The sequence below is a fragment of the Hyphomonas pacifica genome (assembly GCF_000682675.1).
GTDB classification, from domain to species: Bacteria; Pseudomonadota; Alphaproteobacteria; order Caulobacterales; family Hyphomonadaceae; genus Hyphomonas; species Hyphomonas pacifica.
Genome location: NZ_AWFA01000078.1, coordinates 53,704 through 106,270, shown reverse-complemented (window position 1 = coordinate 106,270; position 52,567 = coordinate 53,704). Strand labels below are relative to the sequence as shown.

The window sequence follows — 52,567 nt, the reverse complement described above, 5'->3', positions numbered from 1 at the left end:
CGAAGGCCAGTCCGGCTTTAGGCGCAGGAGGTGAGGGGCAAATCCCAAAGCAAAGGAAACACAATGACAAAGACAACTGGCAGGCCGCCAGGAAAACCGGTAAGGCCGGTACATGCAGGCGGCGCAGACATACGACACCATCGTCCTTGGAGCGGGGGCCGCGGGGCTGGCTCATGCAGCCATGTCCGGCCGCAATGGCCGACGAATTCTGGTGCTGGACCACGCAAAACGGCCGGCTGAGAAAGTTCGCATTTCAGGGGGCGGACGGTGCAATTTCACCAATCTGGAAACACGCGCCGACCGCTTCCTCAGCCAGAACCCCCATTTCGCGAAATCCGCCCTGGCGCGCTATACGCCCTGGGATTTCATTTCCCTGATGGCGGCGCATGGGCTCACCTATACTGAAAAGCACAAGGGCCAGCTTTTCTGTGATCAGAAGTCTGGCGCGATTATCCAGATGCTGCTGGACGAGGCCGCCAGCGTCGACGCCGAAATTCGCCTGTCTACGGAGATTTTGGCCATACATCATCGCGATGGTCGCTATGATGTGGAAACATCGGGCGGACCATTTCAGGCAGAGCGCCTGGTCGTTGCCACCGGCGGCCTGTCGATCCCCAAAATGGGGGCGAGCGGCCTTGCCTATGACATCGCCCGCCAGTTCGGGCATGACATTGTTGAAACCCGAGCAGGCCTTGTCCCCTTCACTTTTTCAGGGGAGCTGGGCGAGAAATTCGCAGCCATCTCCGGCGTCGCCGCGCCTGTGCGCGCCAGCGTCTCCGGGGTCAGTTTTGACGAAGACCTGCTCTTCACCCATCGCGGGCTGTCCGGGCCGGCCTCCCTGCAGACCTCTTCCTATTGGCATCCGGGGGAGAGCCTGACCCTCAGTCTACTCACAAAGTCTGATCTTGCGCAAACCCTGCGCGCGGCCAAACAGGCCCGGCCGAAGCAGACCCTCGCCAAGGCGTTGGAAGACCTCTTCCCTGCCCGGCTCGCCGCGCTGGTGGCGGATATCGGCCCCTTAAGCGCAGAGATGCGTCTGGCGGATCTCTCCCACGCCGTGATTGACGATTTCGCCGCCTTCACCCGCGCCTGGACCCTTACGCCCATGGGCACCGAGGGCTATCGCACGGCAGAGGTGACCGTGGGCGGCATCTCAACCGACGGGCTGGACCAACGCACGATGGAAAGCCGCCATGTGCGCGGCCTCTATTTCATCGGTGAATGTGTGGACGTCACAGGCTGGCTGGGCGGCTATAATTTCCAATGGGCCTGGGCCAGCGCCCATGCTGCCGCCAGCCCATAGGCACGGGTATCAGAGCCTCGTCAGAATGGCTCAGTTCACGAAAACGCGGCTCGGCTCAAACCGTCCGGCCCGCACATCGCCCATCGCGACAGCCTTGCCGGAGCAGATGGCTATCGCCGCCCGGTCATATTCCTCCGCGCCGGCGGCGGCTTCGCGCCACTGCTCTACAATGTGCGGCAACAGAACAATCGCGCGGCCCTGACGGATTTCCCGCGCTTCATCGCGGGAAATGTCAATCTGGGGAATGTCTTCCAGAATGGCATGAACCGGCTGAAGCAGGGAGAGCAGCTCTTCCTTGTCCTCTGTCTCTTCGATACGCGACATCGGCACAGCCTGCGGCGCGCCGAACACGCCGACACGCGTGCGGCGCAGCTGGCTGATATGGCCTTCACAGCCCAGGTCACAGGCCAGGTCCCGCGCCATTGCCCGCACATAGAAGCCCTTGCCAGAGGTGACATGGATCACCGTATGGTCCGCATCCGGCATCCCGATCACAGCGGCTTCATAGACCTGCACCTCGCGGGAGGTCAGTTCGAAGTCTTCCCCGTCCCGGGCCAGATCATAGGCGCGCTGGCCGTCGACCTTGATGGCAGAGAATTTCGGGGGCACCTGTTCAATGGTCCCGAGATAGTCTTTCAGCAGCTCTTCCACCTGCTCCCGCGTCGGACGGGTATCTGAGGTGGCTGTTATCTCGCCTTCGGCATCCTGGCTTTCGGTCGAGACGCCCCAGCGGATGGTGAAGACATATTCCTTTTCAGCGTCCATCGCCCACTGGACCGTTTTGGTGGCTTCTCCAAAAGCGATGGGCAGGATGCCGTCGGCAAGCGGGTCCAGCGTACCGCCATGGCCCACTTTCTGCGCATTGTACTTCCGCTTGAGAATAGCGACGGCCTGGGTTGAGGTCATGTCCACGGGTTTGAACAGGTTCAGCCACCCGCTGATCGGGTCACCTTTGCGTTTTCTTTGGCGGGCCAATGTAGACTCTCTTTATCTGCGCGGCCCGACGGTTCGAACGCGGGCGGCGACGGTCAGTTGGAATAGAACGAAGGCGGGGCCTTACGAAGCGCGCCTGTCTGCGTCAAGTCATCAGCGGCAAGCAGGAGACATCATGAAGCAGTCTTGATGTCTTCAGAGTCCAATTCGCGCTCGAAAAGTACGTCACGTTCTTCTGCTTCGGCCTCTTCCTGCCGCTCCGGCACGGCCCCAGCTGAGCGCACCGGTTCAGCCGCTTTGGCTGGCCGCTCGGCCTGTGTCGGCAGGCGCAGATTGACGAGATCCAGGTCCAGGTCGAAATCCCCGCGCATGTCTCGGTCGCCTGTATCCATCTTGTGCCGCACCACGTCGCGGATACGCAGCAGAATGTCGCGATTATTGTCAACCAGCGGAATCTGACGCCCATCCGCAGCGCCGATGACCAGCCGGAAATAGGCTTGCCGCTTCTTCAGGCGCATCGCGACCTGGATCACCCGCAGGCCCAGGAACAGCGCCAGCAGCATCAGGCCGCTGCCAACAGCCAACGCGACCATGCCGGAAGGACGCTGGGGTGTCAGGCCCCACCAGGCCAGCGCCATCATACCGAAGAACAGGCAGACGACAAACAAGGTGGCATAAAGGCTTTTGGTACGGCGATTGACGGGTGTATCCCACGGATAGAAATCCACGGACTCGACGGACATGGTCGCGATGCCCTGAATGGCGATCGTATCATCACCCATCTGCAGGGACGCAGCCGAAATCTCGCCGCGCCGCGCGCCTTCCATATCAAGAGTCTGACGATCCATTGCAGGAGTCCCTGTCTAATTCATTACAGGGTCGCAACGTTATCCGGAGCTGTCAAATTACAAGCGATCCAGACAGGACCGGCCGGTGCTATTCAGGCTCCAGATCGCGTTTTACACGTGGATCGGCCAGAAGACGGTCAATCGCGGTTGCTTCATCATACGATTTGTCAGCGATAAAGTGCAGCTGCGGTGTGAACTTCAGATCAATCTCACGGCCAAGACGCCCGCGCAGGAAACCCGCCGCGCGGTTCAGCGCTTCGGCCAGCGCCGTGCGTCCCTTTTCCGTGTCATCGCCCAGCGGGGAGACAAACACATTGGCATGACGCAGGTCGGGAGAGCAACGCACCTCCCCCACCGTGACGATCACGCCAACCAGCTCCGGATCGCGCAAATCCTCGCGCGCCAGAATGTCTGAAACGGCATGGCGTACCAATTCGCCGGCACGGAGCTGGCGCTGGGTCGGCATATTGCCGGAAGGGGAAGATTTACGTGCCATCAGCTGCCTGTCTTCTGCATGAGCTCTTCTGTGAAGGCCTTGCGGGCCGTCTTGTCCTTGTTGAACCACGATGCCGGAATGATCACGGCATCCCCGCCACGTATCCGGACTGTTGTATGTCCACGATGCTGTTTCACCTCTTTGATGGCGTCCCAGCTGATCCGGGTTTCAATGCCCCCCCGGCGCACCTGCAGCACATCCTCCAGAAGAGTGATCTCCGCCTGCCGTGCCACCTCATCCTTTTCTTCTCCGCTGCTCCCGGATGACCAGCGCATGAAGATGAGATACCACGAAATACCGGCGAATGCCGCGACAAGCGCCGACAGAAACCATTGCCAGTAGTCACTCAGACCCGCCATGTCCGCCGCATTATGGACCATGAGAGATATGCTGGCCGAAATGACCGGGGCCGTCACCCCGGCATAATACACCGCGGTAGGCCCTACCGTGCCGCCCCGACTGAGACGCGCAAGACGTTTGAGGTCTTTTTCGGCCAGTTGGCCCGAGACAATGACAGGTTCACTCATAGGTGACCTGTTCTAGTCGAGTGTTCTTGCGATTTCCTCAACCTGGAAGCACTCGATCTTGTCGCCGACACGGATATCGTCATAACGTTCGAACGCCATACCGCATTCCATGCCGGAATTGACCTCATTGACCTCATCCTTGAAGCGCTTAAGCGTTTTCAGCTTGCCTTCATGGATCACGACATCATCCCGCAGCAGGCGAACGCCACAGCCGCGAAGCACTTTGCCTTCGCTGATCCGGCAGCCTGCAACTTTGCCCACTTTCGTGATGTTGAAGACTTCGAGGATCTCGGCATAGCCGATGAAGGTTTCGCGTTTCTCCGGTGCCAGCATGCCCGACAGGGTCGCTTTCACATCGTCGATCAGATCGTAGATCACGGAATAGTAGCGGATCTCGACGCCTTCCTTCTCTGCCAGATCGCGCGCCTGCTTGTTGGCGCGGACGTTGAAGGCAAAGATGGGCGCGTTGGACGAACGGGCCAATAGAACGTCGCTTTCGGAAATACCGCCCACGGCGCCATGAATGACACGGGCACGGACTTCTTCGGTCGACAGCTTGTCCAGCGATTGGGAAATCGCCTCCACAGAGCCCTGAACATCACCCTTCACGACCACCGGCAGCTCGGACGTCTCGACAGAGCCATCCTTCAGCTTGCTGAGCAGCTGATCCAGTGAGGCACGCGCCGCAGCACCCGCCTTGCCGGAAACCTGTCGCTTGGAGCGGATACGGTATTCGGTGACTTCACGAGCACGGGCTTCGGTGTCGACAACCACAAAGGAGTCACCCGGATCCGGCGCGCCATCCAGGCCGAGTACCTCGACCGGCTGGGACGGCCCTGCGCCCTTCAGCTGTTGTCCACGCTCATCAACCAGAGCCCGCACCTTGCCCCATTGCGAGCCGGCCACGACGATGTCGCCGCGTTCCAGCGTACCGCGCTTGACCAGCACGGTCGCAACCGGGCCGCGGCCCTTGTCCAGCTGGCTTTCGATCACCACGCCATCTGCATCGCGCGACGGGTTGGCTTTCAGTTCCAGAAGTTCCGCCTGCAAGGTGATGGCATCTGTCAGCTCGTCCAGGCCCTGACCCGTCAGGGCAGAGACTTTCACAGCCTGGGTTTCACCACCCATGCTTTCAACCTGAACATCATGCTGCAGCAGGTCTGTCAGCACTTTGTCGGCATTGGAGTCGGGCAGGTCGGTCTTGTTGACCGCCACGATGATTGGAACACCGGCCGCCTTGGCGTGATTGATGGATTCAATCGTCTGCGGCATCACGGAGTCATCCGCGGCCACTACCAGAATGGCGATGTCGGTAGCCGTCGCACCGCGCGCACGCATGGCCGTAAAGGCCGCGTGGCCCGGCGTATCGAGGAAGGTGATCCGCTCACCGGATTTCAGCTTCACCTGATAGGCACCGATATGCTGGGTAATGCCGCCCGCTTCGCCAGAGACCACATCGGTCTTGCGAAGGGCGTCCAGCAGAGAGGTCTTGCCGTGGTCAACATGGCCCATGATCGTGACGATAGGCGGGCGCGGCTTCAGGTCCTTCGGGTCGTCATCCTCACCTTCCAGGCCGATCTCGACATCGGATTCGGCAACACGTTTCACGGTGTGGCCAAATTCCTCGGCGATCAGTTCAGCCGTGTCAGCGTCAATAATGTCATTGCCGCGCAGCATCTCGCCTTGCTGGATCATGAACTTCACAACGTCTGCGACGCGTTCATTCATCCGCTGGGCCAGATCCTGCAGCGTGATTGTTTCCGGCAGAGTGACTTCGACAGACACTTTCTCGCGCTGTTCGCCACCGCCTGTGCGGCGTTCACGTTCACGCTCACGCGCACGGCGCAGGGAGGCCAGCGAACGCTGACGGTCTGCATCATCGCCAAGCGCAGAAGAAATGGTCAGCTTGCCACGACGACGCTCACCGCCACCACCACGGGAGGAACGGCTCGGCGTCTCACGGGCACTGCGATCACGGTCGTCCTTGGATTTGCGTTTGCCGCCACCACGCGCCGGGCCATCGTCCACCGCAGGCGCCGCCGCAGCCGGGCTGTCAGCCGGGGCAGAGGGCTTGCTGCGGGTTTTTGCGGCGCGGTCGACGCGTTCTTTTGCGGCGGCCTCTTCGGCCTTGCGAGCTTCTTCCTCGGCCTTGCGGCGGGCTTCAGCCTCTTCGCGCTCTTTCGCTTCCTGCAGTTTCTTTTCCTGCTCGGAGCGAAGACGGTCCTGAGCCTCTTTCTCGCGCTGTTCTTCTTTGGCGCGGGCCGCAACTTCGTTCTTGCGCTCCAAGAGAGCCTTCTGACGTGCTTTCAGCTCGTCTACCGTAATACCCAGCTTCTTCGCGGTCGCGATAAGACGGGCCTCAAGGGAGTCGTTCGCCTTTGGTGCGTCCTTGGCAGGTGCGGAGGAGGAGCCGCCAGGGCCTACCGCCCGGCGCTTCTTCGTCTCAACAACCACCTGCTTGGAGCGGCCATGGCTGAAGCTTTGCTTCACCGTACCGGAACTTTTCCGGGATACGGTGAGCGGTTTGCGCCCGCCTGAATTGCCACCAGTGTCTTTCGTATCGCTCATGCGTTCTTCATACCACGTTTCTTGCCGATGCGCGCCATTGCGCCTCAGCTTTGTTTTCCGCTACCGATCCTGATCCGGAAACCAGTCCAGTTCGGGCCGTGTGCGAAATCCGGCAAGCCGCCGGTAGGCAAGCCGTACAGCCTTCGCAATTGGCCCTTTGCGGACGAGACCGTGTATCACACGCTCGCGCCCAAACGCCACGCCCAATTCCTCAGAACTGAGCGCACCGGCAATTTCCACGTCGCTATATAGTGCTTTTGCAAGGAAATACACCTTTGAGCGGCCATCTTCTGCACCATCGGCCGCCTCAAGCAAAAGCCCGGGACGTTTCTTCTGGAGCGCATCGCGCACCTGATCAAAGCCCAGAACGATTTCACCGGACTTCTTGGCCATACCCAGAAGCCCCGTAAAGCGTTGCAGCAAGAGCGCCTCGATCTGATCCATCAGACCATCCGGCACCTTCACCTGAGTTTTGAACCCACGGGCAAACGCCCCTTTGCTGATCGCTATCTCAAGCGTCTGTCGATCAGCCTTCACCCAAACGCCCCGTCCAGGAAGTCGGGAAGAGACATCTGGCGTCACTACACCCTCAGGGGAGAGCGCAAAGCGCACCATCTCTGTCTGCGGAAGACGTTCCCGCGTCACGGCGCATTGGCGGACAGGGGCCTCCCCGTCCGCCATGCCAGATCTGTCAGTGCCGGTTACCCGCGCATCAGTCTTTCGGTGCGGCTTCGTCATCGCCGCCCTCCGCTGCCAGGGCTTCGAGATCAAACTCGAGCTCTTCAAGGGCCTCATCGACCGCCTCTTCAGAAGCATTGCTGCCGAGATCGCCCAGCGCCAACAGCGCGCGTTCTTCTTCGGTCAGTTCCGGGACTTCTTCTTCAGCCTTTTCAGCGAGCATCTTCTCGACAGCATCCGGTTCAATCCAGCCTGCGGCAACGCGGGCCTTCATGACGAACATCTGCGCGTCATCCTTGCGCATCTCGCCCTTCTTCAGAATGCCCTCAACCCAGACTGGCTTGCCATCCGGGCCCGGCTCGCGCCAGCCCGTGATGTCGTCCGGCACAAGGCCAGCCACATCGTCCAGCGTCTGCACACCTTCTTCGCCAAGACGGACAGCAAAGGACGGCGTCATGCCTTCCAATTCCATCACGGCATCTTCAACGCCCAGCTCCTTGCGCTTGGCATCATTCTCGGCGGCAACACGGTCCAGATATTCACGGGCACGCTCCTGCAGTTCAGCGGCCACATCCTCGTCAAAGCCTTCAATCGTGATGAAGTCTTCCGGAGCCACATAGGCGATCTCTTCGACTGTCTCGAAGCCTTCAGAGGCGAGCAGCTGAGCCAGCGTTTCATCCGCATCCAACGCTTTCATGAACAGGTCGGTACGCTCCTGGAACTCGCGTTGATAGCGCTCGGAATCGGCGCTTTCGGTGACGAGGTCGATCTGCCAACCGGTCAGCTGGGAGGCAAGACGCACATTCTGGCCGCGGCGGCCAATGGCCAGCGGGAACTGATCGTCTGCGACCACCACTTCTACGCGGCGCTCATCTTCATCCAGCACCACTTTCGACACCTCGGCCGGTTGCAGCGCGTTCACGATGAAGGTCGCGTCGTCATAGTTCCACGGAATGATGTCGATCTTCTCGCCGGAAAGTTCGCCAACAACGGCCTGGACACGTGCACCGCGCATACCCACACAGGCACCGACCGGATCAATCGAACTGTCATTGGAGATGACGCCGATCTTGGCACGGCTACCCGCATCACGAGCACAGGCCTTGATCTCGATCACGCCTTCATAGACTTCCGGCACTTCCTGCGCGAACAGCTTGACCATGAAGTCAGGTGCCGAACGGGACAGGAAGATCTGCGGGCCCTTGGTCTCGCGGCTGACCTTGTAGAGATAAGCCCGGACACGGTCATTTGTCTGGAAGTTCTCGCGCGGGATACCGTCATTGCGGCGGATGATGCCCTCTGCGCGACCCAGGTCCACGATCACATGGCCATATTCGACCCGCTTGACGACACCAGAGATGATCTCGCCGACGCGATCCTTGTACTCATTATACTGACGCTCACGCTCGGCATCACGCACCTTCTGCATGATGACCTGCTTGGCGGTCTGGGCAGCTACACGACCGAAATCGAAGGGCGGGAGCTCTTCCTTCAGCTCATCGCCCACCTCAAGGGAGTCATCGATCTTCTTGGCTTCCGACAGACGCAGCTGTTTGGACTCGTCCTCGAACTCATCGTCCCGCACGACCGTCTGGATCCGCCACAGCGTTTGTTCGCCGGTCTGCGCATCGATCTTGGCACGAATGTCGTGCTCCTGGCCGTATTTTGCTTTCGCGGCCTTCTCGATGGCTTCCTGCATAGCCTCGATGACGATCGTCTGATCAATCGCCTTCTCTTCAGCGACCGCCTTGGCGATCTGCAGGATTTCCAGCCTGTTGGCTGAAACGCCGATGGTATTCATTTGACGTCTCCCGTCTCTTCATTGGACTCGGTGTCTTCATCGCTCTCGTCGACTTCAAGATCGCCGAGATCGTCTTCATCAGGTTGCGGCGGCAGATTGCCGGAGGCGCGTGCCGCTTCAATCAGTTCATCTGTCAGGATCAGGCTAGCGCGGCTCATCTCATGGACGTGCGCGACCAGTTCGGTCTCGTCGTCCAGCTCCAGATGAGCGCCATGCTCGTCTTCGCCGGTAATGATGCCAGTAAAGCGGCGGCGACCATCAATCGGGCGTGCCAGTTCCACTTTTGCGGCATGGCCTACCCAGCGGCCAAAATCCCCTTCCCGTGTCAGCGGGCGGTCAATGCCGGGCGTGGAGACCTCCAGCGTATAGGCTTCCTTGATCGGGTCATCCTCTTCCAGTACCGGGCCCAAGGCGCGTGACAGCCGCGCGCAATCCTCGACATTGGTCGGGGCGCCGCCAGCTTTCTCCGCCATGATCTGAAGGTGCGGGCGTCGTCCGCCCTGAATGCGCAGGCGTACGATTTCCAAGCCAAGGGACTCCGCCACGGGCGTGGCGAGAGCGAGAATGCGACGTTCCTGTTCTGTCAGAGCGATCATGCGTGTGGGGGAGTATTCCGGTAAAGAAAAGCGGCGGCCCCGTTTCCGGAACCGCCGCCGATATGTTTCGACTTGGGATACATATAGCGCTCTCTGTGCTGCCTGTCGAGTATGCGATGCTGTAGACACGAAAACGGCGGCTCCGCTGCCGGAACCGCCGTCTGAAATTCTCTCGAGAGAATTCTGTCTTAAAGAACTTTCAGGTCAACAGCCGAGGTTTTGCCGCGACGTTCGTCCTTGTAGAGTTCATAAGATACTGCCTGGTCTTCAGCCAGCGTACGCAGGCCGGAGCGCTCAACGGCTGAAATGTGAACGAAAACGTCCGAGCCGCCCTCATCAGGTTTGATGAAGCCAAAGCCCTTCTGGTCATTGAACCATTTCACTTTGCCAGTTGCCATTACTTGTAGTCCTTTACGTTCAATTGAAGCGGCCCGGTCCGGATTTGGACCAAGTCCACCTATCGAAACGGGAGGGAAGGAAAGTCATGGCCGCCGGTCTGACGGGGTCTTGATATTTCAGACCGACCGAATTCGATGGCGCTATTAATTCACGGGTGCGACATTCCGTCAAGTGAATGCTTTGTGTCAGCTGCGAATGAAATCCAGCCAGACTGGGGCGCAATCGCCCAGTTTCTTGCTTTCATAGCGGGTTGTAAGGTGGTCTTCTGGCGGTGTACGCCAGTCATCCGCCCGCTCTGCCTGCCAATCAAATCCGCCATGCGCAAGGAAACGCTGCAAAGCCTCATCGGCATAGCTTTTCACGTCGGTTGCAAACCGCACTTTCGCCCCAGGCTTGCAGATGCGGTGTAGAACCACCAGAAATTCCGGCTGGATCAGCCGACGCTTCTGCTGGCGTTTCTTTGGCCACGGGTCGGGAAACAGAATGAAGGCTCGGGCAATACTCCGATCCTTCAGAGAGGCCATGACAGGCCGCGCATCTTCCATCACCAGCCGCACATTGGTCAGGCCTTGCGCCTCAATGCCGGTCAGCGCCTTGGCCATACCCTCGATAAAGGGCTCACAGCCGATAAAACCCACCTCCTTGTGCAGGCCTGCCTGTCCAACCAGATGCTCGCCGCCGCCAAAGCCGATCTCTAACCACATATCGCGCGCATCCCCGAACAGGCCTGCCGGGTCCAGCGTCCCCTCCAGGGCATCCGGTACCTGCAAGGTCGGCAACAAGGTGTCGATCAATCCCTGTTGACGGGCAGACAGGCCACGCCCGCCTGTCCTGCCAAATGTCCGCAAGGGAGTATGCTTGGGATCAGTGTGTCTGTCAGTCATCGCGCCGCCTGATGCCCGAGAGCGGGCGGCGGATCAATCCTCAGCCTGCTTGTCGTCGAACGCACTGGCCGCCGCCTGCACGGTTGCAAGCAGGGATTTGCGCAGCGAGACATCCTCAATTCGCTGAAAGGCCGCGATCAGGTCCAGCACTTCGGATGTCATTATCGGCGCGTGGATATCATCCCCGTCTTCAGCCACCTGAAGCGCCTCATGCTGCAGATAGGCCTCCGCCCCATCGAAGAAATAAGTGACCGGCACGCCCATCGCGGTCGACATTTCATACAGGCGGCCAGCGGAAACGCGATTGATGCCTTTTTCGTATTTCTGCACCTGCTGGAAAGTCAGGCCCAGCAGGTCGCCGAGTTTTTCCTGGGTCAGATTCAATTCCTTGCGGCGCCAGCGAATACGCTGGCCCACCACGCGGTCTATCCCGCTCGGAAGTTTACTATCCGACATTCCCCATCCAATTCAGATCCTGAATGAAACGATAGGTCTACCGCCGCCACGTCAGGAAAGCCAGTCCGACAAAGAGACTAAGCGTTAACCAGAAAAGCAACAGGCCGAGCCGTGTCTGGTAAAGCGTCACGGGCGCAGGCGCGGGAAGTTTTCCACGGCCAAAATCCGTGTTCCAGCCACTCGGTGCATCTGTAACAGGGGCTGCACGAAACACTTCACGGCCATAGCCATCAACCACGGCAGATGCGCCGCGGCTGGCCACGCGCGCCAATGGCAGACCGGTCTCGATCGCGCGATACCGGTTTTGCGCATAATGCTGCGCCGGGCCCATTCCGCCGCCAAACCAGGCATCATTGGAGATCAGCACCAGCCAGTCCGCCCGCGCACCCAGGTTCGCATTACGAGGAATGGAGGGATAGAGCCCCTCATAGCAGATCATCGCAACAAAAGGCGGAATATCATCGGCATAGATCACCGCCGGGCCGGGGCCTGGATGGAAGCCATCCCGCGCCATGCGCTGGATCGCGCCCGGAAGGATGCCGGAGAGCGCCCCCCCGAACGGAATGATGCGCGCGGCGGGCAATTCCCCGAATGGCACCAGACGGTGTTTGTCATACAGCGCCACAGGCCCGGAGCGGATCGCCGTGTCATCAATGACGGTCAGGCTGTTGTAATAGTCGCGCGTATTGTCGCCGGTAATCTCATACCGCGTTGTGCCGGCAATCAATTTGCGCGGCCCTAGATATGCGCCCACGGCGTCCAGCGCATTGGCATCCTGCAGCAAGGTCGTGGGCAGGGCCCCTTCCGGCCAGATCACGATGTCGCCGGGCTCTCCTTCCTGATTGGACAACAGGCGCAGATATTCGATGAGGATCGGGTCTGGCCCGATATCCCATTTTTCGTCCTGCGGCACGCCGGAATCCATCAGCACAATAGTCTGGTCTGTCATTGCAGACGGCGTTGCAATGCGTTGCGAGCCCCAGCTCCAGCCCAGCGCCAAAAGGATCACCGCGGCAAAGGATGGCGCAATGCGCAGCATCAATCCGCGCGCTTCGCGTGTGTCCACCAGTGCTGCAGGGGCCGACATCAGGAAGACGGTAACAAGCGTCATCCAGTAGACCCCGCCAAGCGATGCGCCCTGAGACAGCGCGCCACCCGGCACCCAGCTCGTGCCCGGCAAATTCCAGGGAAAGCCGCCAAACAGGTGCCCACGCACATATTCGGCCAGCGCAAAGAAAAAGGCGAAGACAAAGATGCGCGACGGAGACGCAGACCAGAAAGCCCCCGCCATTGCGCCAAAGACACCCCAGATGATCGCCATCCCGCCCGGCAACAGTACCAGCGGCATCCACAGGAAGATGGCGTGCTTTTCCGGCTCTACCAGGAAGGGCGCGGCCGTCCAGTGCATGCTGATCAGGAAAAAACCGACGCCAAATGCCCAGCAGCGCAGAAAAACCGCCTTGCCCCATTTGCGATGACCGCGCGCGCCATCCAGCATCCAGACCAGACCGGTGAAGGAAATCACCAGTACCGCGCTGAAATGGAAGGGCGCAAAGGCCACAGCGGAAAACGCACCCAGCAAAATGCAGGTCGCAACCGCCGCCCAGCCTGTCAGGCGAGCAAACGCCTCGTGCAAGGGTCCAAGTGCCGTGAACCCGTGACTCCGCACCTCGTGTTTCATGCTTTACTCCTGAGAGGCGGGAGCGGGCTGTTCCGGTGTCCGCAGGCGCACACGGCGAATTCGCCTTGCATCCGCATCCATGATTTCAATCTCGACCCCTGTCGGGTGACGCAGAACCTCGCCGCGCACCGGCACCTTGCCCGCAAGGGCAAAGGCCACGCCGCCCAGCGTGTCGAAATCTCCGTCATTATCCTCGATTGAGAGGTCAATGCCCGTTTCCTCGGCAAAATCGTCTATCTCGGTTCGCGCATCCGCTTCCCAGACTCTCTGGCTGCGGCGCACGAACATCGCTTCTTCATCATCGTGTTCGTCTTCGATGTCACCGACGATTTCTTCAACCAGGTCTTCCAGGCTGACCAGACCGTCGGTGCCGCCATACTCGTCTACCACGAGCGCCAGGTGAATACGCGTGGACTGCATTTTCACAAGAAGATCGGTCAGCTTCATCGAAGGCGGCACATACAGCGCCTCCCGATGCAGCCGCTCCAATGGGCGTTTGGCCGGCTCGCCATCCTTGGCCAGTTCGGTCACGACATCCTTGATATGAATGAAACCGATCGGATCATCCAGCGTCTCGCGGAAAACCGGCAGGCGCGAATGCGTCACTTCAGCGAAATATTTCAGCAGGTCAGGAAATTCCGTGCCGACTTCAATCGCCTTGATCTCGGCGCGCGGCACCATGACGTCTTCCACGCGCATGTCCTGGAACTCAGCCAGGCGCAGGCGCATCTCGTTTGGATTGTGCTGCGGATCGTCTCCATTGGCATGGTCCGAAGACGATTCAACAGCCTCGTGCTTTCGGCCAAAACCGAAAAAGCTACGCAATCGGCCGCTCGGCGGCGCTTCAGAAGAGTCAGGGTCGCTCATGGCCTCAGGTGATTCAGTCCGTCAAATATGGATTAGCAATGCCCAGGGATGCAAGCGCCTTTATTTCCAATGCTTCCATAATCCCGGCCTCTGCCTGTGTTTCGTGGTCATGCCCCATCAGATGGAGATACCCATGGATCAGCAAATGCGTCAGATGGTCCGCAAGGGTCTTGCCCTGCGCATTTGCGTCGGCAAGCGACACACCATGCGCCACGGCAATGTCGCCCAGCAGGGGACGGTCCATCGCATCCGCCGGAAAGGACAGCACATCCGTTGGCTTATCCTTGCCGCGGAACTGGCGGTTCAACTCATGCAGCGCATCATCATCGGCCAGCATCAACGACACAACGCCGTCGGCTGGCTCCACCTTGCGCGCGGCCTCGAAAGCGGCCTGACAAACTTGCTCCAGATCCGGAATGGCCTGCCAGCTGTCATCCTCCAGGATGAGATCAAATTCAATCATCGCAGCGCGTTTAGCCCTCGCCCGCCGCCGCATAGGCGTCGATGATCCGGCTCACCAGCCCATGACGAACAACATCCGCCGCCGTCAGCGTATGTACATTCACGCCTTCGATATCGGCCAGAATCTGGAGCGCATGTTTCATGCCGGAGGGCTGATGTCCCGGCAAATCTACCTGTCCGGGGTCACCCGTGATCACCATGCGGCTATCGCGGCCAAGGCGCGTCAGCACCATTTTCATCTGCGGAATGGTTGTGTTCTGCGCTTCGTCCACGATGACGAAGGCATTTTTCAGTGTACGCCCGCGCATGAAGGCCAGCGGTGCGACTTCAATCTCGCCGCGCGCCATTCGCCGTTCCATTTGCTCCTGCCCCATCAGCTCGCGCAGCGAGTCCCAGATCGGCAGCATATACGGGTCGACCTTCTCCTCCAGCGTGCCTGGAAGGAAGCCCAGCTTCTCACCCGCCTCAACCGCAGGCCGTGTCACGATCAGGCGCTGGCGTGCGCCGGTCAGCAATTCCGAAACGCCCGCCGCAACGGCCAGAAAGGTCTTGCCGGTGCCGGCCGGGCCGACACCAAAGATCATTGCATTGTCAGGATGCGCCAGAAGATCAATATAGCGGGACTGGCCCCGCGTTTGCGGCGTCACGGGCTTTTTCAGCCCCCGGAAGGTTCCGAAACTCTGCGCAGGAGTCTGCGCCGCCTCCAGCGCGCCATCGACATCCATATCGGTAATGTCCATACCCGTGCGCAGACGGCGCTCCAGCTCTGCAAGTACGGCCTCGGCAATCGACACGCCTTCCGCCATGCCGACCAGCAGAACGCCGCCGCCCTGGCTTTCCGCCCGCAGGCCAAACTCCTTCAGCCGCGTTTCCAGCAATTGCAGGTGGCGGTGATGGGGACCGCAAAGATCGCGCAGCGTTTCAGCATTGCGGACTTCATAGATGCGGCTGATCGGTGCCTCGGGAGAGGCAGAGGAACGGCGCTTAACGCTCACAGGGCAACCTCGCGGGCGCGCACCAATTCTCCACTCAGGGAGTTCAGGCTCGCGCCTGTGATCTTCACATCAACGATTTCGCCGGTCAGCTCGGCTGGGCCATTAAAGTGAACGGCTTGCATCCACGGAGAGCGGCCATGCGCCTGGCCTTCAAGGCGTCCACGGCCCGTCACCAGCACGGCCACGGTATGGCCAATCTTGGATTCATTGAAGGCAATCTGCTGTTCCCGGAGTAGTTTCTGCAGGGCCTGCAGGCGGGCATCCTTCACCTCTTCCGGCACCTGACCGAACATTTCCGCCGCCGGCGTGCCTGGACGCGGAGAATATTTGAAGGAATAGGCAATGGCGTAATTCACATCGCGCACCAGCTGCATCGTCGCTTCGAAATCCTCGTCGCTTTCACCGGGGAAGCCCACAATGAAGTCAGACGCCATGGCAATGTCCGGCTGGGACTCGCGCACCTTGCGGATGATCTCCCTGTACTCATCTGCCGTATGGCCACGATTCATGGCCTTCAGGATACGGTCAGATCCCGACTGAACGGGCAAGTGCAGGAAGGGTTGCATTTGCGGCGTGTCGCCATGCGCGGCGATCAAATCATTATCCATGTCACGCGGATGGCTGGTCGTGTAGCGAATGCGCTCAATGCCGCCAATCTTTGCCAGATGGCGCACCAGCTGACCCAGCGTCCAGTCAGACTCATTGGTTAGTGCAGGTGATGCGCCATGGAAGGCGTTGACGTTCTGGCCCAGCAGCGAAATTTCCCGTACGCCCTGTGCGGCCAGCGCACGCGCTTCCAGGGTGATGTCATCCACCGGGCGCGACAGTTCGGCACCACGCGTATAGGGCACGACACAGAACGTACAGAACTTGTCACAACCTTCCTGAACAGACAGGAATGCGGTCGGCCCGTCAGCCTCGCGTGTTTTCGGCAGGGCGTCGAATTTTTCCAGCGTGTCGAATTCCGTTTCCAACCGGTCACCGACGGCGCGGCTGGCACGGGCGATCATTTCCGGCAGTTTGTGATAGGCCTGCGGGCCCAACACCAGATCCACCGCGGGCTGGCGTCGCATGATTTCCTCGCCTTCGGCCTGCGCAACGCACCCGGCCACGGCAATCGTCATCTTGCCACCGGATTCTTCTTTCATGCGCTTCAGCTGGCCAAGCTCGGAATAGACCTTTTCAGTCGCCTTTTCGCGAATATGGCAGGTGTTCAACACAACCAGGTCAGCGGTCTCCGGACTATCCACCGGCGCATAGCCAAGCGGACGCAATACATCCCGCATGCGCTCGGAATCATACACGTTCATCTGGCAGCCATACGTCTTGATGAAGACGCTTTTGGCGGTCTTGGGGGTGTCTGCTGAACTCATTTGGGCGCTTATGCCTGAAAACCCGTCATTCATCCAGAACCTTCATGCCGATCGCCTGCAAACGCAGTTCATCCTGCCCTTTCGTCTGAGACAAACGCTTCACATGTGCCCAAAGCTGGCTAGTGTCGCGCCAAGCAATCAAAGGAGCCGGGGAGGCCCATGGAAACTATCGTTACATTAATTCAGAACATCGCCGGATTTATCTGGGGTGGCAAATGGGGGGACACAGTTGTCATCCCGGGAGAGATGGGCCCGCTGGCCATCCTGCTGCTCGGAACCGGCCTTCTTTTGATGATCCGCCTTGGCGGCCGACCCGTTCGCCGGTTCATTCCGGCACTCGTTGAAGTGTGGCAAGGCCGTAAGGCGCAAGGCGAAGACGGGGCCATCACACCCTGGCAGGCCTTGTCCACTGCGCTGTCCGGTCAGGTCGGCACGGGGAATCTCGCCGGTGTGGCCACCGCCATCGCCATGGGGGGACCGGGAGCCATTTTCTGGATGTGGGTGACCGCGCTTTTCGGCATGGCGCTCGCCTTCTCGGAAAGCTCACTGGCCATCAAGTATCGCGAAACCGATGAATATGGCCGCATCAATGGCGGTCCGATGTATTACATCAAAAACGGTCTCGGGAAGAAATGGGGCTGGCTGGCTGTCATATTCTGTCTCGGTACGCTGTTTTCCGCCATGGCGACCGGCTCCATGATCCAGGCCAACTCCATCACTCAAACGGCTGTTGAAACGGCCCGCGGAACATTCGGCCTATCGCTGCCAGCCTGGCTGTTCGGTATTGTAATTGCAGGCTTGGTCTTTGCCGTCATCATCGGGGGCATCAAGTCGATCGGCTCGGTTGCCGGCAAGATTGTGCCGCTCATGGCGGCGGCCTATGTGATCTGCGCCCTGATTGTGCTGATCCTCAACGCCTCCGAAATCCCGCATGCCTTTGCGGTCATTTTCAAGTCGGCGTTCGGACTTCAGGAAGTCGTCGGGGGCGCCGCAGGATACGGGATGATGCAGGCCGTTCGCTTTGGTATAGCGCGCGGCCTTTTTTCTAACGAAGCTGGGCAGGGCTCTGCGCCGATTGCCCACGCTGCCGCGCAAACCAAAAATCCTGTTCAGCAGGGCGAGATCGCCATGATCGGTGTCTTTATCGACACGATCGTGATCTGCACCATGACGGCGCTGGTCATTCTGACGGTTTCAGGAGACTTCAAACGCAACCCGGCTCTCATCGCTGCGAACCAGTGTATCGTCGAAGGCCATGCTACCCTGCCTGAAGGCGCAAATGTGGAAGAGCTGTTCCCATCTGCCTACACGGAAGGTCGCGAGGCCATACTGGCCGACAAGGGTGGAGACGCCCAAGGTTTCCTCCAGGCATGCCGCGCAGCAGGTCTGGACCTAACGAAAGATCTGCCGTCAGGCACGACAGCTGAAGAGGAAGAAGCCTACTTCCAGAAGGCGTTGGCCGCTGCGGCGGACGGCAATGTCCTCAACGAAGTGCGCTATGTCTATGAGACGGATGCGGAATCCTCCGGCATTACGGCGCGCGCCTATGGCACGGCCCTGCCGGGCGGGGAGTGGATCGTTACCATCGCCCTGTTCTTCTTCGCCTTTACCACGATCATCGGCTGGTCGTATTACGCCGAACAGGCCCTCACCTATCTGGTTGGCGAATGGGCAACCCACCCCTTCCGATACATCTGGGTTCTGGTCGTGTTCGCCGGAACGATTGTCACCAACACAGACGCGCTCTGGCTGCTCGGGGATATCGCGAACGCCTCCATGGCCTTCCCGAACCTGATCGCCCTGCTCGCTCTGTCAGGCGTCATCTATGCGATGCACAAGAATAATGGCGATCCGGATGGCGGACACCCGGTACATGACTATCGGGAAGAAGAGCGCCATCCCAAGGAAGACTAGGGACTGATCCGCCCCATAGAAAAGGCCCCGCCCGGTATCTTCCAGGCGGGGCTTTTTCATGGGGCCATAATGAGTCTGTTTTGCCCGTTTTCGGGGTTCTTTTGGGCCCCTTTTGGGACTGTTTAGGAGCACTTTTAGGAGCTGTTTTTGCCTTACCAGGTGCCGATGTTTTCCGCGCTGGCCCATGGCTCTTTCGGCGCCAGGGCATCGCCCTTCTGCAACAGCTCGACTGAGATCCCGTCCGGAGAGCGGACGAACGCCATGCGGCCATCACGCGGCGGCCGGTTGATGGTCACGCCCAGCGATTGCAGGTGCTCAACAGCGCCATAAATATCGTCGACCAAGTAGGCCAGGTGCCCGAAATTACGGCCGCCAGCATAGTCTTCCGGGTCCCAGTTATAGGTCAGTTCCACCATTGGGATATCGGTCTGCGTGGGACTAACGCCATCCGGCATGCCGCCCATGCGCTCGACATCCTTCGGTGTTGCCAGGAAAACCAGCGTGAAGCGCCCGGCCTCGCTGTCGACGCGCGAAACCTCTTTCAGGCCCAGCCCGTCGCAATAGAATTTCAGGGACGCATCAATGTCTGCAACGCGAACCATGGTGTGCAAATACTGAATCGTCATGAGTGACCTCCATTCAGGTCGCGGATGACCTGTTTAAGTGTGGGTGGCATCACGGCGTAATAGCGGTGCATGGCGGCGGCCAGCAGGGCGATTGCTACCAGCATGAATGCCAGGAAAATGGAAAAGGAATGGATAAGCGTACCGGTCTCGAAGACAGGGTTCTGGCCGCTCAGGCGCCAGATCAGGCGCCATAATTCATTGAATAGCGACACGAAGGGGGCCAGGAACACCAGCATGAACGCCCCGCAGACAAAGAAATAGGTCGCGGCGCGCGGGCCTTCGCTGCGGACATAGAGGTCTGTGAAATCCGCCACCGAAACATCGGCGGGCAGCTCGCCTTCCGCCTGCTTTGTGGCCAGAACTTCCGGCGCAAAGTCGCGCGTCTGCTTCCACCGCCAGCCGAGGTGAAGACCCCAGGCGACCAATCCAGCCAGAGCAGCGAAAAAGATAATCATAGATAAGGCCGGGCCCGGTTCCTGCGGCAAAAGCCGTCTGCCCATCAGCCTGATCAGGCCGCATGGGCGCGTTCAAAAGTGAGCATGGCGCGTTTGCGATCCACTCCCCAATGATAATTATGGAGCCGACCGTCCGCTGCAAGGGCGCGGTGACAGGGAATGAACCAACTGATCGGGTTTGCGCCCACGGCTGCGCCCACTGCGCGGGCAGCTTTCGGATTGCCGCTGGCCTTTGCGAGCGCTCCATAGGTGGCAGTTCTGCCAGCCGGAATCTCCAGCAGGGCCCGCCAGATCTGGCGCCGGAAGGGCGTGCCATAAAGCGCTACCGGCAGGGGCTCTCCCTGCTCGAACACTTGCCGCGCCATCTTCAGCGCGGCCGCATCATCGCGGCGGATGTCGGCCTGCGGATAGCGACGGGCAAGATCAGCAAAGGCGTCAGCCTCTCCCCGCCCCTGATGTTCAAATCCTGTTCGGGCGGGGGCATCCTCATCAATGAAGCCCAGCGCGACCAGACCGCGCGGCGAGACCAGCCACGCGCCTTCCCCGAACGGCGTAGGTGCCCGCCCGATCAGCAGGTCTGCGCCGCGTCCGCCCGCCTTGGCCTCTCCGGGAGTCAGCCCTTCATGGGCAATGAACAAATCATGCAGCCGGCCTGGCCCGGACAGGCCCGCCTCAAGCGAGGCTTCCAGCACGCTCACGCCGTTACGCAGCAGGTCGCCTGCGGCGGCATGCGCCAGAGCTGCCTGGAACTGCTTCGGGCTGACGCCTGCCCACCGGGTGAATTCGCGCTGAAAATGGCTGGGCGACAAATTCATCTGTTGTGCGACGGAGGCAAGATCCGGCCAGTCCCGCCAAGTATCTCCCAGATATTTCAAGGCCCTGGCCATTCTCTCATAGGCCGCAGCGCGTTCATCAATAGGGGCAGTCGTCTCTGTCATAGGCCCTTATTTGCCGCTTGAGGACGGCAGCGGCCACCCGTTTCTTGCGGGCCCGCGCCAGTTTTTGAGACTTCCCTGCAACACAAAAGCCCGGCAAGAGTAGTCTATAGACAAGCTGGGAGCGAATTTATGGCTGATGCGCGCAGTATTATCCTGCATGAATATCCGACATCCCCTTGTGCAGAGAAAATACGTCTGGCGCTACGCCTGAAGAATCTCGCCTATAGCCGGGTCGAGATTCCGGTCATCATGCCCCGGCCGGATTTGATGCCGATGACAGGCGGATACCGCCGCACCCCGGTAATGCAGATTGGCGCAGATATCTATTGTGACACGGCCATCATCCTGCGCGAACTGGAAGCCCGCTTTCCGATGCCCGCCCTGAAACTGCCCGGTCATGAGGGTCTGGCCCAGATGGTGGCCGGCTGGACGGATGGCCGCTGGTTCCAGAGTTCGGTTGCTGTCATCTTCGGTGAGAAAGGCGATCAGGTGCCTGACGCCTTCAAGAAAGACCGCGAAGAACTGTCCGGGCGTCCCTTCAATACCGATGCCATGAAAGCAGTGGCGCCGATGATGCGGGATCAATGGCGCGCACGACTAATGCTGCTGGAAGAGCGGCTGCAGGGCGGTCAGGGCGCCGGCGCCGGCCTCTATCTGATCGGCATGAAACCGGGTCTGGTCGACATCCATGCCTATATGAATGTCTGGTTCATGGAGCAGAATGTGCCGGACTTTCTGGAACAATGCTTTGAACGCGCCGACCTGACCAAGGCCTGGTATGAGCGACTGAAGGAATTCGAGGGCCAGGAGCCTGAGACCATCACCTCCCGCCAAGCGCTAGACATTGCGCTGTTTGCTGCGCCGCGCCTGGTTGCGGCCACCACGCGCAGTGAACCGCAAGGCCTGAGCCCTGGTGAAGACGTGGCTGTTGCGCCGGATGATTATGGCCAGGTCTGGGTAGAGGGCGAACTGGTACATGCCGACTCCCAGCGCATTATCCTGCAACGCACATCGGAAGAAGCCGAAACCGTGCACGTTCACTTCCCACGCGCCGGATATCTGGTGCGACGCCTGTAGCCTGCCTTGTCTGGCCGCCCTGCCCGGCTAGTCTCAGGCTGTGACATTCAACACAAGGGAGCCCGGCCATGGACCGCAGACTATGCCTTATTACGGGTGCCTCCGCCGGGATCGGCGCTGAGTTTGCCCTCCAGTATGCAGCCCTTGGTTGGGATCTGGCGCTAACCGCCCGGCGGGAAGACAGGCTGACAGAGCTGGCGGATGAACTGCAGAATAAGCACGGCAACAAGGTGATCTGCATTGCGCAGGATCTGGCCCGCGCCAATTCCGCCGACAAGATTATCACCACGCTGTCCGAACAGGGCCGTCATGTGGACGCGCTGGTCAATAATGCCGGGTATGGTCTGCCGGGCACCTTCTTCAATACCAGTTGGAAATCACAGGCGGACTTTATTCGCGTGCTCTACACGGCGCCAATCGAACTGGCGCACAAGGTGCTGCCGGGTATGGCGGAGCGCGGCTATGGGCGCATCATAAATGTCGCCTCCCTAGCGGGCTATGCCGCTGGCAGCGCAGGCCATACGCTGTATGCCAGCGTAAAATCCGGGATGATCAAATTCTCCGAAAGCCTGAATGCCGAATGCGAAGCGCTGGGCCATGCTGACATTTACTGCACAGCCCTCTGCCCCGGCTTCACCTATAGCGAATTCCACGATGTCAACGGCACACGCGACAGCATGAACAAGATGAGCAAGCGCATGTGGATGGAGGCCGGACCGGTTGTGAAAGCCGGGATCGACGCGGTCAATCGCGGCCAGTCCGTTGTCGTGCCCGGCATGGTCAACAAGACGATTGCCTCGCTGACGCGCATCCTGCCCGAGCCGCTGGGCCGTGCCATGGTGAGCGCACAGAGCAAGCGTTATCGCCGCCTCGATTAGTCGGTGGAGGTAGAGGCAATCTCGTCACGAATGCGGTCTGCAGTGGGGGTTGTGTCGGACTTGCGCCAATCCGTTGCGCGGCGGCGCGGAACAATGCCACCCTCTTCCCGCTCGCGTCCTGCCGCGGATTTGCCAAAGCGCGGGCCTTCTTCACTGCGCGCAACCGTGACAATCGGTCCTTCATAGAAAGCAGCCCAATATTTCGCGAGGACGTCGCGGCGTCCTTCGAGGGACCGTAAGTGACGGCGCTCACGCCAGCTGGTCAGCTTGATACCTTCGGTCTTCACGCGCTTGTCGGCGCCGAGGGTCTGCAGACAGCCGGAATACCGCTTGGGCGCGCCGCCGGTCAGATCAAACTGGATTTCGCCAATGCCTTCGGCCTGTTTACCGGAATCAGCCGGCAGGGTTTCGCGGAATTTGAACTCAAGATGAGGCCAGCTCAGCTGATAGAACTCCGTCTGGATACCGCTTTCGGCTTCTCCGCTACGGGTCAAACTGGTGGAGGACAGGAGCAGGCCGTTGCGGGAGGGCTTCAGCGAGACAATCGCGATGCGCGGCCCGTTGGGTCCGCCGCGCTCGGCCTGGATCCAGCTGCCCTCAACATAGGCGCTGCCCAGCACCAGACGGCGCAGTCCGCCCAGCTTCAGAATGGCTGGCAGAACAATCTCCGCCATGACGCCCCACAGGATCACCAGAATCGCGCAGAGCCCGGCCAGCAGGGCCCACATGCCTACTTTCCCACTGCCCGCCATGACCTCAGCCGCCAGCGCGCGAAGCATAGGACCAAATGCAACAACTGCGCCCAGAATAGCAACCGCCGCAATCAGATTGGGGAGGCTGTGAAAACGTTGATAAGGGTTCATAAGAAGCGCCGCTCCATTAAGGCATTCCGCGATGTGCCCGCATTTAGGCGCCATCACCCGAAATTTTGGTTAACGCAATGCAAACACACCCACATCCGTCGCAGCCTCAGACGAGACGATTTGTTGCAGCGCACAAAAGCCGCATGACTTGTACGAGGCAGTGCCCTATATCTATGAAAAATATTGCATAGCGGAGGAATACAGCATGGATGCAGTTGCGGCGGACCCGACCCAGAAACCGGTCATCATTCCGGACCTTGTAGCCCTGATCGGCAAGGCCTGCACCGCGATTGACGCCTATGCAGATGCCGCGCGCAGCAAATGCCGCGCTGTCCTCGTAAAGGAAGACGGCCGCACGGATCGCCGCGCCCTGGAAGCCGAACAGCACATGGCCCACGGTCTGTCTTGGGTCGTCACCTATGCCGAAACTCTCAAGCAGGTGGCTGACTGGGCAGGCCGTCTGGATGCAGACGGCCATTTTACCGATGTTGAAGCCCTGCTGACGCAGATCCTGTTCGGGGATTATTGTGCGCAACTGGTGGGCGGCATTCCTATGAACCAAGGCGAGACCATTCGCCCACACGAACTGGGCACGCTGGAAGAAGCAGATACCTTATTTGCTGATCCTGCCGTCCGGGAACTGATCCTCAAAGGCAAGACCGCAGGCTCGCTCGCCGCTGCGGCCAAGCTGCTGCCCGATGCCCTCAGCCGTAACACGGTCGAGAATACCGGTCTCGACGAAACCATGACCATGGTGCGCGAGCAGTTTGCAAAATATGCCAGCGACAAGATCAAGCCGCATGCCCATGAATGGCACCTCAAGAATGAGTACATCCCGATGGATGTGGTCGACGAGATGGCAGAGCTAGGCGTTTTCGGCCTGACCATTCCGGAAGAGTTTGGCGGCTTCGGCATGGGCAAGACGGCCATGTGCGTTGTCTCTGAAGAACTGTCGCGCGGCTATATCGGGACAGGCTCTCTCGGCACGCGGTCCGAGATTGCGGCCGAACTGATCCTGATTGGCGGCACAGATGACCAGAAGGAAAAGTGGCTACCGAAAATTGCCAGCGGCGAAATTCTGCCGACGGCAGTGTTTACCGAGCCGAATACGGGCTCTGATCTTGGCTCTTTGCGCACCCGCGCCGTGAAGACCGAAGACGGCGAATATTACAGTATCACCGGCAACAAGACCTGGATCACACACCCCGTTCGCGCGGACCTGATGACCCTGCTTGCGCGGACTGATCCGGCAACGAACAATTTCTCAGGCCTGTCCATGCTGCTGGCCGAGAAGCCGCGCGGCGATGATGCCAACCCCTTCCCGGCCGAAGGTATGACCGGCGGCGAGATCGAAGTACTCGGCTATCGCGGCATGAAGGAATACGAAATCGGCTTTGACGATTTCAAGGTGAAAGCAGAAAACCTGCTGGGCGGCGTTGAAGGCCAAGGCTTCAAGCATTTGATGGCCACTTTCGAAAGCGCCCGCATTCAGACGGCGGCACGCGCCATCGGCGTTGGCCAGAATGCTTTCGAAACAGGCCTGCAATATGCACTGGACCGCAACCAGTTCGGCAAACCGATCTTCGAATTCCCTCGCGTGGCCAACAAGCTGGTCATGATGGCAGCGGAGCTGGTTGGCGTTCGTCAACTCACCTATTATTCTGCGCGCCAGAAGGATGGCGGCAAACGCTGTGACCTGGAGGCCGGCATGGCGAAACTTCTGGCCGCGCGCGTAGCCTGGGCCGCCGCAGACAATGCCGTGCAAATCCATGGCGGCAATGGCTTTGCGCTGGAATATACGGTTAGCCGTATCCTGCAGGATGCCCGTATCCTGAACATCTTCGAAGGTGCCGGCGAAGTTCAGGCCATGGTCATCGCTCGGCGATTGGTGGAAGGTGGGAATTAAGCCGCCTTCCCTCACCTATTTCGTTCTGGGAATCTCGACGCGCTCATAAACGCGCACCCAATCCACTAGAAACCGGTCCGGCATACGCTTGGGATCGGGCATCTCTGACCACCATTTGTGGGCCGTGGATTTGTGCGTCGAGATCTCGCCCGAGAACTTGATCCAGACAGGTGTTTTCGACACCCCACCCGCATCGCTGCGCCAGACTTCCTGTCCGTCAATGAACCAGACATATTCCGTCTCGCTCCATTCCAGCGCATAGACATGCCAGCCTGAGCGAATGCCGGGACGGAATTGCTTGTGGTGCGCGCTCTGGTGGGCCTTGCCATAGCCATCCCAGTGCAAGGCATGGTTGACGACATCCGTCCAGCCAAAGCCTTCCATGATGTCGATCTCTGTACCATCTTCGCCTGAACCATCTTCGTGATGCACACGATCAGAGAATAGCCAGAAAGCCACCCACCAACCCGGATCCTGAGGCAGTTTCATGCGCGCTTCATAGCGCCCGAAGGTCGGCTCGAACTTGCCCTCGGTTGAGACCATGCCGCTGGCATAATCATACGGGTCATCATCCTGTTCAGGATTGCGGTTCTCGATCTTGGTCGCCAGGATTTCCAAGTGGCCATGGCCGGTCAGTCGGACATTGTCGCGCAGCCACCATCCATCCGGACCATCCTTGTTGGACTTGCGATTATATTCCTGAGAAATCCATTTGTCCGGGTCCGGGCGGCCATGGCCGGAGAACTCATCCTGGAAGACCAGTTTCCATTTGGAATCCCGTTCATCAAGGACCGAGGAATTGTTGCCATCACTCGTGCACGCCACCAGTGCTGCCGCGGAGAGTAAACCCGCGTACAGCCAAAGCGGCCATCTCATTGGATTACGCCTTGAAGCGGATCAATATCCCTTGGCTCGTGCTGAATGATGACAGTGGCGCCCAGTTCTTTTGCGCGGGCTTCAAATGCGTCCATAGAGGCCAGCGTCATGGCTTCATCATAATTGAAACGCGGCACACGCTTCAGCTCACGGCTTTCAGAGCGATGATACAAATCCCCCGCCAGCAGGACAGGCCCCGCTTCAGGCATCATCAGCTGCAGCGATGTATGGCCGGGTGTATGTCCTGGCGTTTCGAAGATGACCACACTGCCATCGCCGAACACATCATAATCACCGCGGAAGGCTTTCCGCTCCAACGGATTGAACATCGCGAACAGGGCCAATTGTTCAGGTGTTGCGACCTGCGCCGTGCTGCCATCTGGTGGAAACATGGCGTTCAGTTCGTCTTCGTGCACCAGCCACAAGGCATTCTGAACCTGATCCGCCTGGCCGATATGATCGAAATGGCTGTGAGAAATGGCCAGATAATCGATGTCATCCGACGTCATGCCGAGATCCTTGAGATGGGCGGTCAGGGTCTTATCGAGAGAGACCGTAAAGATCTGCAAGGTTTGCGGACCTGATGTGGCCAGCATGCCCGGCAATCCAAGATCCCATAGCAAGATACCTTGCGGGTGACGGATCAGAAAACATGTATCGGTAAAGGTGTCGGTCTGTCCGGCATAATCACCCGCACTCGAAAATGCGTCGAGATCGGACACTTCGATCTTGCCGCAATCCAGCACGTCGACATGCAACGCGGCTTCGCTGACATCATCGGTCTCACTTGTCTGCGCAGTATCCGCTGCCGCAGTGCCATCCGCTGGCTTACTTTCAGTCTTGCCGCATGCTGCAGCGAGGACCAGCACGGACGCCATCATGGCTGTCGCGAGTCTGCCCATCTTCACCCCCTTCTGGTTGTTGGTCAGCCTTCCGAATCCATTTCTGGCAGCAGAATGAGCTTTCGTCCATCACCGGTTACAATTCTGTAGAAACAAGATTCCCGGCCCGTATGGCAGGCTCCCCCTGTCTGACGAACCTTCATCAGCACCGCGTCCTGATCGCAGTCAATCCGCAGCTCTACGACATCCTGAAAGTGACCTGAAGTTCCCCCCTTCACCCAGAGAGCCTCGCGCGAGCGAGACCAGTAAGTCGCCCGCCCGGTCTCAATCGTTGCCGTCAACGCGTCGGCATTCATCCAGGCAAGCATCAGCACTTCACCCGTCGAAACATCCTGCGCGATGGCAGCGATCAAGCCGTCTGCATTGAAGCGGGGTCTCAGCTCCAGAACCTCGTCCTGGGCACTTCCAGACAGGGGGGGATCAAAATCAGTCATGCCTGTTCCGGTGTGGCACCGTGGCAAAAGAGTCAAGCAGACATGCTTGCAGGAAGCACAAAGCTGGGCCACATGATGCTGCATGAGCAGACGTATAGACATTGTAGAAGTTGGGCCCCGCGACGGGCTGCAGAATGACCCCGCCAATCTCACGACCGAAACGAAGCTTGAGTTTATCTCTCGTCTGGAAGAGGCTGGGGTTAGGCGGATGGAGTCCGGCAGTTTTGTCAGTCCCAAGGCTGTGCCGAAAATGGCCGATTCCGCCGCCGTGTTCGCAGGGGTCGACCGCTCGCGCCCGACCCGGCACATCGCTCTTGCCCTGAACGAGAAGGGTGTGCGCCGCGCCATTGATGCAAAAGCGGACGAAATCAATTTCGTGCTGGTGGCTGGCGAAACCTTTGGCCGCAAGAATCAGGGGATGAGTCCCCAGGAAAGCGCCGACATGCTGGCTCAGTGTGCACCTCTAGTGCTGGAGGCCGGCATTCCCCTTTCGGCGACAATTTCTGTGGCGTTTGGCGACCCCTATGAGGGGGATGTCGACATCAAAGTCGTGGGAAATCTGGCCGCTCAGGCCCAGCGCGCAGGTGTCGGTGAACTGGCCCTCGGCGACACGATCGGCGTGGCAACCCCTTGGGACGTCCGCGCGCGCATTGACCGCGTCCGCATGGAAGCGCCGGATGTGTTCCTGCGCATGCATTTCCATGACACGCGCGGCGCGGGCCTTGCCAATGTCGCCGCCGCGGTAGAGGCCGGTGTGGATGTCATTGATGCGAGCTGTGGCGGGATCGGCGGCTGTCCCTTCGCCCCGGCCGCAACCGGAAATGTGGCGACCGAGGATGTCGTCTACATGCTGGAGCGCGCAGGCTTTGAGACGGGCCTCGATTTAGGCAAGCTGATCGAGACAGCTCACTGGCTGGAAAAGGCGCTCGGCCACCCGGTCGCCTCATCGCTCAGCAAGGCTGGCGCGTTTCCACCAGCCTGATTGGCTAAGGCCTTACGTCTTGGCGCCTTTGACTTCCTGCAGGCTGGTTGTCTTTACGGCGCGGCCGATGTCGACCTTCTTGCCCCGGCCATAGGAAGGCGCGCCACTGGTTGTACCGGAGACTGCGCTGCCACCACGCACCGTCTTATCCGTTAGCGGAGGAATGGACATGGCCTTTGGTTCCGGCCCGTTCTCGTCAAACAGGCTGGCCAGCTGTTCCGTCATCGCGCCGCCAAGTTGTTCCGCGTCCACAATGGTCACGGCGCGCTTGTAATAGCGAGTCACATCATGGCCGATACCAATGGCGATCAGCTCAATCGGGCTTCTGGTTTCGATTTCTTCGATCACCTGCCGAAGGTGGCGCTCAAGATAATTGCCGACATTCACATTCAACGTGGAATCATCCACAGGCGCGCCATCGGAGATCACCATCAGGATTTTGCGCTGCTCCGGCCGGCCGAGCATGCGGTCATGCGCCCAGAGCAGAGCCTCTCCGTCGATATTCTCCTTGAGCAGACCTTCTCGCATCATCAGGCCGAGATTCTTCCGCGCCCGGCGCCACGGCGCATCCGCCTGCTTGTAGACAATATGCCGTATGTCATTCAGGCGTCCCGGTTGCGGAGGCTTGTTCGCGCCCACCCAGTCTTCACGAGCCATACCGCCTTTCCAGGCCTTGGTCGTAAATCCCAAGATTTCTGTCTTGACGCCGCACCGCTCCAGCGTGCGCGCCAGAATGTCCGCACACAAAGCAGCCACCATGATCGGGCGCCCGCGCATGGAGCCGGAATTGTCCAGCAACAGCGTAACCACCGTATCGCGGAACTCTGAATCATCTTCCTGCTTGAAGGACAGCGGGGCCGTTGGGTCCGTGATTACGCGCGTCAGACGGGCTGTATCCAGCACCCCCTCTTCCAGATCAAAGCTCCAGGACCGATTCTGCTGCGCCATCAGACGACGTTGCAGTTTGTTGGCCAGTTTGGAAACTGCACCCTGCAGCCCTTGCAACTGATGATCCAGATAGGCGCGCAGGCGGGTCAGCTCTTCGGGATCACACAAATCCGGCGCATTGGCGACTTCGTCATGCTCCCGTGTGAACACGGAATAGTTGAAACGGTCACGATCATCACCATCCCGGAAGTTCGGACGAAGCGGCTTGGTGCCCTCTTCATCATCCGGCGTGTCATCGGCCTCGGCATCAACATCCATATCGACGCTGACATTGGCCTCTTCGCCATCCATTTCTTCCGTATCACCCGCATCCAACTGCTCAGTTGATGCACCCATCTGCTCCTCTGGCTCCATGTCCTGGTCGCCTTCGGAATTCTGTTCGCTTTCGTCTTCCTGGTCAGCTTCGTCCTGGTCTTCTGTTTCGGCGTCTTCACCGTCCACTTCACCCGCGGTCAGATCCCGGATCATTTCGCGAACAGTTTGGGCGAAGCCTTGTTGGTCGCGAAGCTGCGCGATCAGCTTTTCCAGCGCGCCGCCCGTATCGGCCTCTACCCTGTCGCGCCAGATGTCCGCCACGCGCTTGGCGCTGTCTGGCAGCGCTCGCCCGGTCAACTTCTCGCGCAGAAGGAATTCCAGAGCCGGAGCCAGCACGGCCTCGGCATTCTCCGAACCCATCGCAAATTCACCAGACTGGCAACGATAGTTCAGGACAGCATCCAGATTGTTTGCAGTGCCCCGCATGGCATTGATGCCAAGGCTTTCGATCCGCGCCTGCTCGGCCGCATCATAGACCTTCCTTGGCAAATCCCCCTGCGGGCGGTGAACCCGGTGCGCATCAGGATTATGATGGGCGCGGCGCAGGGCAATTGCATCCGCCTCCCCCCGAATCCGCGCGGCCACTTCCGGCTCGATCTGTTGCGGCGGCGGGCGCAGGACAATCGCCTCGCCACTGTCTCCGGCATCATTGCCAAAGCCAACTTCCACGTCCCGGTCGGCACTCATCGCCTTGGTCGTGGTGGCAAGCGCCTGCTTGAACAATTCCTGCGGGGATGCGTCCTTCGCCATTCAGCGGATCAGGGCCTCGTCAAAAAGTTTCAGTGTACGCTCAAAAGCCAGTTCATCGGCCTTGGCATCATAGTCATCAGAGCCCTGACGGGCGAATCCATGGCCAGCGTCATAAATATAGGTCAACACATCATGGCGGGCCTGCTTGAAGGCCTCAACCCCCTCCAGGGGGATGTGGGGGTCATGCTTGCCGAAATGCGCAATGGTCGGACATTTCGGCTCATTATCCTTCGCCTGCGGCAACAGACTGCCATAGTAGCAGGATGCGGCAGACAGGCCGTCCAGCTGGCAAGCTGCGTGATACGACATCGAGCCACCATAGCAGAAACCGGTGATGAAAACGGGCCCTTCGAGCATATCAATGCAGGCGGCAATATCGGTCATTGCATTCTCAAGACCATTGGCACGAGCATGCCCCGATCCGGCGACAAGCGCCGCCTGATCATGACCTTCGCGGACAAAGCCCGTTTCCTGACGGTCGAACATGGATGGCAACAGCACTTCAAAGCCTTCGGCGGCAAACCGGCGGGCGGCGGCAAGCATGAAAGAGTTCAGGCCGAAGATCTCCTGGATCATAACCAGCCCGCCCTTGCGTGCGCCTTCTGCAGGAACGCGCACCGCATCGAAAACGAAGCCGTCAGAGCCTTCTATCTGTTCCTTGTCCATGATCAGGCCTTTTCGTCAGATCAGGCGACCCTTACCATAAGGGCGCTTTCGGGCAGCTCTTCCGCAAAGCAACGCTGATACATCTCTGCCACAAGCGGACGCTCAAGCTCGTCACACTTGTTCAGGAAGGTCATGCGGAAGGCATGGCCCAGATCGCCGAAGATAGCATAGTTTTCCGCCCATGTGATCACAGTCCGCGGGCTCATCACGGTGGAGAGGTCGCCCGCCATAAAGGCATTCCGGGTCAAATCGGCCAGCGTCACCATCTTGGACAGGGTGTCGTCATCGACGCCCGTGGCCTTAGTCTTAACAATGGCGACTTCGGCGTCATGCTCCAGATAGTTCAGCGTTGTCACAATGCTCCAGCGGTCCATCTGGCCCTGGTTTAGCTGCTGTGTGCCATGGTACAGACCGGTCGTGTCGCCAAGCCCCACCGTGTTGGTGGTGGCAAACAAGCGGAAATACGGGTTCGGCGCGATAACGCGGTTCTGGTCCAACAGGGTAAGCTTGCCGCTGGCTTCCAGCACACGCTGGATCACGAACATTACATCCGGGCGGCCGGCATCATATTCGTCAAAAGTGATCGCTACCGGCCGCTGCAGGGCCCATGGTAGAATACCTTCGCGGAATTCGGTGATCTGCTTGCCATCCTTCAGGACAATCGCATCCTTGCCGACCATGTCGATCCGGCTGACATGGGAGTCGAGGTTAACCCGGATCATCGGCCAGTTCAGGCGGGCGGCCACTTGTTCAATGTGGGTGGATTTACCTGTGCCGTGATAGCCTTGCACCATGACGCGGCGATTGTGCTGAAACCCCGCAAGAATCGCCATCGTGGTCTGCGGATCGAAGCGATAGGCCTCGTCAATCTCGGGTACATATTCGGTTCGTGTCTCGAAGCCGCGGACGACCATGTCCGTGTCGAGGCCAAAAACCTCGCGGACATTGATCTCGACTGTCGGCTCCATGCCATCCAGCACATCGGTATCGCTCATTACGGTCATGATTGTATCTCGGGCTTCGGGAGGTTGTTTCGTTCAGAATGGGTTTTAGCACGGTAAAGGCTCACGCCTAGTGCGACGTAGCGTAAGAAGCTGTTTCGGCAACAGAAGCCAACCGCTACAGGCAATTATTCAGAGGCAGCCGACTGTCGCCAGACAACATTCCCCCCGACAATTGTCATCACAGCCTTCGCCTCAAGAATTTCGTCTTCAGGAATGGTCATCAAATCACGGTCAAAAACCGTGAAATCCGCCAATTTTCCAGGTTCAATCGTGCCGAGATCATCCTCCTGAAACGCAGCATAGGCTGCAGAGGAGGTGAATAGGGCGAGCGCCTGCTCACGCGCCAGGGCCTGTTCAGGGTGCCAACCCTCCCCTGTTTCGCCATTGAGCCCCTTGCGGGCAACAGCGGCATAGAACTCTATCAGCGGCGAGCCCACCTCAACCGGCGCATCTGAGCCACCGGCAACGACGGCACCGCTACCCAGCATACTTTTCCAGGCATACGCGCCGCCCAAGCGGTCCATGCCAAGACGCGCAGGCGCGAACTTCAGGTCTCCGATGGCATGGCTGGGCTGCATGGACGCGATCAGGCCCAACTGCCCGACACGGGCAATGTCTTCCGGGGCCAGGATCTGCGCGTGCTCAATACGCCAGCGCAGTTCCGGGCCATAGCCCAACTCTTCATATGTATCGAGAATACGCCGATTGGCGAGGTCTCCGATGGCATGAATGGCCAATTGGATCTCATCCTCCTTCGCATCCATCATCAGATTGTGGAGTACATTTTCATCGAGGATTTCCAGCCCATTTGTGTCTGGTCGGTCCGAATAGGGCTGGATCAGCAAAGCCCCACGGCTGCCGAGCGCGCCGTCGATGTAAATCTTCACAGCTCGGTTCTGGATCGTATCCGTCTCATATTGGTGCTTCTTGGCAAGGTAGAAGCCATTCTCATCATAGGCATTATAGAGCCGCAGCGGCATCAGGCCCTCATCATCCAGAGCCTTCAGCAAGGCAGCATGATTGCGATCCACGCTCATATTGTGCGTGCCGGTCCAGCCGCGCGCGACATAGGTTTTCGCACCGATCTCGTAAGCCTTGCGTATATCCGTATCGCTGGGTTCAGCGACCAGCTGCAAGACCGGATACATGGCTTCGTCTATCACCATGCCGGTCGCTTTGCCGGTGCCTTTGCCGCGCTCGACCCGGCCGCCATCACTGTCGCCTGCAATGTCGTAGACGTCCGCCGCTTTCAGGGCCGCAGTATTGGCAACGAGGGCATGACCATCGGCGCGCATCAGGATCACCGGATTGGCCGGGCTGACGGGATCAAGATCGGCAGCCGAGGGCATGCGGTCCTCCGGCCAGTCCGTCTCAATCCAGCCTCGGCCAAAGATGATCTCGCCTGGGACCTTGCCTGCGACTTCGTCGCTGACACGTGATACCAGGCTCTCAAGCGAGGGCGTGCCCTCTAGACTCAGCATGATTTCCCGCTGGCCAATGCCCAGAAGGTGCGCATGGGCATCCGTAAAGCCGGGAAACATGACCCCACCGTCGAGGTCCACCATTGTGACCTCATCTTCACTCCAGTCTTCGGAAGTGGGCGGTGCAGTTGCGATAATGCGGCCATCTTCGCCAACAATCACGGCGTTTACCTTGGGCTGATCCGCCAGACCGGTGTAAATTGTGCCGCCCGTGAAAACGGTGACCTTGCCCTGTGCGGGAGTCTTCTGGGTTGCTGGATCATGACAGGCCGCCAGCAAGCCCAAGGCTGCAATGGTCAAGAATGTGCGCATGATGTCCCCCTGATTCCAAGGGGAGTCTTTTGCCATGCGGTTGCTAGCGCGTCCAACCGCAAGACACAGAAAAGCGCGCGAAGCCCAGCCTCGCGCGCCTGTATTCTTGTACCCAAAGGCAGACGCTTAAGCGGCAGCTTTCTTCGCAATGTCACGCTTGATTTTCAGCGCTTTCGTGGAAAGGCTGTCATCCTTCGCCTTGGCGAGGAACGCATCAAGGCCGCCCAGCTTGTCTACCGTGCGCAGAGCCTTGGCGGCGATGCGCAGACGGAAGTCCTGCTCAAGCGCTTCAGAGTGAAGCGTAACCTGAACGAGGTTCGGGCGGAAAAGACGCTTGGTCTTGATCTGGGAGTGGCTCACATTGTGGCCAACCATCGGCTTGGTGCCGGTAAGTTCACATTCGCGGGACATGGCCTCGCTCCGATAGGTGTCAATAATCTCGAAGGCGCGTCGTTACAGGGCAGATACCCCTCATGTCAACTGCGAGCATCAGGCATTTCGGCAGTTTTACGCTTGCGGGAGTCATTCGTTGTCATACTTCTTGAATGCAAACCACTCCGGAATGAGGCATGATCGGGGCAGGACTGTTCAGATTGGGTTGGTGATGACAGGTTATAAGGAGTGCCAAACGAACCGCTCCGGAAAGGATTTTGTCCTGATGAAACGTGCATTTCTACTGGCAACTGCCGCGGCCATGACCGCAGCCGGCCTGTCTGTGGCCGATACTGCGCCAGCGAGCACGGCACCCACGCTGTTGGCAAATATCAAATCGGGCGAGCCGACGCGAATGATCTATGAATTACAAGCCAAGGCCTATGTGCTGTTCATTCCCGCAACAGGCCGCGCCTCTTTTGAGGTCGAGATGCGCCCGGACATCTACAATATCAAATCGCGCGTGAAAGTGACCGGTATCGCCGACTGGTTCATCAATTATGACATGCACCTTCAGGCCTCTGGCTATACACGCGAAAACGGGCTGAAGACGTATAATTACGTCTCGCAGAACCGTGACGGCAAAAAGAACCGCCGCGTAGACATGATCATGACAGCGGATAATTTTGAGATGACCGCCAATCCGAAGTTCGGAGATCTGGGTGATCCGCCGGCCACACCGGAACAGGCCGTAAAGGCGAATGACCCCATCACGGCGCTCATCACCTTCGCGTTGGAGCCACGTGCACCAGGTGCTGACCCCTGCGGCGGACCGATCCGCATCTTTGACGGACGCCAGCTGACCTATCTGCATTTGAAGAATGCCGGTACCAAGCGGGTGAACACCAAGGTCTGGTCTGGTCAGGCCGTGGAATGCCATGTCACGATGGAACGCATTGCGGGCTACGACAAAGACGAGATGAAGGACAATGACAATCTGTCCGCGCTCAACGGTCCGCTGCGCATGTGGCTGGCCCCACTGCCAAATGGCGCCTCCGTGCCGATCAAGATCGCGGCGGAAACCGACAAAATTGGCGATGTAACCCTGACGGCAACCAAATTGCAGTTTGAACCGCTGGTCGAGTCGGGCGGGAACTAGGGCAATCTCAGTCGTCTGTCGGCAATTTTCTCAACGCCGCGATCAAGTCCGACATGTCTTCCGGAAGAGGCGCTTCAAAACGGAGCGTCTCTTTCGTTATCGGGTGCACAAAACCCAGCACAGCGGCATGCAGCGCCTGGCGCGGAAAGGCGCGCGCGGCTTTTGTGCCTTCAATATGCGCTTCGCCCTGGCCGTATGAGCTGATGCCCTTCTGACGGCCATAAACCGGATCACCGATGAGCGGCACGCCAATATGGCTCAAATGCACGCGGATCTGGTGCGTACGGCCTGTTTCCAGTTGGCATTCCACCAGCGCGGCAGCGGGAAGGCCCGTTCCCTTATCGCGAAGGCCGAACATTTCAATGGCCCTGTAATGCGTAATTGCATGCCGCCCTACTCCGCTTTCGGGATTGCGCACGACCGCCATTTTCTTGCGATCCCCGGTCGAGCGGGCAATTGGCTCATCCACTGTACCCGATAGCGGACGCGGAGCGCCGCGCGTAACCGCCAGATATTTGCGCTCAATATCGTGAGTCTGAAAAAGCTCTGACAGGCCGAGATGCGCCGACTCGGTCTTTGCGACCACAAGCACGCCGGTCGTCAGCTTGTCGATCCTGTGCACGATGCCGGGCCGCTCCACACCGCCAATGCCGGACAATTCGCCCTGGCAATGATGCAGCAGCGCATTGACGAGCGTCCCGTCCCAGCTGCCGGGTGCGGGATGTACCGCCATGCCGGACGGCTTGTTCAGTACAATCAGGTGCGCATCCTCAAACAGGATATCGAGCGGAATGTCTTCCGCTTCAGGCGTCGCAGGCACCGGGTCTGGCAGGGTAATCCTGTAGACGGCGCCGTCCACAGCCGGCTTTCGTGGATCGGTTTCGGGGGTGCCGTTCATGCTGACGGCGCCTTCAAGGATCAGCGCCTTCAGACGCGACCGCGAGAGCGAGTCCGCCCGACTGGCAAGAAAGCTGTCCAGCCTTTTGCCCTCATCAGCTGAGGTTGCAGTGATTTCAAGATGTTCCATTGCGCGACTTATAGACGAATAGCGTGGTGATCGTCATGCTATTGTCAACAGACCGGACTAGGGAGATCCGGAACACGGGAGACAGACATGACCAAGATTACCCGCCGCGGCCTGCTGGGCGCCGCAGCCACCGGAACCCTCAGCCTCGCCGCCTGCGCCACGACACCTGTAAGCGCGCCGGTCAAGACGGAGGCTTATGAGGGAGAGATCGACTTCCTGCACGGCGTTGCGTCAGGCGACCCGCTGGCAGACCGCGTCATCGTCTGGACCCGCGTAACCCCGAAGAGCGGTACCGGCCCTATCCAGGTAAGATATGATGTCTTCGACCCCGCCAACCCGGCCACTCCGGTCAGCAGCGGTGTCGTCACCACATCCGAGGCCCGCGACTATACAGTGAAGGCCGATGCCAAGGGCCTGCAGCCTGGAAAAACCTATACCTACAAATTCACTGTACTGGCATCGAATGGCGAGGTGACCTCTCCTGAAGGGCGTCTCAAGACAACCGCCCTGTCAGGTGACACACCGGTGCGCATGGCCGTTGTCTCCTGCTCCAACTGGCAATTTGGATATTTCAACGCTTATGACGCGATCTCGCAGGAAGCCGATCTGGACGCCGTGGTCCACCTTGGCGACTATCTGTACGAGTACGGCATTGACGGTTATGCCAGCCCCGAAGCCATGGCACTTGGCCGCACGCATGATCCGATCACGGAAATGGTGACGCTGTCTGATTATCGCACACGCCACGCCCAGTACAAGACCGATCCGGCCCTTCAGGCCGCGCATGCTGCAGCCCCCTGGATCTGCACATGGGATGACCATGAGAGCGCCAACAATTCCTACCGTACAGGTGCCCAGAACCATAATCCGGAAAATGGCGAGGGGGACTGGAGCGACCGTAAACAGGCCGCCATGCAAGCCTATTTCGAATGGCTGCCCCTGCGCGAACCGGTTCCGGGCGAGGTTACGTCCGCAGTCTGGCGCAGCTTCAATTTCGGGGATGTTGCCACAGTTATTGCGCTTGAGAGCCGCCTGACAGGTCGCTCGCCCGACATCAGCTGGTCAGATGCGCTGGCAGGCGCAAGCGATCAAGCCACGATCATGGCGCGTGTTCAGGAAACTATGCAGAAGATCAACAATCCGGAACGCACCATGCTGGGCGCCGAGCAGGAAGCCTGGCTGACCGAAGAACTGGCGGCCTCCGTCAAGGCCGGCAAGCGCTGGCAGGTGCTGGCCAATCAGGTCGTCATGGCCCGGACGAAACTACCAAACATGCAGGAAGTTCTGACGCCGGAGCAGGTCGCGGCGCAGACCAACCCCTATGTCGCGCAAATGGTGCCCTTCTCTGCCCTTGGCCTGCCGTTCAATCCGGATGCCTGGGATGGCTTCCCGGCAGCGCGTGAGCGGCTCTATGCAGGCGCCGCCTCTGCCGGAGCAAGCCTGGTCACGCTGGCCGGAGACACGCACACGGCGTGGGCAAACACCCTGTATGATGCCGCTGGCGAGCGCCGCGGTGTTGAGTTCGGGTGCACCTCCATCACGTCCCCCGGCACCGGTGCCTATATCAAGGACGTTCCGAACCTCGGCCAGTTGTTCGCAGACGCGAACACCGAAGTTGAATGGCATGACCCGTTTGGCCACGGCTATACGCTGGTCACGCTGACCTCCGACAAGGCGCTGGCCGAGTACAAGAAAGTCTCTGACATTCTCAGCAAGATGTACACGCTCGACACGGTCGCCGTGTTTGAGACGGAAACGGACACCAACCCCGTTCCGGGCCTGGCTCAGGTCAGCTGATCGCTATTCCAGAATACCGGCGAGTGCGGAGCGGCCCCCATCCAGCTTCAGTATCTCGCCGGTAATGAAGGCTGCGTTCGGTGAGGACAGAAACTGGGCGGAGTCGGCAATCTCATCTGCCAGGGCGGCGCGTCCCAGCGGGGTACGCCGTACTGTCCAATTCTCCAGCTTGCCTTCACGGGGGCGGATCGCAACGATGCCGTTCACACGAACGGCCTTCTCGGCAAGCTCAACAGCCCCGGCCTTGATGATCCCCAGCACAGCGGATTGCGTGACGGTCTCGGTAAACCGTCCCGGCATGCTGGCAAGCGCCGAATAGGATAGGATGAACGTCACCGTCCCCTTCTGACGGATACGTTCCACACCTGCCATGGGCAGGTCTTCCTGTTCATCAATCTGGTCCGCAAATACCTTCAGAGCCAAGGCCGCCCCTCGGCTGGCCCGGGCAATGGATTTGTCGAACCGCTCAGGTGCAAAATCCGCCAGCGTATCCGGTTCTTCGATCTCGGGAATGACGATCAGATTATCCACCCGGCCAAACGCCTCGACAGCAGCCGTCAAAGCATTTCGCAGCCCCAAGCGCGTATGAAGCTCACCATGGTGCAGAAGCACATCCTCCGGCATGGCATTACGGGCAATCCCGATACGCTCTTCGGACGGGTCTGCGGCCACAACCTTATGGCCATGTTCATTGAAACGGCGGGCGACAGCATCGCCCACCTCACGGCCAAGGCCGAGTATAATGGTGACTGGATCGGCCATGAGGTATCAGGCTTTCGTATCGGAGGCGGGCACCTTGCTGCGCTGGCTGCGCAGGTCATCGCCGAGAATGGAGAGCCGGTCGTTCAACCTATGACTTGCCGCCAGAATCTCTCCCAAGAAGCGAACAACCACATACATAAAGCCCAGCACAGCAAAACTGCCGATGATACGTGTAAGACCCGCAAAGACATGGCCTTTGAAGATCCAGCCGAGACCGGACAGAACCGCGAATACCGCAGCAATGAGGAAGATAACCGCAAGTATGGCGGTCGCCTGCTTCACGGCACCAAGGGTCATGGCCCTGTCCTGATCAAATAGCTCACGCATGCAACATCCCTTCGCCCGTTGCAGATAAGACTAGGACAAAAAGATGAAGGCTCCGTTGCGGCTTACTAGCTAGCCTCAAGCCAGTGCAACTCTTCCTTGATCTTCAATTTCTTGCGTTTGAGGTATTTCAATCGGAGTGCATCTGCCGCAGGTCTTTTTTGTTCTTCGGAAATCTTTTCGTCCAGCTTGCGGTGCTTGTCTGCGAGCTCAGTGATTCTTCCTTGAAGCGACATGTACGGTCTCCTTCTTCGCTGTTAAGAGTTGTGACTTAACAGCAACAGTTAAGCACAAGAGCCTAACCTCGTCACGGGGGAGAAAAGCCGGAATCAGGCTTTCTCCCATGAAATATCCTTAAGTTGCCTGCCGCCCGGATTTTCTGCGCGCCTTCTGTGCAAACATGGCCTGATCCGCTGCAGATATAAGGCTTTCCGCCACTTGTCCGGTCTGCCATTCGACGATTCCGCAAGAGGCTCCGATGTGTATTCCTGGCGAGGACTCTCTCGTTCCGCACCGCACCATCAGCTGGTCCACTTCATAGCTGAGTTGCTCTGCCTTGTGGCGGCTGTCCTCCGCCGTGGCCTGAGCCAGGACGATGCCGAATTCATCGCCACCGAGGCGTCCGACAATATCGGTCTCCCGTGTCAGGCGCAGTAATATCTCTGAAACCCGTATCAATACTTCATCGCCAGCAGCATGGCCGAAGGCATCATTGACCTGCTTGAAATTGTCGAGGTCTATGTAAATCAGAGACAAGGGCGTACGAAACCGCGCAGCCAAGGCAATCTCACGCCGAATTTCCCGCTCGAAGGCCCGTCGGTTGAAGACAGGGCACAGGGCGTCATTATCTGCCAGAGATACGGCCTCGTCCAGAGCATCGCGCAACTGGCCCACATCATCCCTCAAGACCAGCACTTCATCGCATAAAGCCTCAAGCGCCGCGCGCGTTCGCAAGTCCAGGGAGAACAAATCCACGCCCAGCACATCCAGCAGGGCACGCCGTTCATGGGCTTGAGGAGAGTAGAGATCGTCCGCCATGGCGCAAGGTTAAGCATTTCTTGCGCCAAGTTGAAGCCATTCCTTCGAGCCGACCGATCATTCCGGCAGTTGACGCAGCATCCGGCTTACCTATGTTGCGCGCTTTCCAGCGGCGAGGCTTCCATCATGGACACGGATTCCCCCAAGGTCGGCATTATCATGGGCAGCCAGTCCGACTGGCCGGTCATGCAAGCTGCATCTCAAATTCTGACGGATCTGGGCGTTGCCCACGAAACACGCATCGTTTCGGCCCACCGCACGCCGGACCGCTTGGTTGAATATGCCAAATCGGCAAAAGGACGCGGCCTGAAGGTGATCATTGCCGGCGCTGGCGGTGCAGCCCACCTGCCCGGCATGACGGCAGCCATGACCCCGCTGCCCGTTCTGGGCGTTCCGGTTCAGTCCAAGGCCCTCTCTGGCATGGACAGCCTGCTCTCGATTGTTCAAATGCCGCGCGGCGTTCCTGTGGGCACACTGGCCATCGGCGAGGCTGGCGCCATGAATGCCGGCCTGATGGCGGCTTCCATTGTTGCGCTGGAAGATGGGGCTGTTGCCGACAAGCTGGATGCCTTCCGCCAGAAGCAAACTGACAGCGTTGGCGAGACACCGGTTACATGACGATGATTGCCCCCGGCAGCACGATCGGGATTTTGGGGGGCGGCCAGCTGGGACGTATGCTGGCTGCCGCCGCGAACCAGCTTGGCTTTGACGTTCACATCTATTGCCCTGAAACAGACGCTCCAGCTTCACGCGGTGCTCGCAGGACATGGACGGCCGAGTATACCGACAGGGATGCCTTGCGTGAATTTGCGGCATCTTGCGACGCGGTCACGCTCGAATTCGAGAATATCCCTGTCGAAGCCGTGGAGATCATCACCCAAACAGGCGTTCCACTTCATCCGGGTACCAAGTCTCTCGCCGTCTCTCAGGATCGGGCTGAAGAGAAGGCCTTTCTGAACAGCATAAACATTCCGACCGCGCCTTATGAACTGATCAATTCCGCCGACGACATCATCGCCGCCCTCAACACGCTCGGCACGGAAGGCATCCTGAAAACCCGCAGGGACGGGTATGATGGCAAGGGTCAGGCGCGCGTACAGGACGCCAAGGGCGCAGAGAAAGCGTGGACTTCCATCGGACAGGTTCCAGCCGTTCTAGAAGCGCGCATCCCGTTCGAGCGGGAAATCTCCGTGATCGTAGCACGCTCCAGTCGCGGCGAGACGAAGAGCTGGGCTCCTCCTCGTAACATCCATGAGAATGGTATCCTCTCACGCTCTATTTCTCCCTCCGGTCTGGATCTGAAGATCGAGGCTGACGCCCGCGAGCGCGCCGTGCGCCTGATAGATGCGCTGGATCATGTTGGCGTGCTGGCTCTGGAGTTCTTTGTCTTGAAAGATGGCACATTGCTGGCCAATGAGTTTGCCCCGCGGGTGCACAATTCAGGCCACTGGACCCCGGAAGCCTGCCAGACAGGACAATTCGAACAGCACATTCGGGCCATATGTGGCTGGCCGCTGGGCGATACCCGTCGCCTGTTTGATGCGGAAATGTATAATCTGATCGGCGAAGATGGCCTGATTGATCCGGCTGGCCTGCAAGCAAACGAAACGCTGACGCTGTATGGCAAACGGGATGCCCGTCCTGGCCGCAAGATGGGGCATATCACACGCCGCCTGGCGCCCAGAAAGGACTGATACTCATGCTGCTACCTGTTTCGACCTGGCCAGATATCGAATCTTGGCTGAAGATATCAAAGACCATCGTCGTGCCGATTGGCTCCATGGAACAGCACGGGCCGAACGGCTTTATTGGTACAGATGCCCTGTGTCCGGAAATCATCGCACGTCATGCCGAAAGTCTTGCGCCGGACGACATGCTGGTCGGCCCCACCTTTTCCGTCGGCTGTGCACAACATCATCTCGGCTTTCCGGGAACCATCACCCTGCGCCCATCCACAATGATCGCAGCCATGATGGACTGGACAGAAAGCCTGATGCGGCATGGTTTTGAGCGCATCTACTGGCTGAATGGCCATGGCGGAAACATTGCCACGATTGAGGCTGCCTTCTCCGAGATCCATGCCCGCCGCAGCTTCGATCCGCGCGGCGAGGACAATCGCCCCGGTCTCAAACTGAAACGCCGCGACTGGTGGGATTTTAAATCCGTGATGACTCTCTGCAACCAGCTCTATCCGGTCGGGCATGGCAGCCACGCGACTGCGTCCGAAGTGTCCGTGACCTATTATGGCTATCCAGACCATGCCCGCACGGATGTGGAGATGTCGCCCAAGATCGCCCCGAACGGCACGATTAGCGATGCGGTTCAGTATCGCGGTGACTTCCCAGACGGCCGCATCGGCTCTGACCCGACCCAGTCCAACATGGAAGATGGCGGCAAGATCGTTGAAGCCGCCGCAAAGGCCGTTCTTGAAGAGGTCCGCCGCTTCTCCGCCTGACATTATGATTGCATCAGAGCCACTGGCCAGACCGCATGAACAACGGTATCAGAAGGCTCCCCCGGAAAGGATCGTGACGCGAAGAATGCTGGACATTCAGAAGCTGGTAAAATCCTTTGGCACCAAGCGTGCCGTGCAAGGCCTGTCATTCACTGTCAAAAAGGGGACAGTGCTTGGCTTTCTCGGCCCCAACGGGGCGGGCAAGTCAACAACCATGCGAATGATTTCTGGCGTTCTGGAACCGGATTCCGGTGACGCCCTCATCGCCGGAAAATCTATTGTCTCACAGCGCCGCGAAGCACAGGCCGCGCTCGGCTATCTGCCTGAAGGTGCGCCTCTTTACGACGACATGACGCCGCCGGAATTCTTGGCCTTCATGGCGGCTGCCCGCAGCCTGCCCAGGTCAGAGCGCAAGTCTGCAATTGAGCGGGCGATTGCAGACTCCCGAATTTCCACCGTCTGCGGACAAAGGATTGGATCTCTTTCCAAGGGCTACCGTCGGCGCGTTGGCCTGGCAGGCGCCATTTTGCATGATCCGCCTGTTCTGCTGCTGGACGAGCCCACCGATGGATTGGACCCGAACCAGAAACGCGCTGTGCGGGCGCTCATCGCGCGCATGGCGCCCACCAAGGCGATTGTCATCTCCACCCATACGCTAACCGAAGTGCCCGCCATGTGCACGCGGGCCATCGTCATTGACCGCGGTCGGATCGTTGCGGATGAGACGCCGGAAGGCCTGCGCCAGTTGTCATCGGACGGTACGCTGGAAGGTGCCTTTACCAAGCTGACCGATCAGGCGGAGGCCGAATCTGCATGAATTATCTGCGTCAGCAACTCGGCAGTTTTGTGCCAGTCTTCCGCCGGGAGATCGGGGCGTATTATTCAACGCCCATGGCCTATGTTTTTCTGGCCGTATTCCTCCTCGCTCTCGGCATGTTCACCTGGGAGGCGTCAGGCTTCTTCGATACTGGCACAGCAGACCTGTCACCCTTCTTCGTCTGGCATCCCTGGCTATACATGATCTTCCTGCCTGCGCTGGCCATGCGCCTTTGGGCCGATGAGACGAGTGCCGGAACCGATGAACTGTTGCTCTCTCTACCCCTTGGCATGCCGGGCCTTGTTCTGGGCAAGCTGCTGGCGGCCTGGTCTGTCGCCGGAGTCTGCCTGCTGCTGACCTTCCCGATGTGGCTCACCGTGAACTTTCTGGGTAAGCCTGACAATGCCGCAATCATCCTGACCTATTTTGTCAGCTTCCTGATGGCCGGATCTTATCTATCCGTTGGCGCGGCTGTATCAGCCCTGACACGCAGCCAGGTCACGGCGTTTGTCATCAGTGTGGTCATTGCTTTCATCTTCACTGCCGCGGGCTGGCCGCTCGTCCTGTCGGGCGTCAAGAGCATTTTCGGGGCAGGCTTTGCTGACCTTGTCGCGCAGTTTTCGTTCCTGTCGCATTTTGAAGCAGCACAACGGGGCGTCCTGGAATTCCGTGCCGTTCTGTTTTTTCTGGGCTTCATGGCCCTGTGGACCATTCTGAATGGCCTGTGGGCCTCACGGCACAGGCTGGGCTAGAACATGCGGGCAAAGCATTATCTTATTGCCGCCACGGCGCTGACGCTGATCATCTTCGTCACGGCCAACCTTCTTGTGCAGAAGGTGTTCACTGGCGTGCGGCTCGATTTTACGGAGAACAATCTCTACACGCTGTCGGATGCCACAAAATCAACGCTCGACAATGTGGCCGAGCCAGTTGAGCTGACCTTCGTGTACACACGCAACACAGGACAGGATTACCCCTCCATTCGCGCCTATGCCGCCCGCGTGCGCGAGCTACTGCACGTTTATGAAAGCCAGTCCGGCGGCAAGCTACATGTTAAGGAAATTGATCCACTGCCCTTCTCTCCAGCAGAGGATGAAGCCCTTGCTGCAGGGGTCACGGCCGTCGACACGAATGGCAATGATCCGCTCTATTTCGGCATTATCGGGCGCAACTCAATTGATGACCAGCGCGTCATCCCCTTCCTGGCACCAGACCGCGAAGTCACCCTGGAATATGACCTGACACGCATGGTGGACCGGTTGGATGATCCGGACCCGCCACGTGTTGGCATCCTGTCCTCCTTGCCTGGTATGACTTCGCCGGGCGGTGAAGGAGGCTACGCCCTTCTACGCGATATTGGCAAATCCTTTGAAATCGTACCCATTGCGGAAACCTTCCAGTCCCTGCCGGAAGATTTGGACGTGCTGCTCGTCGTGCAACCTCCCGAACTAACCGAACGCCAGAGCTGGCTTATTGACCAGTTCATCCTGCGTCGCGGACGCGCTGTATTCCTGATGGACCCGGCGGCGAAGACTGTCTCAGGCGGCGGCATGTTCTCCATGGGAGAGCCCCTGACACATGCCTCCCTTGGCACACTGCCTAGCCTGTGGGGCGTTTCGCTGTCGAATCAGGCGGTTGCAGACGCGGCCAATGCGCTGCCTGTTCCAGTGGATGCCGGCAATGGCCGCGTCGAGGAGCTGGCCCATCCGCTCTTCATCGGCATCCCAGCCGGAGACATGAATCAGGATGATCTGATCACGGCAGACCTCAGTCGCAGCATCAATTTCGGTGCACCAGGCGCATTTGATGCATCCGACTTGGACGAAGGGACAGAATTTACACCGCTGATCACGACGGGCCCAAGCCCATCCTTCATTGATGCCGACAAGGCCATGACCGAGCTGACGCCGCAGGCTGTCCTGCGCGAATATCAGACAGAGCCCACAGCCCTCGTGCTGGCCGGACGTCTCTCCGGGAAGCTGACAACGGCCTTCCCAGAGGGCGCACCCCCTGTTGAAATTCCATCCGACCCAGTACTCGCAGAACTGGCCATGGCCGAGGCGCAAAGCGTGCCGCCGCACATCTCTGAAAGCGAGACGGAGGCCCAATTGGTACTGATCGCGGATGTCGATTTCATCTCGGATGATTTCTACATTGTGCCCGGCAATGAGATTGTCGTGGCAGACAATGGCGCGCTGGTGCTGAACGCGCTGGATGCACTGGCGGGTGGCGGTGAGCTGTCCCGCTTGCGCTCCCGTGCCCCCAGCCTGCGCCCTATGACGCGGATTGACCGCATGCGCGACAAGGCTGAAGCCATCTATTTCCGCCAGCAGGCCGAACTGGAAACCAACCTCAAAACCGCTCAGACCCGCCTGGAAGAGCTGCAGGCCATTGGCTCCACAGACGGCTTTTTCTCAGGTGATCTGGAAGCAGACTTGACCGATCAGGAACGCACAGAGCTTTTGGAGCTGCGCGAAAGCATAGTCGATCTCCGCCAGCGCTTGCGTGAGGTCGAGCGCGATTATCGCCGCGATATTGACCGACTTGAAGGCATGCTGAAAGCCATCAATATCTGGAGCGGCCCGCTGATCGTTGGGCTAATTGGACTGTTCGTCTGGTATCGCCAGAAACGGAAGGGCCGGGCATGAGCCAGATTCGCACACGTCAGCGCATGCGCCGACTACAGGTCATGGCTGGCACGGCTGGAGCGCTGACACTGCTCACCGTGATCGCCTATTCCATGGGGGGGGCGCATAAGGCTTCAACTAGCCGAGTGGGCAATCCGGTGATTCCGGATTTTGCCTCCATCCGCGCCGAGGCAAACAAGATACGGGTCACGCTATCAGATGAATCCTATCTGCTGGTCAACACACTGGATGGCTGGAAGATGGGAACGGAAGACGGCTACCCGATCCGGCCGGACCGTCTGGCCACACTCGCAACAGGCCTGGGTGAGCTGACCTGGGGCGAAGGACGTACACGCGATCCGGACAAGCTGAACCGAATTGGCCTTGGTGATCCGCGGAGTGGAGGAACGGGTGCCCTAGTCGAGATCATTGATGAGACTGGCAAGACAGAAGCAGCCCTGATCACCGGACGAAAGGGCGAACATGTCTATGGCCGCCTCCCGGGTGAGGAACAGGCCTTTCAGGTAAAAGGTGACCTGCCGCCTCTCTATAATCATGATGCCTGGTTGGATTTTGACATTGTCGAAATCAATTCAGATGCCATCTCGGCGGTGCGGATTTATGACTCCATGGGCGAGAGCCTGTATTTGCAGCGCTCTGTCGGCACCAGTGACCGCAGTTTTGTTCCGGGCCCGCCCTATCAGGATTTCAAACTGGTCAGCCGGATTGCCGCTTCAACACCCGCTTTGGCGCTGACACGCTTTGCACCGATTGGCGTCAAGCCCGCCAGCAAGCTGAAAACACGTCCTGTCGCACGCCACATCACCGAAACGCATGATGGACTGGAAGTTGATGTTTCAGCCTATCGAGAGCCCGACGGGTATTTTGTGACCCTGCGCGCCATTGAAGCAGGTGAAGGCGCCCAACGCGGCAGCACCATCAACGAAAAAGCAGACGGCTGGGCTTTTCAGTTGTCGGAATATGACTGGAAGGAATTCACGCCGCGCGTGTCTTCGATTGTCCGTCCACCCCTCATGGCACTGGACACTGAGACGGTACAGCCTTGATCAGGGCTGGACGACCAAAGTTTCAAGGATAGGGCCGAAGCCCGCTTCCTGCACAATGATGGCGCAACCGGATTCGCAATGCGGCTTGTTCAGCTGAACGTCATTGCCCAGCCACGGTCCAAGTGCAGAAACGCGGGTGACAGGATGCACCATATTCGTCGTGTTCGCGGCACCTGAAAGATAATCTATCAGCCAGATATCGGTCAGGCTGGTCGCCGTACCTGACAGCAATATCTTGTCGCCCTTTACGGTCAGCTTCACATCCGTATCAGGACGCTCTGAAGCCTTTTCCAGTGCCCTGTCGACATATGAGCGCCTGCTGCCAGCACATTGCTCTACCCCGTCATAGACCGTCTGGGGGGTGTAAGGTCCCCGCAGATGGAAGCGGTCAACATAACCGCGCTGACGTTCCTTGGATTCCACCATCGCCATTGGGTCCTTGTCGCCAAGGTAATCCCAGTAATCGACAGACCAGGTGAGGATTAGGACATCGTCACGCTCATCATCAAGCGCCTTCAGAACCTTGTGCGCCTTGGGGCAGACGCGACAATTCTGTGAAGCGAACAGCTCCACAAGAACAGGCTCCTCTGCTCCAGCGACAGGCAGCAGGCCCGCGAAGGCGAGGATCAGAGAGAGCAGCATGCGTTTCATCAAGATCATTTATAAAGCCAGACCTCCTCCTGAAACAGTCACAGGGATGTGAGCGCTGTAAAAAAGCCCCCACAGCACATGCTGCAGGGGCCTTTCAATATCATGAAAGCCTTAAGGATCAGGCTTCTGCACGCGCAAGATTGCGCAGAACGAAGTGCAGGATGCCGCCATTGCGATAATAATCCAGCTCGTTCTCGGTATCGATGCGCACGCGACATTCGACATTTATGGAAGACCCGTCAGCCTTTGTGATGCTGACATTCAACATCTGACGCGGGTTGATGTCGGAGATACCTTCGATCGTGACAGTCTCATCGCCCTTCAGGCCCAATTTCTCCCAGCTTTCGCCTTCCTTGAACTGCAGGGGCAGCACGCCCATGCCGATCAGGTTGGAACGGTGAATACGCTCGAAGCTGCCAGCGATCACGGCGCGCACGCCGAGCAGGATCGTGCCTTTCGCAGCCCAGTCACGGGAAGAACCCGTACCATACTGCTCACCGGCAAAGACAACGAGATCCTTGCCTTCTTCCTGATACTTCATCGCGGCATCATAGATGTCCATCTGCTCGCCAGACGGATAGTGAATTGTCACACCGCCTTCGACACCCGGAACCATCTGGTTCTTGATGCGGATGTTCGCGAACGTACCGCGCATCATGACTTGATGGTTGCCGCGGCGCGAGCCGTAAGAGTTAAAGTCCATAGGAGCGACCTGATGCTCCTGCAGGTAACGACCTGCTGGGCTGGATGCCTTGATCGAACCGGCCGGGGAGATGTGGTCAGTCGTGATGGAGTCACCGAACAGGCCCATGATGTGAGCGCTATTGATGTCCTCGGTCGGCTCCGGCTCAAGACCCATGCCTTCAAAGTATGGCGGGTTCTGAACATAGGTGGAGCCCGCAGGCCAACCATAGGTGTCACCACCGCTGACTTCAATGGCCTGCCAACGCTCGTCACCCTTGAACACTTCGCCATAGCGAGTGGAGAACATTTCCGGCGTCACGGAAGAGCGCATGACTTCGGCTATCTCCTGGTTCGATGGCCAAATGTCTTTCAGGTAAACCGGCTTACCGTCTTTGCTGGTGCCCAGCGGGTCGGTAGTCAGGTTGATATGCAGGGAGCCTGCAATCGCATAGGCAACGACCAGTGGCGGAGAGGCCAGATAGTTCGCGCGGATGTCCTGACCGATGCGGCCTTCAAAGTTCCGGTTACCGGACAGAACCGAGCAGGCGACCAGATCATTCTCGTTGATCGACTTGGAAATCGCCGGCGGCAGCGGGCCGGAGTTACCGATACAGGTGGTACAGCCATAGCCGACAAGGTTGAAGCCGAGAGCATCCAGATCATCCTGAAGGCCAGCCTTCAGAAGATAATCCGTCACAACCTGAGAGCCTGGCGCGAGAGACGTTTTGACCCAAGGTTTGCGCGTCAGACCCAATTCATTAGCTTTCTTGGCCAGAAGGCCCGCGGCGATCAGCACGGAGGGGTTGGACGTATTCGTACAGGAGGTGATGGCTGCGATCACGACAGAGCCGTCATGCAGGTGAAAGTCTTCCCCTTCAACAGCATAAGGCGACACGCCATAATCTTCCGGAGCGGTGTAGATATTGTTGGCACCCTCATCGACGAAGCGGCTTTCGCCTTCCGTCTTCGGCGTGGCTTCTGGATTCTTGCGGCCGCCGCGAATTTCATTCAGCGCGTCACGGAATGCGGTATCGGCTTCAGACAGCAGAACGCGGTCTTGCGGACGCTTGGGACCTGCCAGCGACGGCTTGACGTCGCCAAGGTCCAGCTGAAGCGTGTCTGTGAAGACCGGCTCGGCCATGTCCGGGCGCCAGTAACCCTGAGCCTTGGCATAGGCCTCGACCAGCTGGACGCGCTCAGGATCACGGCCCGTGTCGGACAGGTAGGAGATGGTTTCTTCATCAACCGGGAAGAAGCCACAAGTTGCACCATATTCCGGCGCCATATTGGAGATTGTGGCTACATCTTCCAGCGTTAGATTTGCGAGGCCCTCGCCATAGAATTCGACGAACTTGCCAACAACACCCTTCTTGCGCAGCATTTCCACAACGGTCAGCACGAGGTCTGTTGCGGTCGCACCTTCAGCCATCTTGCCGGTAAGCTTGAAACCGATGACTTCCGGAATCAGCATGGAGACCGGCTGGCCCAGCATGGCCGCTTCAGCCTCAATGCCACCAACGCCCCAGCCGAGAACGGCCAGGCCATTGATCATCGTGGTGTGAGAGTCGGTACCGACGCAGGTATCCGGATAGGCGACAGTTTCGCCGTCTTCATCACGGGTCCAGACTGTCTGGCCAAGATATTCCAGGTTCACCTGGTGGCAGATACCCGTGCCTGGCGGCACAACCCGGAAGTTTTCAAAGGCCTTGGAACCCCAACGGAGGAATTCATAGCGCTCGCCATTGCGCTCATATTCCTTTGCAACGTTCTGCTCGAACGCGCCCGGACCGGCAAAATAGTCAACCATCACGGAATGGTCGATGACGAGATCAACCGGAACCTGCGGGTTGATGGCCTGCGCAGAAGCGCCCAGCTTTTTGGAAGCATCGCGCATCGCAGCTAGGTCAACCACGGCTGGAACGCCGGTAAAGTCCTGCATCAGAACGCGAGCCGGGCGATAGGCGATCTCGTGATCGTCCTTGCCTTTGCTTTCCAGCCAGTTCTTGAAGGCCATGATGTCATCTTTGGTAACCGTTCGGCCATCTTCAAAGCGCAGCATGTTTTCGAGAAGAACCTTCAAGGACGCCGGAAGACGGGACACATCACCCAGACCATTTTCTGCTGCCGCAGCAAGCGAGTAATAGGTATAGGTCTTGCTTCCTACCTGAAGCGTACGTTTTGATTTAAAGCTGTCGAGGGACGGCATGGGGAGGGAACCTCGCGTCTGGAATTGTCATCTGCGGCGAAGGGCCGCCGCGCTGGCCTGTCTCATATAGCCCCTAATGGATTGAGGCAATTGGGACAAAGGGTCTAAACGAAACATATGAGTATCGGAGCACTCCTTTCTGCGACAGATCTCGGCATGATTCGGGGCGAACGCATTCTTTTCCGGAATGTGTCGCTCGCCGCACATGCCGGGGACGCCATTGTGCTACGCGGCGCAAATGGGGCCGGCAAGACAACCCTTCTTCGCATTCTGGCAGGCCTGACCCGCCCGGAAACAGGCAAAGTGGACCGCTCCGCTCCACATCACTGGATTGCCCACCGCGAAGGCCTGAAGCCTCATGAAACCCCTTTCACGCATCTTGGCCTTTGGGCCAGGGCTTGGGGCACGTCAGCGGGTCAGATTGATGCAGTTCTGGACAAAATGGCCCTGATCCGTCCGTCCGGCGTCTCCGCCCGCCACTTGTCCGCCGGGCAAAGGCGTAGGACAGCCCTTGGTCGCCTTCTGTTACAGGAGAGACCCATCTGGCTGCTGGATGAACCCCTCACAGCGCTGGACGCAGATGGACGGGAATTATTGCTGGGTATGATTTCCGAACACAGAATGCGTGGCGGTGCGATTATCGCGGCGATACATGGTGATGCGGGTTTTGACTCCACGTGTGAGGTGATGATTTGAGCGCCGCGCCAATCATTTCTGCCTTCCGACAGGCACTTACCGAAGCCTGGGCTGGCGGCGCAGGCGCACTGATGCCGCTCGGCTTTTTTGCCGGCGCAGCCGTGTTGGTGCCACTCGGCATCGGAACCGATCCGAATACGCTGCGCGCTGTTGGGCCCGGCATTCTCTGGGTCGCCCTGGCACTGGCAAGCCTGGTCACACTGGAGCGCATTTTCCAGGCAGATGTCGAGGATGGCGCACTGGACCTGTGGCTGCAGACGGGGGCTCCGGCTTCCATGATCGCTGCTGCCAAGGCCTTCGCCCACTGGCTGACCGCTGGTCTTCCCCTTGCGATTCTCTCGCCTGTTTTTGCGGTGATGTTCCAGGCCAAGGCAGACACCAGTCTTCTGACTCATATGGGGCTGTACGCTCTTGGAGGTCTCGCCTTCTTTTTCTGGGGAGGCGTAGGTGCTGCCCTGTCAGCCACTGTACGCCGCGGCGGATTGCTGATCAGCCTGATCGCGCTGCCACTGTATGTCCCAACCGCGATTTTCGGGGCGCTGGCGATGAGCGGCGGCCCCGGCAGTACGGGCGCGCCGCTTTTCCTGGCGGCCTCAACCTTGTTCGCACTGGCGGTTGCCCCATTTGCCATGGGTGCAGCCTTGCGCTTGGCGGCAGACTGAAGCGAGGGTATTCCGAACGCGATGTTTTC

General features: G+C 59.0%; 53 protein-coding genes (1 of these 53 cut by a window edge). 18 read left to right on the top strand and 35 right to left on the bottom strand.

The features are described from left to right. Window positions 1-112: 112 nt before the first annotated feature. The gene (locus tag HY2_RS15915) at window positions 113-1,303 is read left to right on the top strand and encodes a BaiN/RdsA family NAD(P)/FAD-dependent oxidoreductase (RefSeq protein ID WP_034829358.1); all 1,191 of its coding nucleotides are present in this window, start codon (window positions 113-115) and stop codon (window positions 1,301-1,303) included. Between the two features lie 30 nt (window positions 1,304-1,333). Here HY2_RS15915 and truB read toward each other — a convergent pair whose 3' ends face one another. The 16 genes from truB to miaB form a co-directional block, all read right to left on the bottom strand. Further along, window positions 1,334-2,278 carry a tRNA pseudouridine(55) synthase TruB gene (gene truB / locus HY2_RS15910; RefSeq protein ID WP_034829357.1) on the bottom strand — a complete coding sequence of 315 codons (945 nt, stop codon included), beginning with the start codon at window positions 2,276-2,278 and terminating at the stop codon, window positions 1,334-1,336. 131 nt (window positions 2,279-2,409) lie between these two features. Then, complete coding sequence (locus HY2_RS15905; RefSeq protein WP_034829355.1) at window positions 2,410-3,084, bottom strand: hypothetical protein; 675 nt, start codon at window positions 3,082-3,084, stop codon at window positions 2,410-2,412. Window positions 3,085-3,172: 88 nt separating this feature from the next. Further along, window positions 3,173-3,580: a 30S ribosome-binding factor RbfA gene (rbfA, locus tag HY2_RS15900; RefSeq protein WP_034829353.1), complete on the bottom strand. Its 408-nt coding sequence runs from the start codon at window positions 3,578-3,580 to the stop codon at window positions 3,173-3,175. Further along, window positions 3,580-4,107: a YcxB family protein gene (locus tag HY2_RS16945; RefSeq protein ID WP_051595119.1), complete on the bottom strand. Its 528-nt coding sequence runs from the start codon at window positions 4,105-4,107 to the stop codon at window positions 3,580-3,582. Before HY2_RS16945 ends, rbfA begins: the two co-directional genes overlap by 1 nt. A gap of 12 nt (window positions 4,108-4,119) precedes the next feature. Beyond that, the gene (gene infB, locus HY2_RS15890; protein WP_034829351.1) at window positions 4,120-6,675 is read right to left on the bottom strand and encodes a translation initiation factor IF-2; all 2,556 of its coding nucleotides are present in this window, start codon (window positions 6,673-6,675) and stop codon (window positions 4,120-4,122) included. 60 nt (window positions 6,676-6,735) lie between these two features. Continuing rightward, window positions 6,736-7,413: an RNA-binding protein gene (locus HY2_RS15885; protein WP_051595118.1), complete on the bottom strand. Its 678-nt coding sequence runs from the start codon at window positions 7,411-7,413 to the stop codon at window positions 6,736-6,738. Then, entirely contained in the window at window positions 7,388-9,154 is a 1,767-nt protein-coding gene (nusA, locus tag HY2_RS15880; protein ID WP_034829349.1) for a transcription termination factor NusA, read from the bottom strand. The genes HY2_RS15885 and nusA overlap by 26 nt, the downstream gene beginning before the upstream one ends. Beyond that, the gene (gene rimP / locus HY2_RS15875; protein ID WP_034829347.1) at window positions 9,151-9,750 is read right to left on the bottom strand and encodes a ribosome maturation factor RimP; all 600 of its coding nucleotides are present in this window, start codon (window positions 9,748-9,750) and stop codon (window positions 9,151-9,153) included. The genes nusA and rimP overlap by 4 nt, the downstream gene beginning before the upstream one ends. Window positions 9,751-9,938: 188 nt before the next feature. Beyond that, complete coding sequence (locus HY2_RS15870; protein ID WP_027839282.1) at window positions 9,939-10,148, bottom strand: cold-shock protein; 210 nt, start codon at window positions 10,146-10,148, stop codon at window positions 9,939-9,941. 186 nt (window positions 10,149-10,334) lie between these two features. Further along, the gene (gene trmB / locus HY2_RS15865; RefSeq protein ID WP_034829345.1) at window positions 10,335-11,033 is read right to left on the bottom strand and encodes a tRNA (guanosine(46)-N7)-methyltransferase TrmB; all 699 of its coding nucleotides are present in this window, start codon (window positions 11,031-11,033) and stop codon (window positions 10,335-10,337) included. Between the two features lie 33 nt (window positions 11,034-11,066). Next, window positions 11,067-11,489 (bottom strand): helix-turn-helix domain-containing protein, encoded by a 423-nt coding sequence (locus HY2_RS15860; RefSeq protein ID WP_034829343.1) that lies wholly within the window; start codon window positions 11,487-11,489, stop codon window positions 11,067-11,069. A 37-nt stretch (window positions 11,490-11,526) separates the two neighbouring features. Beyond that, window positions 11,527-13,170, bottom strand: a complete 1,644-nt coding sequence (gene lnt, locus HY2_RS15855) for an apolipoprotein N-acyltransferase (protein WP_034829341.1) — start codon at window positions 13,168-13,170, stop codon at window positions 11,527-11,529. Between the two features lie 3 nt (window positions 13,171-13,173). Continuing rightward, window positions 13,174-14,037, bottom strand: coding sequence for a transporter associated domain-containing protein (locus HY2_RS15850; protein ID WP_034829339.1), 864 nt, complete (start codon window positions 14,035-14,037; stop codon window positions 13,174-13,176). A 13-nt stretch (window positions 14,038-14,050) separates the two neighbouring features. Continuing rightward, window positions 14,051-14,500: an rRNA maturation RNase YbeY gene (gene ybeY, locus HY2_RS15845; protein WP_034829338.1), complete on the bottom strand. Its 450-nt coding sequence runs from the start codon at window positions 14,498-14,500 to the stop codon at window positions 14,051-14,053. Window positions 14,501-14,510: 10 nt separating this feature from the next. Then, window positions 14,511-15,452, bottom strand: coding sequence for a PhoH family protein (locus tag HY2_RS15840; protein ID WP_051595121.1), 942 nt, complete (start codon window positions 15,450-15,452; stop codon window positions 14,511-14,513). A gap of 38 nt (window positions 15,453-15,490) precedes the next feature. Beyond that, window positions 15,491-16,867, bottom strand: coding sequence for a tRNA (N6-isopentenyl adenosine(37)-C2)-methylthiotransferase MiaB (gene miaB / locus HY2_RS15835; RefSeq protein ID WP_034829336.1), 1,377 nt, complete (start codon window positions 16,865-16,867; stop codon window positions 15,491-15,493). Window positions 16,868-17,026: 159 nt separating this feature from the next. Here miaB and HY2_RS15830 point away from each other — a divergent pair, with 159 nt between their 5' ends. Further along, window positions 17,027-18,781, top strand: a complete 1,755-nt coding sequence (locus HY2_RS15830) for an alanine/glycine:cation symporter family protein (protein WP_051595117.1) — start codon at window positions 17,027-17,029, stop codon at window positions 18,779-18,781. A gap of 152 nt (window positions 18,782-18,933) precedes the next feature. Here the strand turns inward: HY2_RS15830 and HY2_RS15825 are convergent, their stop codons facing one another. Genes HY2_RS15825 through HY2_RS15815 form a run of 3 tightly spaced genes read right to left on the bottom strand, consistent with a single transcriptional unit; the run spans window position 18,934 to window position 20,800 of the window. Further along, window positions 18,934-19,407: a VOC family protein gene (locus tag HY2_RS15825; protein WP_034829334.1), complete on the bottom strand. Its 474-nt coding sequence runs from the start codon at window positions 19,405-19,407 to the stop codon at window positions 18,934-18,936. Further along, window positions 19,404-19,862, bottom strand: a complete 459-nt coding sequence (locus tag HY2_RS15820) for a hypothetical protein (protein ID WP_034829331.1) — start codon at window positions 19,860-19,862, stop codon at window positions 19,404-19,406. Before HY2_RS15820 ends, HY2_RS15825 begins: the two co-directional genes overlap by 4 nt. 53 nt (window positions 19,863-19,915) lie before the next feature. Next, the gene (locus HY2_RS15815) at window positions 19,916-20,800 is read right to left on the bottom strand and encodes a bifunctional helix-turn-helix domain-containing protein/methylated-DNA--[protein]-cysteine S-methyltransferase (protein ID WP_034829328.1); all 885 of its coding nucleotides are present in this window, start codon (window positions 20,798-20,800) and stop codon (window positions 19,916-19,918) included. Between the two features lie 129 nt (window positions 20,801-20,929). On the opposite strand from HY2_RS15815, the gene HY2_RS15810 reads away from it, so the two are divergent. After that, complete coding sequence (locus HY2_RS15810; protein WP_034829325.1) at window positions 20,930-21,877, top strand: glutathione S-transferase family protein; 948 nt, start codon at window positions 20,930-20,932, stop codon at window positions 21,875-21,877. A 68-nt stretch (window positions 21,878-21,945) separates the two neighbouring features. Further along, on the top strand, window positions 21,946-22,755 hold the full coding sequence (locus HY2_RS15805) for an SDR family NAD(P)-dependent oxidoreductase (RefSeq protein ID WP_034829322.1): 810 nt from the start codon (window positions 21,946-21,948) through the stop codon (window positions 22,753-22,755). Here the strand turns inward: HY2_RS15805 and HY2_RS15800 are convergent. Beyond that, complete coding sequence (locus HY2_RS15800; RefSeq protein ID WP_034829321.1) at window positions 22,752-23,618, bottom strand: hypothetical protein; 867 nt, start codon at window positions 23,616-23,618, stop codon at window positions 22,752-22,754. The two genes, HY2_RS15805 and HY2_RS15800, sit on opposite strands and share 4 nt — an antisense overlap. 205 nt (window positions 23,619-23,823) lie before the next feature. On the opposite strand from HY2_RS15800, the gene HY2_RS15795 reads away from it, so the two are divergent. Next, entirely contained in the window at window positions 23,824-25,524 is a 1,701-nt protein-coding gene (locus HY2_RS15795; protein WP_034829389.1) for an acyl-CoA dehydrogenase family protein, read from the top strand. Between the two features lie 15 nt (window positions 25,525-25,539). Here HY2_RS15795 and HY2_RS15790 read toward each other — a convergent pair whose 3' ends face one another. From HY2_RS15790 to hisI, 3 genes are read right to left on the bottom strand one after another with little or no spacing between them, the layout of a single operon-like run. Continuing rightward, on the bottom strand, window positions 25,540-26,400 hold the full coding sequence (locus tag HY2_RS15790) for a glycoside hydrolase family 16 protein (protein WP_034829318.1): 861 nt from the start codon (window positions 26,398-26,400) through the stop codon (window positions 25,540-25,542). Further along, complete coding sequence (locus tag HY2_RS15785; protein ID WP_034829316.1) at window positions 26,397-27,302, bottom strand: N-acyl homoserine lactonase family protein; 906 nt, start codon at window positions 27,300-27,302, stop codon at window positions 26,397-26,399. Before HY2_RS15785 ends, HY2_RS15790 begins: the two co-directional genes overlap by 4 nt. A gap of 23 nt (window positions 27,303-27,325) precedes the next feature. Then, entirely contained in the window at window positions 27,326-27,736 is a 411-nt protein-coding gene (gene hisI, locus HY2_RS15780) for a phosphoribosyl-AMP cyclohydrolase (RefSeq protein WP_081815099.1), read from the bottom strand. Window positions 27,737-27,818: 82 nt separating this feature from the next. Here hisI and HY2_RS15775 point away from each other — a divergent pair, with 82 nt between their 5' ends. Then, a complete protein-coding gene (locus HY2_RS15775) occupies window positions 27,819-28,718 on the top strand; it encodes a hydroxymethylglutaryl-CoA lyase (protein WP_034829312.1) in 900 nt (299 codons plus the stop codon). A 12-nt stretch (window positions 28,719-28,730) separates the two neighbouring features. On the opposite strand, the gene cobT is transcribed toward HY2_RS15775, so the two are convergent. The 5 genes from cobT to rpmB form a co-directional block, all read right to left on the bottom strand. Beyond that, window positions 28,731-30,731, bottom strand: coding sequence for a cobaltochelatase subunit CobT (gene cobT / locus HY2_RS15770; protein ID WP_034829309.1), 2,001 nt, complete (start codon window positions 30,729-30,731; stop codon window positions 28,731-28,733). Continuing rightward, complete coding sequence (locus HY2_RS15765) at window positions 30,732-31,397, bottom strand: dienelactone hydrolase family protein (RefSeq protein WP_034829306.1); 666 nt, start codon at window positions 31,395-31,397, stop codon at window positions 30,732-30,734. Between the two features lie 20 nt (window positions 31,398-31,417). Further along, a complete protein-coding gene (cobS, locus tag HY2_RS15760; RefSeq protein ID WP_112062708.1) occupies window positions 31,418-32,401 on the bottom strand; it encodes a cobaltochelatase subunit CobS in 984 nt (327 codons plus the stop codon). 125 nt (window positions 32,402-32,526) lie between these two features. Then, window positions 32,527-34,194 carry an amidohydrolase gene (locus tag HY2_RS15755; protein ID WP_034829304.1) on the bottom strand — a complete coding sequence of 556 codons (1,668 nt, stop codon included), beginning with the start codon at window positions 34,192-34,194 and terminating at the stop codon, window positions 32,527-32,529. A gap of 126 nt (window positions 34,195-34,320) precedes the next feature. After that, window positions 34,321-34,605: a 50S ribosomal protein L28 gene (rpmB, locus tag HY2_RS15750; RefSeq protein ID WP_034793026.1), complete on the bottom strand. Its 285-nt coding sequence runs from the start codon at window positions 34,603-34,605 to the stop codon at window positions 34,321-34,323. Window positions 34,606-34,852: 247 nt separating this feature from the next. On the opposite strand from rpmB, the gene HY2_RS15745 reads away from it, so the two are divergent. Further along, complete coding sequence (locus HY2_RS15745; RefSeq protein WP_034829386.1) at window positions 34,853-35,725, top strand: DUF3108 domain-containing protein; 873 nt, start codon at window positions 34,853-34,855, stop codon at window positions 35,723-35,725. Between the two features lie 7 nt (window positions 35,726-35,732). On the opposite strand, the gene HY2_RS15740 is transcribed toward HY2_RS15745, so the two are convergent. Then, complete coding sequence (locus HY2_RS15740) at window positions 35,733-36,752, bottom strand: RluA family pseudouridine synthase (protein ID WP_034829302.1); 1,020 nt, start codon at window positions 36,750-36,752, stop codon at window positions 35,733-35,735. An 87-nt stretch (window positions 36,753-36,839) separates the two neighbouring features. Here HY2_RS15740 and HY2_RS15735 point away from each other — a divergent pair, with 87 nt between their 5' ends. Beyond that, a complete protein-coding gene (locus HY2_RS15735) occupies window positions 36,840-38,549 on the top strand; it encodes an alkaline phosphatase D family protein (RefSeq protein ID WP_051595116.1) in 1,710 nt (569 codons plus the stop codon). A 3-nt stretch (window positions 38,550-38,552) separates the two neighbouring features. Here HY2_RS15735 and HY2_RS15730 read toward each other — a convergent pair whose 3' ends face one another. From HY2_RS15730 to HY2_RS15715, 4 genes are all read right to left on the bottom strand, one after another. After that, a complete protein-coding gene (locus tag HY2_RS15730) occupies window positions 38,553-39,311 on the bottom strand; it encodes an SDR family NAD(P)-dependent oxidoreductase (protein ID WP_034829300.1) in 759 nt (252 codons plus the stop codon). Window positions 39,312-39,317: 6 nt separating this feature from the next. Beyond that, window positions 39,318-39,638 carry a hypothetical protein gene (locus HY2_RS15725; protein WP_034829298.1) on the bottom strand — a complete coding sequence of 107 codons (321 nt, stop codon included), beginning with the start codon at window positions 39,636-39,638 and terminating at the stop codon, window positions 39,318-39,320. A 65-nt stretch (window positions 39,639-39,703) separates the two neighbouring features. Beyond that, window positions 39,704-39,871: a DUF465 domain-containing protein gene (locus HY2_RS15720; protein ID WP_034829297.1), complete on the bottom strand. Its 168-nt coding sequence runs from the start codon at window positions 39,869-39,871 to the stop codon at window positions 39,704-39,706. 118 nt (window positions 39,872-39,989) lie between these two features. Then, window positions 39,990-40,673: a GGDEF domain-containing protein gene (locus tag HY2_RS15715; protein ID WP_051595115.1), complete on the bottom strand. Its 684-nt coding sequence runs from the start codon at window positions 40,671-40,673 to the stop codon at window positions 39,990-39,992. 126 nt (window positions 40,674-40,799) lie between these two features. On the opposite strand from HY2_RS15715, the gene purE reads away from it, so the two are divergent. The 7 genes from purE to HY2_RS15680 all read left to right on the top strand — a co-directional run bounded on the left by purE (window position 40,800) and on the right by HY2_RS15680 (window position 47,639). Continuing rightward, window positions 40,800-41,291 carry a 5-(carboxyamino)imidazole ribonucleotide mutase gene (gene purE / locus HY2_RS15710; protein ID WP_034829296.1) on the top strand — a complete coding sequence of 164 codons (492 nt, stop codon included), beginning with the start codon at window positions 40,800-40,802 and terminating at the stop codon, window positions 41,289-41,291. Next, window positions 41,288-42,367 carry a 5-(carboxyamino)imidazole ribonucleotide synthase gene (locus HY2_RS15705; RefSeq protein WP_034829295.1) on the top strand — a complete coding sequence of 360 codons (1,080 nt, stop codon included), beginning with the start codon at window positions 41,288-41,290 and terminating at the stop codon, window positions 42,365-42,367. The genes purE and HY2_RS15705 overlap by 4 nt, the downstream gene beginning before the upstream one ends. A gap of 5 nt (window positions 42,368-42,372) precedes the next feature. Beyond that, window positions 42,373-43,128 (top strand): creatininase family protein, encoded by a 756-nt coding sequence (locus HY2_RS15700; RefSeq protein ID WP_034829294.1) that lies wholly within the window; start codon window positions 42,373-42,375, stop codon window positions 43,126-43,128. An 85-nt stretch (window positions 43,129-43,213) separates the two neighbouring features. Continuing rightward, window positions 43,214-43,945, top strand: a complete 732-nt coding sequence (locus HY2_RS15695; RefSeq protein ID WP_034829293.1) for an ABC transporter ATP-binding protein — start codon at window positions 43,214-43,216, stop codon at window positions 43,943-43,945. Continuing rightward, entirely contained in the window at window positions 43,942-44,697 is a 756-nt protein-coding gene (locus HY2_RS15690; RefSeq protein ID WP_034829292.1) for an ABC transporter permease subunit, read from the top strand. The genes HY2_RS15695 and HY2_RS15690 overlap by 4 nt, the downstream gene beginning before the upstream one ends. A gap of 3 nt (window positions 44,698-44,700) precedes the next feature. After that, window positions 44,701-46,593 carry a GldG family protein gene (locus HY2_RS15685; RefSeq protein WP_034829291.1) on the top strand — a complete coding sequence of 631 codons (1,893 nt, stop codon included), beginning with the start codon at window positions 44,701-44,703 and terminating at the stop codon, window positions 46,591-46,593. Continuing rightward, on the top strand, window positions 46,590-47,639 hold the full coding sequence (locus HY2_RS15680) for a DUF4340 domain-containing protein (protein ID WP_034829290.1): 1,050 nt from the start codon (window positions 46,590-46,592) through the stop codon (window positions 47,637-47,639). Before HY2_RS15685 ends, HY2_RS15680 begins: the two co-directional genes overlap by 4 nt. Here HY2_RS15680 and HY2_RS16940 read toward each other — a convergent pair whose 3' ends face one another. Both HY2_RS16940 and acnA read right to left on the bottom strand, forming a co-directional pair. After that, the gene (locus HY2_RS16940) at window positions 47,640-48,299 is read right to left on the bottom strand and encodes a DUF1223 domain-containing protein (protein ID WP_051595114.1); all 660 of its coding nucleotides are present in this window, start codon (window positions 48,297-48,299) and stop codon (window positions 47,640-47,642) included. It abuts the gene before it with no gap. Window positions 48,300-48,408: 109 nt separating this feature from the next. Next, entirely contained in the window at window positions 48,409-51,180 is a 2,772-nt protein-coding gene (acnA, locus tag HY2_RS15670) for an aconitate hydratase AcnA (protein ID WP_034829289.1), read from the bottom strand. Window positions 51,181-51,297: 117 nt separating this feature from the next. On the opposite strand from acnA, the gene ccmA reads away from it, so the two are divergent. The 3 genes in view from ccmA to ccmC are tightly spaced (at most 21 nt apart) and all read left to right on the top strand, a layout consistent with a single transcriptional unit that may run on beyond the window. Further along, window positions 51,298-51,876, top strand: coding sequence for a heme ABC exporter ATP-binding protein CcmA (gene ccmA, locus HY2_RS15665; protein ID WP_034829288.1), 579 nt, complete (start codon window positions 51,298-51,300; stop codon window positions 51,874-51,876). Then, a complete protein-coding gene (gene ccmB / locus HY2_RS15660) occupies window positions 51,873-52,538 on the top strand; it encodes a heme exporter protein CcmB (RefSeq protein ID WP_051595113.1) in 666 nt (221 codons plus the stop codon). The genes ccmA and ccmB overlap by 4 nt, the downstream gene beginning before the upstream one ends. Window positions 52,539-52,559: 21 nt before the next feature. Then, on the top strand, window positions 52,560-52,567 hold the beginning of the coding sequence (gene ccmC, locus HY2_RS15655; RefSeq protein ID WP_034829287.1) for a heme ABC transporter permease CcmC. 724 nt of this gene lie beyond the right edge of the window; only the first 8 of its 732 coding nucleotides appear in the window; the start codon lies at window positions 52,560-52,562; its stop codon lies off the right edge, out of view.

What these genes read in the sequence shown, in the direction of transcription:
- ccmA (WP_034829288.1), top strand. Translation starts at nt 51,298, where the DNA reads ATGAGTATCGGAGCACTCCTTTCTGCGACAGATCTCGGCATGATTCGG.
- HY2_RS15740 (WP_034829302.1), bottom strand. Translation starts at nt 36,752, where the DNA reads ATGGAACATCTTGAAATCACTGCAACCTCAGCTGATGAGGGCAAAAGG.
- lnt (WP_034829341.1), bottom strand. Translation starts at nt 13,170, where the DNA reads ATGAAACACGAGGTGCGGAGTCACGGGTTCACGGCACTTGGACCCTTG.
- HY2_RS15805 (WP_034829322.1), top strand. Translation starts at nt 21,946, where the DNA reads ATGGACCGCAGACTATGCCTTATTACGGGTGCCTCCGCCGGGATCGGC.
- cobT (WP_034829309.1), bottom strand. Translation starts at nt 30,731, where the DNA reads ATGGCGAAGGACGCATCCCCGCAGGAATTGTTCAAGCAGGCGCTTGCC.
- HY2_RS15690 (WP_034829292.1), top strand. Translation starts at nt 43,942, where the DNA reads ATGAATTATCTGCGTCAGCAACTCGGCAGTTTTGTGCCAGTCTTCCGC.
- trmB (WP_034829345.1), bottom strand. Translation starts at nt 11,033, where the DNA reads ATGACTGACAGACACACTGATCCCAAGCATACTCCCTTGCGGACATTT.
- HY2_RS15720 (WP_034829297.1), bottom strand. Translation starts at nt 39,871, where the DNA reads ATGTCGCTTCAAGGAAGAATCACTGAGCTCGCAGACAAGCACCGCAAG.
- acnA (WP_034829289.1), bottom strand. Translation starts at nt 51,180, where the DNA reads ATGCCGTCCCTCGACAGCTTTAAATCAAAACGTACGCTTCAGGTAGGA.
- ybeY (WP_034829338.1), bottom strand. Translation starts at nt 14,500, where the DNA reads ATGATTGAATTTGATCTCATCCTGGAGGATGACAGCTGGCAGGCCATT.
- HY2_RS16945 (WP_051595119.1), bottom strand. Translation starts at nt 4,107, where the DNA reads ATGAGTGAACCTGTCATTGTCTCGGGCCAACTGGCCGAAAAAGACCTC.
- HY2_RS15850 (WP_034829339.1), bottom strand. Translation starts at nt 14,037, where the DNA reads ATGAGCGACCCTGACTCTTCTGAAGCGCCGCCGAGCGGCCGATTGCGT.
- HY2_RS15815 (WP_034829328.1), bottom strand. Translation starts at nt 20,800, where the DNA reads ATGACAGAGACGACTGCCCCTATTGATGAACGCGCTGCGGCCTATGAG.
- HY2_RS15685 (WP_034829291.1), top strand. Translation starts at nt 44,701, where the DNA reads ATGCGGGCAAAGCATTATCTTATTGCCGCCACGGCGCTGACGCTGATC.
- nusA (WP_034829349.1), bottom strand. Translation starts at nt 9,154, where the DNA reads ATGAATACCATCGGCGTTTCAGCCAACAGGCTGGAAATCCTGCAGATC.
- HY2_RS15705 (WP_034829295.1), top strand. Translation starts at nt 41,288, where the DNA reads ATGACGATGATTGCCCCCGGCAGCACGATCGGGATTTTGGGGGGCGGC.
- HY2_RS15800 (WP_034829321.1), bottom strand. Translation starts at nt 23,618, where the DNA reads ATGAACCCTTATCAACGTTTTCACAGCCTCCCCAATCTGATTGCGGCG.
- rbfA (WP_034829353.1), bottom strand. Translation starts at nt 3,580, where the DNA reads ATGGCACGTAAATCTTCCCCTTCCGGCAATATGCCGACCCAGCGCCAG.
- HY2_RS15870 (WP_027839282.1), bottom strand. Translation starts at nt 10,148, where the DNA reads ATGGCAACTGGCAAAGTGAAATGGTTCAATGACCAGAAGGGCTTTGGC.
- HY2_RS15745 (WP_034829386.1), top strand. Translation starts at nt 34,853, where the DNA reads ATGAAACGTGCATTTCTACTGGCAACTGCCGCGGCCATGACCGCAGCC.
- HY2_RS15810 (WP_034829325.1), top strand. Translation starts at nt 20,930, where the DNA reads ATGGCTGATGCGCGCAGTATTATCCTGCATGAATATCCGACATCCCCT.
- HY2_RS15885 (WP_051595118.1), bottom strand. Translation starts at nt 7,413, where the DNA reads ATGACGAAGCCGCACCGAAAGACTGATGCGCGGGTAACCGGCACTGAC.
- miaB (WP_034829336.1), bottom strand. Translation starts at nt 16,867, where the DNA reads ATGAGTTCAGCAGACACCCCCAAGACCGCCAAAAGCGTCTTCATCAAG.
- HY2_RS15915 (WP_034829358.1), top strand. Translation starts at nt 113, where the DNA reads ATGCAGGCGGCGCAGACATACGACACCATCGTCCTTGGAGCGGGGGCC.
- rimP (WP_034829347.1), bottom strand. Translation starts at nt 9,750, where the DNA reads ATGATCGCTCTGACAGAACAGGAACGTCGCATTCTCGCTCTCGCCACG.
- infB (WP_034829351.1), bottom strand. Translation starts at nt 6,675, where the DNA reads ATGAGCGATACGAAAGACACTGGTGGCAATTCAGGCGGGCGCAAACCG.
- HY2_RS15795 (WP_034829389.1), top strand. Translation starts at nt 23,824, where the DNA reads ATGGATGCAGTTGCGGCGGACCCGACCCAGAAACCGGTCATCATTCCG.
- HY2_RS15860 (WP_034829343.1), bottom strand. Translation starts at nt 11,489, where the DNA reads ATGTCGGATAGTAAACTTCCGAGCGGGATAGACCGCGTGGTGGGCCAG.
- hisI (WP_081815099.1), bottom strand. Translation starts at nt 27,736, where the DNA reads ATGACTGATTTTGATCCCCCCCTGTCTGGAAGTGCCCAGGACGAGGTT.
- HY2_RS15765 (WP_034829306.1), bottom strand. Translation starts at nt 31,397, where the DNA reads ATGGACAAGGAACAGATAGAAGGCTCTGACGGCTTCGTTTTCGATGCG.
- HY2_RS15700 (WP_034829294.1), top strand. Translation starts at nt 42,373, where the DNA reads ATGCTGCTACCTGTTTCGACCTGGCCAGATATCGAATCTTGGCTGAAG.
- HY2_RS15680 (WP_034829290.1), top strand. Translation starts at nt 46,590, where the DNA reads ATGAGCCAGATTCGCACACGTCAGCGCATGCGCCGACTACAGGTCATG.
- HY2_RS15785 (WP_034829316.1), bottom strand. Translation starts at nt 27,302, where the DNA reads ATGGGCAGACTCGCGACAGCCATGATGGCGTCCGTGCTGGTCCTCGCT.
- HY2_RS15735 (WP_051595116.1), top strand. Translation starts at nt 36,840, where the DNA reads ATGACCAAGATTACCCGCCGCGGCCTGCTGGGCGCCGCAGCCACCGGA.
- rpmB (WP_034793026.1), bottom strand. Translation starts at nt 34,605, where the DNA reads ATGTCCCGCGAATGTGAACTTACCGGCACCAAGCCGATGGTTGGCCAC.
- HY2_RS15820 (WP_034829331.1), bottom strand. Translation starts at nt 19,862, where the DNA reads ATGATTATCTTTTTCGCTGCTCTGGCTGGATTGGTCGCCTGGGGTCTT.
- HY2_RS15825 (WP_034829334.1), bottom strand. Translation starts at nt 19,407, where the DNA reads ATGACGATTCAGTATTTGCACACCATGGTTCGCGTTGCAGACATTGAT.
- HY2_RS16940 (WP_051595114.1), bottom strand. Translation starts at nt 48,299, where the DNA reads ATGATCTTGATGAAACGCATGCTGCTCTCTCTGATCCTCGCCTTCGCG.
- HY2_RS15830 (WP_051595117.1), top strand. Translation starts at nt 17,027, where the DNA reads ATGGAAACTATCGTTACATTAATTCAGAACATCGCCGGATTTATCTGG.
- purE (WP_034829296.1), top strand. Translation starts at nt 40,800, where the DNA reads ATGGACACGGATTCCCCCAAGGTCGGCATTATCATGGGCAGCCAGTCC.
- HY2_RS15715 (WP_051595115.1), bottom strand. Translation starts at nt 40,673, where the DNA reads ATGGCGGACGATCTCTACTCTCCTCAAGCCCATGAACGGCGTGCCCTG.
- cobS (WP_112062708.1), bottom strand. Translation starts at nt 32,401, where the DNA reads ATGACCGTAATGAGCGATACCGATGTGCTGGATGGCATGGAGCCGACA.
- HY2_RS15905 (WP_034829355.1), bottom strand. Translation starts at nt 3,084, where the DNA reads ATGGATCGTCAGACTCTTGATATGGAAGGCGCGCGGCGCGGCGAGATT.
- HY2_RS15695 (WP_034829293.1), top strand. Translation starts at nt 43,214, where the DNA reads ATGCTGGACATTCAGAAGCTGGTAAAATCCTTTGGCACCAAGCGTGCC.
- HY2_RS15775 (WP_034829312.1), top strand. Translation starts at nt 27,819, where the DNA reads ATGAGCAGACGTATAGACATTGTAGAAGTTGGGCCCCGCGACGGGCTG.
- HY2_RS15730 (WP_034829300.1), bottom strand. Translation starts at nt 39,311, where the DNA reads ATGGCCGATCCAGTCACCATTATACTCGGCCTTGGCCGTGAGGTGGGC.
- HY2_RS15755 (WP_034829304.1), bottom strand. Translation starts at nt 34,194, where the DNA reads ATGCGCACATTCTTGACCATTGCAGCCTTGGGCTTGCTGGCGGCCTGT.
- HY2_RS15725 (WP_034829298.1), bottom strand. Translation starts at nt 39,638, where the DNA reads ATGCGTGAGCTATTTGATCAGGACAGGGCCATGACCCTTGGTGCCGTG.
- HY2_RS15790 (WP_034829318.1), bottom strand. Translation starts at nt 26,400, where the DNA reads ATGAGATGGCCGCTTTGGCTGTACGCGGGTTTACTCTCCGCGGCAGCA.